Below are 57,671 nucleotides of genomic sequence, written 5' to 3'. Positions count from 1 at the left end.
TCCGGCCGGACCGGCCGCCCGCCCCGCCTCTCCCAGGAGGCGATCCTCGTCGCCGCACAGCGCATTCTCGACACGGAGGGTCCGGAGCGGCTCTCCATGCGCCGGCTGGCGCGGGAGATGTCCAGTACGGCCATGGCGCTCTACCACCACGTCCAGGACAAGGACGAGCTGCTCCTGCTGCTGCTCGACGCGCACGCCCGGCGCTACCCGCGCCCCGTGCTGCCGAGCGACCCGCGCACCCGGCTCCTCGCCTCCGCCCAGGTGCTGCACGACCTGCTCGCGGACTGCCCGTGGATCGCGGAGGTGCTCTCCTTCGACGACTTCGTCAGCGAGTCCGCGCCGTGGATCGTGGAGAACATCGTGGACGCGGCGGTCGAGTGCGGGATGGCCCTGGAGGACGCCGTGTACGCGTACCGCGTGATCTGGCACTACACCGCGGGGGTCCTCGCCATCCGGGCGGGCAGGGAGCGCGTCCAGGCGCGGGCCGAGCGGCCGGAGCACCGCGAACACGCCCTGGAAATCCTGGACTCGGTGGACTTCCCGCGGCTGAACGCGGTCGGCAGCCGGTGGGCCGGGCTGACCGCGCGGGACGACCACCGCAAGGGCCTGGAGGCGGTGGTGGCCGGGCTGCTGGAGCAGAAGACGGGGGGCGGGGCCGGGGAGCGGGCGGCGGTGGCGGGAGCCGGGACGGAGGCCGTACAGGGCTGCCCGTGCTGCTGAACCACTCCGGCGCATCCGGGCACCGACCGCCCGACTACCGCTGCACCACCGGCGGGTTGAAGCGCGAGAAGTCGGGGTCATTCCAGCGGAGCCGCACCGCGTCCCGCGTCTCCTGGACGGCCTCGACGCGGAACTCCACCAGGCGCTGCGCCCCCGGTACGGCGGCCGCCTCGGCGCCGTCCCAGACGGTGCGGGCGGTGCCGGAGAGCTGGAGGAGATCGCCGGTCTCCCAGTCGGGCACCAACAGCCCTGCGCCCGGGTTCAGTTCGAGGTTGCCCAGGGTGAGGAACATGGCGTTGCCCGCGTAGTCGGGCCAGCGCAGCCGGGTGGGCGAGAGCACCTGGAGGAAGCCGGGGTTGCCGCCCCGGTGCGAGGCGTCGGCGTCGCCGTCCGGGGAGGCGGTGGCGATGAAGAAGCTGTCGGCGGTGGCGAGGGTGAGCTGCTGGACGGCGGTCAGCGCCTCGCCCCTGCGGACGGCCGTGCGGCGGCCGCCCCGGTCCGGGGGGAGCAGGGCGTACGCCCGTTTCTGCAGGTACTTGGGGCAGTTGCCGATCACCTGGTCGAGGGCGATCCGTACGCCGCCGCCCTCGGGCCGCGCGACCCCGTTGAGGCGGATGCGGCGGCGGGTCGCCGGTTCGATGGCGATCATGCCGACCCGGGTGCCGCTCTCCCGGAGCACCGCGCCGAGCGGGTCGTCGTCGGCGGGCAGGGCGGCGACGGTCAGGGTGCGGGGGTCCGACACGGAGAGGAGGCCGGGGGCGCCGGTGAGCAGCGTGCTCCAGAGCCGGCCGGAGGCGTCGGCGGCGCCGATGACGATCATCGGCTGGCGGGCGAGGAAGAGCGCGGCGGCCTCGGGCACCGCGTCCCGGATGGCCCGCAGCGAACCGGCCGCCGGGTCGCGCAGCCCGGCCCGGTGCTGCACGGCGAGTTCACCGCGGTGGTAGTCGGCCATGGTCGCTCCCGCCCTTCGCCCTGCGGCCCGGTACGGCGACTGTACTCCCGTGCCCCGGGTCCGGCAGGGCGAAGGCCCCCGCCCCGGAGCGGAATCCGGTACGGGGGCCTGCCTCGGGGTGACGTTCCGTCAGGAGACCGTCAGCGGGCGGATCGCGGTGGGGGCGTGCGACGGGTCCGTGGCGATGTCCTCGAACTCGTTGACCGAGGCGATGTCGGTGCCGCTCATCGCGATGTTGGTGACCCGCTCCAGGATCGCCTCGACGACGACCGGGACCCGGAACTCGGCAGCCAGCTTCTTGGCCTCCTCGAAGGCGGGCAGCAGCTGGTCGGGCTCGGTGACCCGGATGGCCTTGCAGCCCAGGCCCTCGACGACCTTGACGTGGTCGACGCCGTAGACGCCCAGCTCCGGGGAGTTGAGGTTCTCGAACTCCAGGTTGACCTGGAAGTCGATGTCGAAGTTGCGCTGCGCCTGGCGGATGAGCCCCAGGTAGGAGTTGTTCACCAGGACGTGGACGTAGGGGATCCGGTGCTGGGCGCCCACGGCCAGCTCCTCCAGCATGAACTGGAAGTCGTAGTCGCCGGAGAGGGCGACGACCGTGCCCTCCGGGTCGGCGGTGGCGACCCCGAGCGCTGCCGGGATCGTCCAGCCGAGGGGGCCCGCCTGGCCGCAGTTGATCCAGTGGCGCGGCTTGTAGACGTGCAGCATCTGGGCACCGGCGATCTGGGAGAGGCCGATGGTGGTGACGTAACGGGTCTCCGGGCCGAACGCCCGGTTCATCTCCTCGTAGACGCGCTGCGGCTTGAGCGGCACGTTGTCGAAGTGGGTGCGGCGCTGGAGGGTCGCCTTGCGCTCCTGGGTGGAGGCGGCCCAGACCGAGCGGTCCGTCAGCTTCCCCGCCGCCTTCAGCTCGCGCGCCACCTCGACGAAGAGCTCCAGCGCGGCCTTGGCGTCGGAGGCGATGCCGAGGTCGGGGGCGAAGATCTTGCCGAGCTGGGTGGGCTCGATGTCGACGTGGACGAAGGTGCGGCCCTGGGTGTAGACGTCCAGCTTGCCGGTGTGGCGGTTGGCCCAGCGGTTGCCGATGCCGAGGACGAAGTCGGACTCCAGGAAGTTGGCGTTGCCGTAGCGGTGGGAGGTCTGCAGGCCGACCATGCCCGCGTTCAGCTCGTGGTCGTCGGGGAGGATGCCCCAGCCCATCAGGGTCGGGACGACGGGGACGCCGGTCAGCTCGGCGAACTCCACCAGCAGTTCGGAGGCGTCGGCGTTGATGATGCCGCCGCCCGCGACGAGCAGGGGGCGCTCGGAGGCGTTCAGCAGCTCCACGGCCCGCTCGATCTGCTTGCGGGAGGCGGCGGGCTTCTGCACCGGGAGGGGCTCGTACAGCTCGGGGTCGAACTCGATCTCGGTGAGCTGGACGTCGATCGGCAGGTCGATCAGGACCGGGCCGGGGCGGCCGGTGCGCATCAGGTGGAAGGCCTGCTGGAAGACGCCGGGGACCTGGGCGGCCTCCAGGACGGTGGTCGCCGCCTTGGTGACCGGCTTGGCGATCGAGGCGATGTCGACGGCCTGGAAGTCCTCCTTGTGCAGGACGGCCGTGGGGGCCTGGCCGGTGATGCAGAGGATCGGGATGGAGTCGGCGATGGCGGAGTAGAGACCGGTGATCATGTCGGTGCCCGCCGGGCCCGACGTGCCGATGCAGACGCCGATGTTGCCCGCCTTGGCCCGGGTGTAGCCCTCCGCCATGTGGGAGGCGCCCTCGACGTGCCGGGCCAGGGTGTGGTGAACCCCTCCGGCCGCCTTGAGAGCCGCGTAGAAGGGGTTGATCGCCGCTCCCGGCACGCCGAAGGCGTTGCTGACGCCTTCGCGCTTGAGGATCTCAACTGCCGCACGGGCAGCGGTCATACGAGGCATTGAGTGCTCCTGCTCGGGATCGGTGGAGTCGGGCTCTGTCGCGCCACCTGAGAGCACCAATTCCGTATTGCGGAAATTTAGTTCTGCTATACGGAAGCAATCTAAAACGCGGGGGGATCGCCGTCAAGTACGCCGATTCCCTCCCCAGAACCTCGCTCCTGGTGGACGATGGGGTGACGAGGGAGGCACGGAGCGCAGCCGTCGCGCGGGGCGTGCCGGGTGGAGGACGCCGTTCCGCACGCCCGCGCCGGACGAGGACGCGGCTGCGCGGAGCCGTGCCGGAGGGAGAGCAACGTGAAATCCGTGCCGGTCCGGTGTCCGGTCTGCAGCCGGGAACACACCTACGCCGCACCGGCCTACCCGTGCCCGTGCGGAGCGCCCACCGCGCCGCCGCTGCTGCCCGGCGCCCCGGCGGTCCAGGTCGTGCGGCGCACCTGGGACGAGGACTGGGTCACCGTCCGCTGCACCGCCTGCGACCGGCGCGACCAGTGGCCGCAGCCGGAGCTGTGCTGCCCGTGCGGGACCCTGCTGCGGATACCGGTGCGCCCGGTGGACGAGCCCGCCGCCCCACCGGGGCCCGCCGCTCCGGCTCACATCCCGCTGCCGCGCACCGCCGCCCACCCGCGCCCCACGTTCCGGCCGCGCACGATCCGTACCGGCCATGACGCGGTGAGCGCGGCCGCCCTCTATCTCACCTGGCTCGGCTACCGGGAGGTGGCCCGGCCCCGGACGCGGCCCGCGGGCGGGATCGACCTGCGGGCCACCGGGCTCGTCGCCCAGGTCGACGCCACGACCCGGCCGGTGGAACTGCGCGCGGTGGAGTGCCTCTGGCTGAACGCCCTGGGCGCGTCGGCGGCCGGGGTGTTCTTCTCCCTCGCGGGGTACGTGGCCGAGGCGCGGGCCCGGGCGGACGGGATCGGCCTCCCGCTCTTCGTGATGGACCTGGACGGGACACCCCAGCCGGTGAACAGCCCGGCGGACGAACTGGTCAGCACGGGGGCGTGAGGGCGGGGCCGGTTCCCGGGGGACGTTTTCGGGCCACCCCGTACCGGCGCCCCGCCCGGCGCGGCACACTGAGTACATGCGTATCCGCTCCGCCAGACGCTCGGATCTCCGCCTGCTCCAGGACATCGAGCGCGCCGCAGGGGAACCCTTCCGCACCCTCGGCATGACCTCCGTGGCCGACGACGATCCGCCCCCGCTCGACCTGCTGGAGAACTACCGGCGGGCCGGGCGGTGCTGGGTGGCCACCGCCCCCCTCTCCACCACCGGCGACCGGCCGCTCGCCTATGTCGTCGCCGACCCCGTCGACGGGGCCCTGCACATCGAGCAGATCTCGGTGGACCCGGCCGCCGCCCGCCGGGGCATCGGCCGCGCGCTCATCGACCACCTCGCCCACCTCGCACCCGGGCAGGGGCTCACCGCCCTGACGCTGACCACCTTCAGCGACGTGCCGTGGAACGCCCCGTACTACGCGCGCATCGGCTTCCGCGTGCTGGCCGAGAGCGACCTCACGGACGGACTGCGCACGATCCGGGGCGAGGAGGCCCAGCACGGTCTGGACCGCTGGCCACGGGTCTGCATGCGGCGCGACCTGCTGCCCGCCGGCCCGGCGGCGGCGCCCTCGGTGCCGCCCCCGGCCTCCTCGGCCACCGCTCCGCCCGCGCCGCCCTCCGAGACTTCCGTCACTTCCTCCGCAGCGGCGGGAGCGGCGGCGGTCGCTGTCAGTGGCGCCCCGTAAACTGAGGGCATGGATTTAACTCCCCGTCATGCCCTGGAGCCCGCCGTCGCGTCCGCCGCCCGGGCGAACGAGGCCATCCGCGCGCTCGTGGACTCGCGTGCGGGCCAGGACTGGTCCGCCGTGGAGTCCGCGACGTACGAGGTGCTGCTCGTCGAGTGGGCGGCGGCGACCCGGCCGGTCGGGTCCGACATCATCGAAGCCGCCTGACCGGCTGCCGGGACCGTGTGCGGCCCCGGCAGCCGTCGTACGGCGGGCCGGTCCTCGGCGACCGGCGGTCACCGCAGGGCGTGGGACGGGCGGTGGCGGCCCTCAGCCGGCGTATGTCTCCCGCAGTTCGATCTTTCGGACCTTCCCGCTGACCGTCATCGGGAACGCGTCCAGCACCCGCAGCCTGCGCGGGATCTTGTAGTGGGCCAGCCGCTCCCGGCAGTACGCGGCGATCTCCTCCAGCTCCGGCGGGTCGGCCGGGTCGCGGGGGATGACGCAGGCCAGGATCTCCTCCCCGTACCGCTCGTCCGGCACCCCGACCACCTGGACGTCCGCGATCTTCGGGTGGCCGTGCAGGAACTCCTCGATCTCCCTCGGGTACACGTTCTCGCCGCCCCGGATGATCATGTCCTTGATCCGGCCGACGACCTGGACACAGCCGTCCTCGCGCATCACCGCGAGGTCCCCGGTGTGCATCCAGCGGCCCGCGTCGATCACCTCGGCGGTGCGGTCGGGCTGGTCCCAGTATCCGAGCATCACGCTGTAGCCCCGGGTGCAGAGTTCGCCCGGCGTGCCGCGCTCCACGGTGGTACCGGTCGCCGGATCGACGATCTTGACCTCGATGTGCGGCAGCACCCGGCCCACCGTGCCGGTGCGGCGCTCCAGGTCGTCGTCGCGGCGGGTCTGGGTGGAGACGGGCGAGGTCTCCGTCATGCCGTAGCAGATGGACACCTCCTCCATGTGCATCTCCGCGACCACCCGCTTCATCACCTCGACCGGGCAGGGGGAACCGGCCATGATCCCGGTGCGGAGCGAGGAGAGGTCGTACCCGGCGAAGTCCGGCAGGTTCAGCTCCGCGATGAACATCGTGGGGACGCCGTAGAGCGAGGTGCACCGCTCCTGCTGGACGGCGGCGAGCACGTCGGCGGGCTCGAAGGAGGGGCCCGGGATCACCATGCAGGCACCGTGCGAGGTGGCGGCGAGATTGCCCATCACCATGCCGAAGCAGTGGTAGAAGGGGACCGGCAGACAGATCCGGTCGGCCTCCGTGTAGGCGATCGTCTCCCCCACGAAATAGCCGTTGTTGAGGATGTTGTGGTGGGAGAGGGTGGCACCCTTGGGGAAGCCGGTGGTACCCGAGGTGTACTGGATGTTGATCGGGTCGTCGCACGACAACGTGGCCTCGCGCGCCGCGAGTTGGTGCCGGGTGACGGCCGGTGCGGTGGCCGTCAGCTCGGACCAGGACGGGTCGCCGATGTAGTGCACGGCCCGCAGGGCGGGGCAGTCGGCGCGCACCTCTCCGACGAGGGCCCGGTAGTCGCTGGTGCGGTGGGCGAGGGAGGCGACCAGCAGGGAGATGCCCGCCTGCTTGAGGACGAACTCCAGCTCGTGCGCCCGGTAGGCGGGGTTGATGGTCACCATGACGGCACCGATGCGGGCGGTGGCGTACTGGAGGAGCACCCACTCGGGGCAGTTGACCGCCCAGATGCCGACCCGGTCGCCCTTCTCCACCCCCGACGCCATCAGGGCCCGGGCCAGCTCGTCGACGTCGGCGCCGAACTCCGTGTACGTCCAGCGGCGCCCGGAGACCACGTCGACCAGGGCCTCGCGCTCCCCGTGGGCGGCGATCGTCCGGTCCAGGTTGCGGCCGATGGTGTCCCCGAGCAGGGCGGTGGTGCCGGTGCCGTGCGCGTACGCCGGGCCGCTCCCCTGGGTCGACTCGCTCACTTCAGGTCCCCCTCGTCGAACTCGGTTCCCGCTCCGGCGCCTCGGGCGGTGCGTTCGCGCAGCTCGATGCGGCGGATCTTGCCGGAGACGGTCTTGGGCAGCTCCGCGAACTCCAGCCTGCGGAGGCGTTTGTACGGGGCGAGGACCGCCCGCGAGTGCTCGAAGAGGACCTTCGCCGTCTCCGGGCCCGGCTCCCACCCCGCCGCCAGCACGACGTACGCCTTCGGGACGGAGAGCCGCAGCGGGTCGGGGGCGGGCACGACGGCGGCCTCGGCCACCGCCTCGTGCTCCAGCAGGGCGCTCTCCAGCTCGAAGGGCGAGATCTTGTAGTCGGAGGACTTGAAGACGTCGTCGCTGCGGCCCACGTAGGTGATGTAGCCGTCCTCGTCGCGCGCCCCGATGTCGCCCGTGCGGTAGTAGCCGCCCGCCATCGCCTCGGCCGTACGCTCCGGGTCGCCGTGGTAGCCGGTCATCAGGCCCACCGGGTGCGTGGAGAGGTCGAGCGCGATCTCGCCCTCGGTCACCCCCGGCCGGCCGGTGACCGGGTCGAGCAGCTCCACGGTGAAGCCCGGGCTCGGGCGGCCCATGGAGCCGGTCTTGAGCGGCTGGCCGGGGCTGTTGGCGACCTGGACGGCGGTCTCCGTCTGGCCGAAGCCGTCGCGGATGGTGACGCCCCACTCCCGCCGGACCGTCTCGATGACCTCCGGGTTCAGCGGCTCCCCCGCCGCCACGACCTCGCGCGGCGGCGTCCTCAGCCGGGACAGGTCGGCCTGGATGAGCATCCGCCAGACGGTGGGCGGGGCACAGAAGCTGGTGACTCCCGAGCGGTCCATCTCGGCCATCAGCCGGGAGGCGTCGAAGCGGGTGTAGTTGACGATGAAGACGGTGGCCTCGGCGGTCCACGGGGCGAAGAGGTTGGACCAGGCGTGCTTGGCCCAGCCGGGCGAGGAGATGTTGAGGTGCACGTCGCCGGGGCGCAGCCCGATCCAGTACATCGTCGCCAAGTGGCCCACAGGGTACGAGACATGGGTGTGCTCGACCAGTTTGGGACGGGCGGTGGTGCCGGAGGTGAAGTAGAGCATCAGCGGCTCGTCGGCCTCCGTCGGCCGGTCCGGGGTGAAGTCGGCCGGGGTGCCCGCCACTTCGGCGTACGGCCGCCACCCCGCCACCTCCTCGCCCACCGCGATCCGGGTGTACTCCCCCGGCACCTCGTCGAACTTCCCGGTGTCGGCGTCCCGGACCAGCACATGGCCCACCCGGCCGCGCTCCACCCGGTCGCGCAGATCGGCGGGGCCGAGCAGCGGGGTGGCGGGGATGACGACGGCACGCAGCTTCATCGCGGCGAGGGCGGTCTCCCACAGCTCGGCCTGGTTGCCGAGCATCACGAGGATCCGGTCGCCCTCCCGTACACCCTGCTTCCGCAGCCAGTTGGCGGCCCGGGCCGAGCGCTCGGACATGGCGGCGAAGGAGACCTCGGTGCGCCGGCCGTCCTCCTCCACGATGTGCAGGGCGGTCCGGTCGTTGCCCTCCGCGATGACGTCGAACCAGTCCAGCGCCCAGTTGAAGTGGTCGGGCCGGGGCCAGCGGAAGCCCGCGTAGGCCCGTTCGTACTCCTCGCGGTGGTCCAGCAGGAAGTCCCGGGCGGCCCGGAACGTCTCCGTCGCGCTCGTTGCCGGCATGTGTACTCCTTGTCACGGACCCGACCGGTCGCCTGACATCATGCAAACAGTGACCCAGGTCTCACCACCCCCGGACGGGGGTGGTGCCGCCCTCCGCCCGGGGGACGGTTCGCGCGGATGGGGAGGCGTCGGAGTGCCGGAACCGGTCGATGCGGCCGATGCGGTCGAGATGCGTGCGGCCCTGGCGGGGCTGCGCCGCACCAGCGGGCTGCCGGTGGTCTTCGGCGGGCTGCTCGCGGACGCCCGCCACGCCCGGATCGGGGAGCTGAACGGGGCGCAGACCAGCGCGTTGCGGGGGCTGGTCATCTCGGCGGGGAGCGGCCTGGGCGGCAAGGCGATCGCCCTCGCCCGGCCCTGCGCGGTGACGGACTACCCCGTCTCGCGCCACATCAGCCACGAGTACGACACGGCGGTCGCGGCGGAGGGGCTGCGCTCGGTGGTCGCGGTGCCCGTCGTCGTACGCCGGTCGGTACGGGGCGTGCTGTACGGGGCCCTGCGGACGCCGGTGACCCTCGGGGACCGGACCTTCGACGCGGCGGTGGCGGCGGCCCGTGACGTGGAGCAGGCGCTCGTGGTCCGCGACGAGGTCCGGGAGCTGCTGGCGCTGACCCGGGACCAGGTGGCGGCGCCCGGCCCCGGCGCGGCTCCGGGCGCCTGGGAGGACGTGCGCGAGGCCCACCGGGAGCTGCGCGCGCTGGCCCCGCGCGTGGCCGACCCGGCGCTCCGCGACGACCTGCTGGCCGTCTGCGGCCGCCTCGCCTCGGCCTCCGGGGCGCGGACCCCGGCGGCCGCCCCCCAGGTGCGGCTCGCCCCGCGCGAGGTGGACGTGGTGGCGTGCGTGGCGGCGGGCGCGACGAACGCGGCGGCCGCCCGTCAACTGGGACTGCGCCCCGAAACGGTGAAGGGCTACCTCCGCTCGGCCATGCGGAAGCTGGGGGCGCACACCCGGCTGGAGGCGGTGGTGGCGGCCCGGCGGGCGGGGCTGCTGCCGTAGCGACGGCGTGGACGACGGCACGACCGCGCGACCGCGCGACCGCGCGATGGACGACGGCAGGACGACAGGGCGCGGTGGACGACGGCTGGACGCCGTGGATGACACAGCACGACGACAGCACGACGGCGTGACGGCCGGGGTACGCCGAAGCGCCGAAACGCGGGGGTTACGCCCACCGGCCCCCTGTCCCGCGCGCTCCCGGTCCGCCCGCACCATGATGAACCGGTGATCAGTGTCCTCTTCGCCGTCCTGACCTCCCTGAGCAACGGATCCGGAACGGTGCTCCAGCGCCGGGCGGCGATGAGGGTGCCGCAGAGCGAGGCGATGCGCCTCTCCCTGATCGGCCGGCTGCTGCGTCAGCGGGTGTGGCTGGCCGGGATCGGGCTGGTGATCGTGGCGGCCGTCTTCCAGGCGGTGGCGCTGGCGACCGGGCCCATCTCGGTGGTGCAGCCGATCTTCGTCATCGAACTGCCGGCGACCCTGCTGGTGGCCGGCTGGGCGATGGGCGTCCGGGCGCCGCGTACGGTCTGGTACGGGGTCGTCGCGGTGACCGCCGGGCTGGCGATCGGGCTGGCGGCGGCCGCGCCGGTCGACGGCACCGACTCCGTGCGGGGCGCGGACTGGATCCCGACGCTGCTGCTGACCGGGGCGTTCGAGGCGGCCGTGATCGTCGCCGCGCTGCGGACGCGCGGCGACACCCGGGCGGCCCTGCTGGGGCTCGCCTCCGCCTGCGGCTACTCGCTGACGGCCGCGCTGATGAAGGACGCGATGGCGCGCCTGGGGTCGGACGGCGGGGCGGTCGCGCTGCTGTCCTCCTGGCAGCTGTACGCGTCGGCGGCGGCCGGGGTGGGGGCGCTGTATCTGCTCCAGAACGCCCTGCACGCGGGGAGCCTGGTGGCGGTGCAGCCGGTGCTGACGCTCGGGGACGCGCTGATCAGCATCCTGTACGGGGTGACGCTCTTCGCGGAGGAGCTGCGCACCGGGTGGTGGCTGCTGCCCGAGCTGGCCGGGGTGGGGCTGATCGCGGTGGGGTGCGTGGTGCTGGCCCGCTCCTCGCTCGCCACCGACACGCTCGGACCGCAGCCGCCGCCTCCGCCCCGGGTGAGCTGAGGCGCCGTCCCCTGCCGGGAGCGGGCCGGACCCGGTGGACCGGGGTCCCGGTCCGGCCGGCCGGAGTTCAGACCCGGTCGATCGGGGTGACCCGCTCGTCCTCCCGCACCGGCCCCGGCGGGGTGCCGTCGCCGAAGGGGCGGCCGCCGAGCTGTTCGCGGTGGTGCGGGGTGGTCCAGCCGGAGAGGTCGGGGCCGAGCGGGACGATGCCGGTCGGGTTGATGCCCGTATGCACCTGGTAGTAGTGGCGCTTGATGTGGTCGAAGTCGACCGTGTCCCCGAAGCCGGGGGTCTGGTAGAGGTCGCGGACGTACGCCCAGAGGACCGGGTCCTCGGTCAGCTTGTTCCGGTTGCACTTGAAGTGGCCGTGGTAGACCGCGTCGAAGCGGACCAGGGTGGTGAAGAGGCGGATGTCGGCCTCGGTGATGGTGTCCCCGACCAGGTAGCGCCGGTCCGCGAGGCGGGCGGAGACCTGGTCCAGACGGGCGAAGAGGGCCCGGTAGGCCTCCGCGTAGTCCTTCTGGGTGCTGGCGAAACCGGCTTTGTAGACGCCGTTGTTGATGTCCCGGTAGATGCCGTCCATCACCTCGTCGATCTCCGCGCGCAGCGGCGCGGGGTAGAGGTCGGGGGCGCCGGGGCGGTGCAGGGCGGTCCACTCGGTGGCGAGGTCCAGGGTGATCCGCTGGTAGTCGTTGGTGACGAGCTCGCCGCTCGGTACGTCGACGATCGCCGGCACACTGACTCCGCCGGGGTAGTCGCGCTCCCGGGCGTCGTACGCCTCGCTCAGATAGCGGATGCCGAGCACCGGGTCCCGGCCGTCCGGGTCCAGGGTGAAGCGCCAGCTCCGGTCGTCCTGGATCGGGTCGGCGACGGCGAGGGAGAGGGCGTCCTCCAGGCCGAGGAGGCGGCGGGAGACCAGGGCGCGGCTCGCCCAGGGGCAGGCGCGGCTGACGACCAGCCGGTAGCGGCCCGGCTCCACGGGGCGGCCGTCGCGGCCGTCGGCGGTGATGCGGTCGGCGAAGTGGCTGCGGGACCGCTTGAAGGGCTTGTGGCCGTAGGAGGTGTTGCCGTCGCTCCCGGCGCTCTCCGCCGTGGCCCCCGTACCGCTGCCGGTGTCGCTGTCCGTGCCGGTGTCGCTCATGCCGTGCTCCTCGATGGGTCGGTGGATTCCTTGCGTTCACGTCGCCTGCCCAGCCGGTCGGCCCCCACGTCGGCCAGGGCCACGATGAGTGCGGCCAGCACGAAGGCGACGGAGACGATCAGCCCGTGGTCGTACGCTTCCGCCCAGCTCCCCGGGCCGATCTGGGCGAAGAACACCGCGCCCACGGCGGCGATCCCGACCGCCGAGCCGACCCGCTGCCCGGTCTGGAGGGTGCCCCCGGCGCTCCCGGCCCGGTGGACGGGGACCTCGGCGAGGGTCAGCGTCTGGTTCGGGGCGATCACCAGACCGCTGCCGAGCCCGGCGAGGAGCAGCGGCGCGGCCATCGCCCAGCCCGCGCCGCTGCCGGGGACCCAGTGGACGGCGAGGGCGGTGCCCGCGAGGCCGAGGGCGACCATCAGGAGTCCGGCCACCACCAGCGGGCGGCCGAACCGGCCGACCAGCCGGCCGCCGAGGGACGCGGCCGCCCCGGAGCCCAGGGCGAAGGGGGTGATGGCCAGTCCGGCCTGGAGGGCGGAGTAGTGCAGGCCGGACTGGAGGTAGAGGGTGGTGACGAAGAAGATCGAGGTGAATCCGGCGAAGTAGAGCAGGATCAGCAGGCACCCCAGCCAGTAGGAGCGCAGCCGGAAGAGGGAGAGGTCCAGGACCGGCTGTGTGCGGCCGCCCGTGCAGCGGGCCTCCCAGGCGACGAAGGCGGTGAGCAGCGCGGCGGCGAGCAGGACCAGCAGCCACTTGCCGTTGCCGGGCCACTGCTGGGCCTGGACGAACGGGAGCAGCAGGGCGAGCACCCCGGCGCCCAGGAGCAGCACGCCGAACGGGTCCAGGTCGCGCGGGCGGACCCGGCCGGCGGAGGGGGTGTCGGGGAGGAGGCGGTGGGCCAGCAGGAGGCAGAGGGCACCGAGCGGGAGGTTGACGTAGAAGACCCAGCGCCAGCCGTGTTCGGGGCCCGCCGCCTGGATGAGCAGCCCGCCGAGGAGCGGGCCGACGGCCGTGGAGATGCCGACGACCGTGCCGAACATGCCGAAGGCCCGGCCGCGCTCGCGCCCGGAGAACAGCTGCTGGATGAGGGCGGAGATCTGGGGGGAGATCAGGCCGCCCGCGATGCCCTGGACCAGTCGGGCGATCACCAGCCACAGGCTGGACTGGGCGGCTCCGCAGGCGGCGGAGGCCAGGGTGAAGAGGGCGAGCCCGGCCATGAAGACGGCCCGTCGGCCGCGCGCGTCGCCGAGGCGGCCCGAGGGGATCAGGAAGAGGCCGAAGGCGAGGGCGTAGCCGGAGACCACCCACTGGAGGTCGGACTCTGGGGTGTTCAGACCCTCGCGGATGGAGGGGAGGGCCACGTTGACGATGGAGACGTCGAGGAGGGTCATGAAGCCCGCCACCAGGCAGACCGCCAGCGCCTTCCAGCGCCGGGGGTCGGGGCCGTCCGCGGGGGCGTCGCGTCCGGCCGGGCCGGGTCGGGCCGCGCTCTCTGCCATGGTTCGCACCTTAGGTCGGGCCGGGGGTTTCCTCATCCTGGACGTCCGGGGCGGGCCCGTCCGGGACGTGGGCGGTGTGGCGGGGCCCGGCCCGGCGTGTCCGGGGCGGCCGGGGGTACCAGTTCCCGCATGACTGTGGAGAAAACGAGCGTTCTCGTCCTGGACTGTGCCGAACCCATGGAGCTGGCCGAGTTCTACGCCGGTCTGCTCGGTGCGGAGACCCGGATCGGCTCCGACCCCGACTTCGTGGAGATCGTCGGCAACGACGGCGTCCGGCTGGCGATCCGCCGGGACCACGGCTACGCGCCGCCGAGCTGGCCCCGCCCGGAGGACTCCCAACAGGCCCACCTGCGGATCCTGGTGAGCCGCGAGGACATCGACGAGGCCGAACGCGAGGCGATATCGCTGGGGGCCAGGCCCGTCGACACCGGTGACAGCAACAGCGGTCCGCGCGACGTCCGGGTGTACGGGGATCCGGCCGGCCACTCGTTCTCGCTGGCGGTGTACCCGCTCCCCACCGAGTGACCGGCTGAGGGAGCGGGCGGGGAGTCAGGGGCCTTTCGGGGCCCCTGACTCATGTCCGTGCGCTCCCGCGAGCTAATAGACAGGAAACTTTCCCAACACTGTTGACGCCAATTGGAAGGAAGCTTTACTTTCAGTCCTGCCGCCATGGCGTCTCCCACCCCCATCCGAAGGGAGCACCACCATGCACCAGCGCACCACCGCCCCCACGTCCCCCACCGAACCCACGGCCGCGCCCCCGACCGGCCGGCGCCGCCTCACCCGTAAGGCCCTGCTCGGCGCCGCCGCGCTCGGCGTGGTCACCGCACTCCTGACCCCCGTCCAGGCCGGAGCGGCCACCGCTGCCGGCGAGCCCGCCAAGGCCAGGGCCGCCACCCCGCTCGCGGCCAACGGCCAGCTCCGCGTCTGCGGTCTCCAGCTCTGCAACGCCTCCGGCCAGGCGATCGCCCTCAACGGCATGAGCACCCACGGCACCCAGTGGTACGCCCAGTGCGTCACCGACGGGTCCCTCAACGCCCTCGCCCAGGACTGGCGCGCCGACGTGCTGCGCGTCTCCACCTACGTACAGGAGGGCGGGTACGAGACCGACCCGGCCGGGTTCACCGCCCGGGCGCAGAAGTTCATCGACGCGGCGCACGCGCGCGGCATGTACGCCGTCATCGACTGGCACATGCTCTCCCCGGGCGACCCGAACGCGAACCTCGCGCGGGCCAAGACCTTCTTCACCGCGATGGCCAAGAAGTACAAGGACCACCCGGGCGTGCTCTACGAGATCGCCAACGAGCCCTCGGGGGTGAGCTGGTCGGCCATCAAGTCCTACTCCGAGCAGATCATCCCGGTCATCCGGGCGCAGGACCCCGACGCGGTGGTCCTGGTCGGGACGCGCGCCTGGTCCTCGTTCGGGGTCTCGGAGGGCTCCAACGAGTCCGAGGTGGTGAACAACCCGGTCCGCGCCTCCAACATCATGTACACCTTCCACTTCTACGCGGCGTCGCACCGCGAGGCGTACCTCGCGACGCTGGACCGGGCCTCGGACCGGCTCCCCGTCTTCGTCACCGAGTTCGGGACGCAGAACTACGCGGGCGAGGGCGCCAACGACTTCGCGATGTCGCAGCGTTACCTCGACCTGATGAAGCGCAAGAAGATCTCCTGGACCAACTGGAACTACTCCGACGACCACCGCTCCGGTGCCGTCTTCAAGACCGGCACGTGCAGCGGCACCAACTGGACCGGGACCGGGGTCCTGAAGGAGGCCGGGGTCTGGATCCGCGAGCGCATCCGCCAGTGACCGGGGCCTTTCTCCCCCTGCGCCGTCAAGCCGAACGGCGGCGCAGGGAGTCGTCGGTGAGGGACGGCAGGGTGTAACCAGCTTCGCGCGCCGACAGGTTGGTGCCGGGCGGGACGATCTCGTCGATCCGGTCGAGGACGTCCCTGCTCAGCCTCATCTTGTCGGCGCCGCGCTGACTCTCCAGCTACTCGAAGGTGCGCGGCCCGATGATGGCCCAGGTGAAGGCCGGGTGCTCCAGCACGAGGGCCAGGACGAGTTGGACGCGGGTGAGACCGGCTTCCTCAGCGAGGACCGCGAGCGCGTCGGCGGCCGCCAGCTTGGCCGCGTTCTCCGGCGCGGCGATATCGAAGCGGGCGGCCTGGCGCTCGGCACGGCTGGAGGCCGGCTGTTCGGCGCCCGGGCGGTAGCGGCCGGTCAGCCAGCCGCCGGCCAGCGGGCTCCAGGAGAGCACACCGAGCCCGTACCACTGCGCCACCGGCAGGACTTCGCGCTCGATGCCCCGGGCGAGCAGGGAGTACGGGGGCTGCTCGGCGACCACGCGTTCGCGGCCCCGGCGCTCGGCGGTCCACTGGCCCTCCACGATGGCGGAGGGCTCGAAGGCGGAGGTGTCGATGTAGCGGATCTTGCCCTGGCGGACCAGGTCGGTCAGGACGCCCAGGGTCTCGTCGAAGTCGGTGTCGGGCTCGGGGCGATGGACCTGGTAGAGGTCGATCCAGTCGGTGGAGAGGCGGCGCAGGCTGTTCTCCACCTCGCGGATGATCCAACAGCGGCTGTTGCCGTACTCGTTGGGGTCGTCGCCCAGCCGGCCGTGGAACTTGATGGCCAGCACCACGTTGTCGCGTCGGCCGCCCGCGAGCGACTTGCCGACGAGGCCTCCGACTCGCCCTGCGAGTAGACGTCGGCGGTGTCGACGAAGTTGATGCCGGATCGATGCGCCTTCCGTGCTCAGAAGTTGCACCGAGCGGCCTGTAGCTGACCTGTCGCAGTGAAGGTTGAGTAATTCTCATCGAAGGTTGAGCGATGTTGCGCTGGACCTTGGCGTCCTATTTGGCTTCGTTTGGCTGCTCGGCGGAGCGGGAGCGTCGGTGGGCTGCGACTCGTTCGCGGGTCGCGCATCGGCGGGAGCAGTAGCGGCGCTCCGGACCGCTGCCATGGTTGATGAAGACCTCTTGACAGGTGGGGGATGCGCAGATCCTGCCGGGTGGTCGTTGGCGGTCCCAGACGAGAACGGTCAGGGCCATGCAGGACGAGGTGAGGAGCCACTCGTTCCAGGGGGCGTTGTCCTCGCGGTCGAGGTGGGGGCGCCAGGGGGTGCTGCCTCTGTGCGAGGTCAGGCGGAGCGGTCCGGTGTGGTCCGTCAAGAGCTGGTTGAGCGTGGACGCGGCGTCATCGACATGTTCGGCAGCGAAGACTGGCCGCAGCAGGGAGGCAGCCGCCTGCATTTCTGCGACATCGAGGGTGGTGAGGTCAACGGGGTCGGTCTCGCCGTATGCACGGAGCACGTCGGCGACGTCAGCCGGTTCGGGGCAGTCGTCAGAGAGAGCGTTGATCAGGGCGGCGGTGCGCCGGGCTGTGGTCAGCACGGAGTGCCGGGCGGACCAATCGTCGCTGTGGAATGACACCTGTGGAATGTAACGCATATTGCACAGCTTTGAGTTACCTCCGTAACGTCCTGTTGATAGTAAAGCGTTACTCACTCCGCTTCTATCTCATCGGCGCGGTGGCAGCCCGTGCCGGGGACGAGATGTCGGGACCGGCACTGATGCTGACAGCATTTGCCGTGACCGGATCGGCCATCGCCGCGTCATCGCTGCTCGCGGCTATCACGATCTCTGCCGCGGTAGGAGGGCCAGTGCTCGGGGTGCTCCTCGACAGAAGGGATCGGCCGGGACGGCTGCTGGCTGGGGCCCTCGTCCTGTATGCGGTGGGGCTGGGGGTGATCCTTGGGGGACTCGGCCGGTGGCCGTTCGCCGTCACGATCTTGATCGCAGCGGCGACAGGGCTGCTTGGGCCGGCGCTGTCGGGGGGATGGACGGCCCAACTTCCGCGCGTGGTGGATGGGCACCACCTGCCCCGAGCGAATGCCCTGGATGCCATGACGTTCAACATGGCAGGTCTGGCCAGTCCGGCTCTCGCTGGCGGTGCGGCAGAGGCGCTAGGTGTATTGACCCGCAGGGTTGTTAACGCGGGTGATGGGTGGGTGGCCGCCGAGTGCGGTGTGGCTGCGGTGGTGGTTGTAGGTGTGGAGGAAGTCTGCCAGGGCTGCTGTCCGCTCGTTGTTGGTGGTGTAGGGCCGTTGGTAGGCCCATTCGTCGGCGAGGGTGCGGTTGAAGCGTTCGACTTTGCCGTTGGTCTGGGGCCGGTAGGGGCGGGTGAGCTGGCCGGTCGCGCCGATGCCGGCCAGGGCTTGCTTCCAGGCCAGGCCCTTGCGGTAGGCCCACGCGTTGTCCGTGAGAACGCGCTCGATCCGGGTGATGCCGAGGTCGGCGAAGAACGCGGCGGCCCGGGTCAGGAAGGCTGCGCAAGTCGCGACTTTCTCGTCGGGGTGGATTTCGCTGTAGGCGAGGCGGGAGTGGTCGTCGACGGCGGAGTGGACGTAGTCGAAACCGACGTTGTTGCGGGTGGCGCAGCCGGCCTGGCGGCCCAGGATCTTATGGCCGCCGCCGTCGGGGATCCGGCCGAGTTTCTTGACGTCGATGTGGATCAGCTCCCCGGGGTGCTCACGTTCGTAGCGGCGGATCACGATGCCGGTCGGGCGGTCGAGCCAGGCCAGCCGGTTGAGCCGGTGGCGGGTGAGGACCCGGTGCACGGTGGATGCGGGCAGGCCAATGATCGGGCCGATCCGCGCAGGTCCGAGCTTTCGGGTTCGCCGCAGATCGCAGACGCGGTCTTCCACGGCGGCCGGTGTCCGGTGCGGGGTCCTGCACGGCCTGCTGGACCGGTCGACAAGACCTGCGTCGCCTTCGCTTTTCCAGCGGCGGACCCATTTGCGGGCCGTGGGCCTCGATACGCCCATCTCGGCAGCCACATGCGCGACCGGACGGCCCTGCCAGGACGCGTGCGACCAGGATCCGCCTGCCGTGAACGGTCAGGCGGGCATTACGGTGTGACACGAAGACCTCCGTGTGCGGTGCAGCGTAGACACCTCCACCACACCGGAGGTCTTCGTCATGATCAAGACCTGCCCAGCGTTAACAACGCTCGTGATCAATACAGCTAGGCGCTCCGACGGCCGTGGCGGTCTCTGCGGTACTCATCGCCCTGGCGCTGCCCGCCGCGTGGATGCTGCTCGCCCGTCCAGGCCGAGTGCTCGCAGTGCAAGCAACTTCGCTGACCAGAGACCTTGTTGCCGGAGTGCGGGTCATACTCAAAAGACCGTCCTTGGCCCGAGCCACTCTCACCTCGACCGTCTCCTGCATCGCGCAGGGAATGCCGATGGCGTGCATCCCGCTCCTCGGCGAATGTGTTCTGGGCGGGGCCAGCCGCGGTGCGATGCTGCTCTCCTGCGTGGCGATCGCAGCTTTGGTGGCCAACGCCGCACTCGCCGGGTTCCCGCGTTCAGTCACCCCCGACACGATCATCTGGGCCAGTTCCCTTGTCCAGGCTGCTGCGCTGGCGTTGGCCGCGTGGGCTCAACCAGCCGTACTCATCGTGAGGATAGGGGAAGGGCCTCAACTGGCCGCCTTGTTCGCTGTCCGTCACCGGGAAGCCCCGGACCGCCTACGAGGCCAGATCTTCACCACCGGCGCCAGCCTGAAGATCACCGGATTTGCCCTGGGTGCAGCAGCTGCCGGACCAGCCGCGGCGTGGTCTCTTCCAGGCACGCTGGCACTCGCAGCGAGCGTGGCGGCCGTCGCAGCACTGATCTATTTCGTGATCCAGCCGGGTGCCAATCGCCAACTCGTCCGGGGCCAGCACACTTAGCGGTCACCAACCTTCGATGACAACGCTCAACCTTCGCTGCGAGAGGTCAGTAGCTCCTCCCCAGGATGGACGAAAGTGAGACTCTTCACAGACCGGATGCCCGGTTTTAAGCCGCTTGGTGTCTACATATGTCTCTGGCTATTCACACAACATCTCCATAGAGTCCGCTCAGTTCCTCAAATGTGAGAGGAGCATCATGCACAGGCGGGGTGGGGACTTTGTGGGGGCAACTGCGTTGCCGGAGAGCAACCGGGCTGGTCACAGGAGCTATCGGCCTTGCTGTGCTGGCGAGCCTGGCGCCGCAGGCGGCCGCCGCGCCGACGGCCCGTTCGGTTGCCCCCGCGAGCGAGGCCGGGCAAACCGGAGAGGCCGGGGCGACCGTTGACGTCGCGCAGGCGGAGGCGAAACAGACCGGTCGGCCCGTTGAGGTGATGTCGCTGCGCGGTGAGAGCAGCGAGGTCTTCGCGACGCCTGAGGGCAGCTTGGAGGCGCGGGAGTATCTGCGCCCCGTCCGGGCCCGGGTCAAGGGCGTGTGGCAGCCGGTCGATACCGGGCTGGTCCGTGCGGTGGACGGCAGTGTGGCGCCGAAGGTGGCCACGGTGGATCTGGCGTTCTCCGGGGGCGGTGACACACCGCTCGTTCGGATGCGGAAGGCGGGCCGTGAGTTGGCGCTGTCCTGGCCGGAGAAGCTGCCCGTGCCGGAGACGGACGGTCCCAGGGCCACGTACCGGAATGTGCTTCCGGATGTGGATCTGCGGATGGAGGCGCAGGAGGACGGTTTCACGCAGCTGCTGGTGGTCAAGTCCGCGGAGGCGGCGGCGAACGAGAAGCTCTCCGAGCTGCGTCTGAAGCTGGCCGCGGACGGCATGGAGGTGCGGGAGACGTCCGGCGGCGGCCTGGAGGCGGTCGACGAGGGCGCCAAGGGGGCGGTGTTCGAGGCCCCGCGCCCGATGATGTGGGACTCCAGCACCGCGGCCGGAAAGCCCGACGGCGCGTCCGCCCGGTCGGCACCCGCGGCCCGGGGGGCGGCGGTCGCCGCCGCCCCGGGGAGCGAGGATGAGGCGGCCCCCACGGAATCGGGGAAGCTGGCTCCGGTGGGGGTGGCGCTTCCGGCCGGGGGTGAGGAGCTGGTGCTGACCCCGGACGCGGAGGTGCTGCGGGGCGAGGACACGACGTACCCCGTTTTCATCGATCCGCAGTGGTACTCGCCGCGGGCTTCGGCGTGGACGATGGCGTCGAAGTACTGGGCGTCCTCTCCGCAGTGGAAGTTCAACGGTGAGTCCGACGCCGGTATGGGTTACTGCAACTGGAACTACTGCCAGCCTCACGATACGAAGCGGTTGCTGTACCGGCTGCCGACGTCGAAGTTCGCGGGGAAGTCGATTCTGTCGGCGGAGTTCGTGGTGCGGAACACCTGGTCGGCCTCGTGCACGGCCAAGAGTGTCGAGCTGTGGCGGACGAAGGACATCTCCTCTTCGACGACGTGGAACTCGCAGAACGCGTCGGGTTTCTGGATCAAGCAGCTCGGTTCGAGGTCGTTCGCCCATGGCTATACGGGTTGTGCGGCGAAGGATGCCGAGTTCGATGTGAAGGCGGCGGTGCAGGAGGCCGCGAACGGCAAGTGGTCCACGATGACGTTCGGCCTGCGGGCGGCGAGCGAGTCGGACGGGCTGGGCTGGAAGCGGTTCTCGGACAAGGCGTTCCTGCGGGTGAAGTACAACCGGCCGCCCGCACAGCTCAAGATGTCCCAGCTGTCGATGGAGTACGGAGGCGTCTGCAAGCGCCCCGGCAGCGCTCCCCGCGTGCGGACGCTCGGCAAGATCAACATGAACGGCGTCACGGACCCCGACGGTGACAATGTCGCCGTCCAGGTGCAGGCGCTGTGGGACGCGGGCGACGGCAAGGGCCTGATCGCCCGGTGGAAGCCCGCCCTGACCTCGTACAAGAAGTCCGGTTCCGGATTCACCCTGAGTCTGCCGACGACGATCCCGCAGAACAAGGCGGTGCACTGGCACGTCCGCTCCTACGACGGCGCCCAGTACTCCCCGTGGTCCTCGGCGGGTGACCCGACGGCCTGCTACTTCGTCTACGACAAGACCGTCCCGGCGGCTCCGACAATCACGTCCCCGGAGTACCCGGCCTCGCAGCCGGATGATCCGAACGATCCGTGGCTGGACGGGGTGGGCCAGTACGGCACGTTCACGTTCAAGTCGTCGTCGAGTGACGTGACGAGCTATCGGTACGGCATCAACAGTGACCCCACCTCGGCCCGTCAGCTGACCACCACGGGTGGGGCCGCCCAGAGCGTTCCGTTCCTGCCTTCCAAGCCGGGGCTGAACTTCATCACCGCCCAGGCCTTCGACGCCGCCGGGAACGGGTCGGAGATCCGTACGTACCAGTTCCGGGTCAAGGCCGGACAGCCCGAACGAGCCACCTGGCAACTCGACGAAGAGGCCGGAGCCACCGAGGCGCAGGGCTCCACGCCGCCGCGCACTCTGGCCCTCAACGGAGGCGCGACCACCGGCGCGGAGGGGACGAAGGGCACCGCCCTCGAACTCAACGGCACCGACGCCTACGCCTCCTCCGACCTCTCGGTGGTCGACACGACCCGGGGCTTCACGGTCTCCGCATGGGTCAAGCTGTCGAAGATGCCGAACAGCGCGGCGATCGTGGCCGCACAGCCGGGCAACCACAGTCCGAGTTTCGAGCTGTACTACTCGGCATCGCTGGACCGGTGGGTGTTCAACCAGTACGAGACGGACACACCGAACGCGAAGATCATCCGGGCGATGGCCGCCCAGCCCGGTGGCGTGAGCGCGAACACCTGGACTCACCTGACCGGTTCGTACGACGGTGTTGCCAAGCAATTGCGGCTCTACGTCAACCGTCAGCTCGTCGGTGAGACGGCGCTGCCCAACGCGTGGAACGGCCGCCGTGGACTGCAGATCGGAGCGGGTACGTACAGCGGGGTCACGAAGGCGTTCTTCCCCGGAGCCGTCGACGAGGTGCAGATATTCGACAAGGTGATCACGCAGGGAGAGGTCAACAAGCTGTACGCCCATCAGCCCGTCGGCGACCCCGGACGTCCGGCCGTGGCCGTCTTCCCGCTCGACGAGGAGGCAGGCGCCACGGAGATCCGAGGCCATGGCGGCGTACTGCCCGCGAAGTACAACGGTGGCGTCACCACCGGCGTTCCCGGCATGGCGGGCAAGGCCGCACAGTTCAACGGAACCACCGGGTATGCGAAGATCGGCCAGACCACCGGCCCGCACGTCAACACCTCACGCAGCTTCACCGTCAGCGCCTGGGCCAAGCTGAACACCGCCAAGCCGAAGAGCGCGGCCATCATCGCCTCCCAGACCGGCAGCTTCGCCCCGGGGTTCGAGCTGTACTACTCGGCGACCTATGACCGGTGGGCCTTCAACCAGTACTCCGCCGACACGGCCGACGCCAAACCCGTACGGGCCATGCAGCCGGACGGAACGACGGCCCGCGCCGGTGAATGGGCCCATCTGACCGGCGTCCACGACACCGTCGCCAAGACCCTGACCCTTTACGTCAACGGCCAGAAGGCCCAGTCCGTGACCTTGGACAAGGCCTTCTACGCCGACCAGTCCATGCTGATCGGAGCGGGTGCCTCCGCCCAGACGATCAGGAACTTCTTCCCCGGCACGATCGACGACGTCCGCCTCTTCGCACGCCCTGTCTCCGCCGAAGAGGTCCAGCAGATGTTCCGGCAGCGTCCCCTGATCAAGAGCCGGTGGAACTTCGAGGGGACCACCGCGGGGACGCCGACGACCACTCCGGACTCCTCGGAGGAGAAGAACCCCCTGAGCCTGTACGGCGCCGCCGAGCTGGGCATGGGCTGGATCGACAACAACGCTCTGCAGCTGAACGGCACGAACGCCTACGCCGCGACGGCGAAGATGCCCGTGGACACAGGGTCCAGTTTCACGATGACCGCGTGGGCACAGGCGGCAGCACTGCCGGAGCACGACATGGCGGTGCTCAGCGCCGGAGGTGCGAACCGCAGCGCGCTGGAGGTCCGTTACCACCCCGATCCGAAGCACCCGGAAGGCCTCGGCAGCTGGCAGCTCACGGTCGCCGACAAGGACAACGCGGCTGCCGGGGTCAAGCAGCTGGGCAACACCGAGTTCACCGACGTCCGGGACTGGAACCACATCGCCGTGGTCTACGACGGATTCGCGAAGGAGGCGAGCCTGTACGTCAACGGCGTCCTCCAGGAGGTCGCCTGCGACGATGCCGACGGCGACGGCAACGCGGACGAGTCGGGCTGCCAGGACCTCATCGCCTGGGCCGACGACGTCCTGACGTTCAAGGCGACCGGTGCGCTCCAGGTGGGCCGTGCCCAGGGTGACAGCCCCGGCGGCTACTTCGCAGGCTCGATCGACGACGTCTGGACGTTCCAGGGCGCCCTCAGCGAGAACCAGATCGTCAAGCTGAGCGGGTCCTGGTTCGACATGCCCACCGAAGTACCCAGCGGAAGCTGACATGACGGGCCCGGGGCGGGCCCGGCCTTCGCCGGCCGGCCTGCCTCGGGCCTTTGCAATTCCCACCTCACCTCACCGTGCTCCGCCCTCTTCCGCGGGGCTGAGCATCTGGCAGCAATGGACGAACCCTAATGAGACCCACCCGTATACCTCCACCCGGAGCACCCGGAGCCGGGCGGCTCCGCCGTGCCTCGATCGTTCTGTCGACCGTGATGGTGGCAACGCTGTTGCAGGCCGCTGCGGCTCCCGTCTCCGCGTCCGCCGTGACGAACCTTCCCGGCCTGCCGGCCTCGGAGGAGCCCGTCGACGGCAGCAGGACCGACCAGGTCAGGCCGCGGGCCGTGACCAAGGGGCCGAGGGTTCCCGCTGATGCCCCACAGGTGGCGCTGCCCGCCGCCGGTGAGGCGACGGTGGCCGTCCCAGACGTCGGCGCGAAGGGGAATGCGCGCTTTGCCCGGCCGAAGGGGCAGCCGATCGGCATCGGTGTCGCCGAGGCCGGTGCAGGGGCCGGTGCCAAGGCCGGCTCGGGGACCGAGAAGGGGGCGGCCGCGGGGGCCAGGTCGGTCGCGTCCGCGTCCTCAGCCCCTGCTAACGTCACCTCCCGCATCCTCGACCGCAAGCAGGCGGCGCGGGCCGGTGTGAGTGGTGTGCTGTTCACGCTCACCCCGAAGTCCCCTGCTGTCACGAGCCGTTCAGGGGGTAGCCCTGCCGATACCCCGATCGCGGTGTCGGTGGACTACGAGGCGTTCACGGAGGCGTACGGGGGTTCCTACGCCTCCCGCATGCGGTTGGTCGAACTTCCGGCCTGTGCGCTCACCACCCCGGACAAGGCGGGGTGCCGTAGCGGCACGCCCGTTGCCGCGGTGAACGACACGGCCGCGCGGACGCTGACGGCGGACGCAGTGGCGCTGCGGGCGGGGGCACCCACCGTGCTTGCCACCGTGGCGGCGGCGGACGGGGACAAGGGCGACTACAAGGCGACCTCGCTGTCGCCCTCGTCCACGTGGGACACCAGCTTGAACACCGGTGACTTCACGTGGTCCTACGACATCCAGACCCCGGAGGTCCCGGGCGGCCTGGAACCGAGTGTGGGTCTCTCCTACGCGTCCGGGACGGTCGACGGCCGTACCGGCGGGACGAACAACCAGGCTTCCTGGGTGGGTGACGGCTTCGATCTGTGGCCGGGATTCATCGAGCGCCGCTACAAGCCCTGCGCGGACGACGGTGTGAAACACGCCGACGGCCGGAAGCCCGGGGACATGTGCTGGGCCTACGACAACGCGTTCATCTCCTTCAACGGGTCGGGCGGCGAGCTCGTCCCGGCCGGCAAGGACGAGTTCAAGCTCAAGGTCGACGACGGCACCCGGGTCACCCGGCTGGAGTCCGCCGACCGTGCCAACGGTGACAACGACAACGAGTACTGGCGTCTCACGTCCCCTGACGGCATCCAGTACTTCTTCGGCTACAACCGGCTGCCCGGCTGGACCACGGGCAAGCCGACCACCGACTCCACCTGGACCCTGCCGGTCTACGGCAACAACTCCGGCGAGAAGTGCCACGGAGCGACGTTCGCGGACTCCTGGTGCCAGCAGGGGTGGCGGTGGAACCTCGACTACGTCGTGGACCCCCACGGCAACGCCATGAGCTACCACTACGCCAAGGAGACCAACTCCTACGGCCGCAACCTCAAGGCCACCGACGACACCCCCTACACCCGGGGCGGGACGCTCAAGCGCATCGACTACGGACAGCGGTCCAACGACCTCTACAGCACCAAGCCCCTCTCCCAGGTCGTCTTCGCCAATGACGAGCGCTGCCTGCCCAAGTCCGGTGTCACGTGCGCCGCGGACGCGATCGACTCCCAGGCCTTCCACTGGTACGACACCCCCTGGGACCTCAACTGCAAGGCGGGCACGAGCTGTGACAACAGCCGTATGTCGCCGTCGTTCTGGACCCGCAAGCGGCTGACGGGCATCACCACCCAGGTCCTCAACGATGCCGGGACCTACGACAAGGTCGACTCCTGGAAGCTAACCCACCGCTGGGGCATGGCCGACACCGACTACCAGCTCCTGCTGGAGAGCATCCAGCACACCGGTGAGTCCGCGACCCCGGCCGTCACGCTCCCGAAGACGACGTTCGCGTACACCCAGCTCGCCAACCGCCTGGACAGGACCGGCGACGGATTCGCCCCCTTCATCAAGGACAGGCTCTCCGCGATCGACGACGAGTCCGGCGGACAGATCAGCGCCAACTACTCGGCACCGGCCTGCAACTGGAACTCCCTGCCCACCCCGGAGACCAACACCACCCGCTGCTTCCCCCAGTACATCGGAGGCAACGACACAGACCCCGCCACCGAACACTGGTTCAACAAGTACGTGACGACATCCGTCACCCAGACCGACCGCACCGGCGGCTCACCGGACCAGGTCACCAGCTACCAGTACCTCGGTGACGCCGCCTGGCACTACAACGACGACGACGGCCTGACCAAGGAGAAGGAGAAGACCTGGTCCCAGTGGCGCGGCTACGGCCAGGTCAGGGTCAGGACCGGTGGGCAGGGCGGCGACGCCGCCCTGAAGACGCAGGAGGACTCCTACTTCCTGCGCGGTATGCACGGCGACCGAAAGAACAAGACCGGCGGCACCAAGAGTGTCTCCGTCGCACTTCCGGTCGGTGAAGGCAGCGCGATCACCGACCATGAGGCCGCGGCCGGCTTCGAATACAGAACCGTCACCTTCGACAACCCCGGCGGGAAGGTCCTCAGCAAGTCGGTCAGCCGCCCCTGGCACCACGAGACGGCGAAGAAGGTCCGGGACTGGGGCACCGTCACCGCCAACCTCACCGGCACCTCCAGCACGAAGAGCTGGGTCTCCCTCGACAACGGCGCGGGCAGCGCATGGCGCACCACGTCGACCGCCCTCACGATGGACACCGTCGCCGGACGGGTCGTCCAGGCCGATGACTTCGGTGACGACAGCACATCGGCCGACGACCAGTGCACCCGTACGACCTACCCGTCCAACACCACCGGCATCATCACCCTGTCCTCCCGAGTGGAGACCGTCACCAAGGCGTGCTCCGCCACGGTGGACCGCTCCAAGGACGTCCTGAGCGACACCCGTTCCGCCTTTGACGGCGGTGCTTACGGTGCGGCGCCGACCAAGGGCGATGTCACCGCCACCGCCACCCTGAAGAGCCACGACGGCTCCAAGGCCACGTACCTGGAGTCGGGCGCCACCTACGACATCTACGGCCGGCCACTGACCAACACCGACCTCACGGCCGACGTCACGGTCACCGGCAGCGCCGCACCCGTACGCACCGCACGGGCCGACGGCCGCACGAGCACCACGGTCCACACCCCGGCCACGGGTTTCGCGACCCAGGTCAGGACCACGACGCCGCCGGCGAAGGCCGACGACTCCACCAGTGCCCAGACCGCCACCACACTCATCGACCCACGCCGTGCTGTGCCGACGAAACAGACCGACACCAACGGCAACGTCACCGACTTCACGTACGACGCCCTGGGCCGCACCGCGAAGGTGTGGCTGGCAAACCGGCGGACCAGCCAGACGCCGAGCCAGCAGTTCGACTACACCATCGCCGAGAACGCACCGGTGTCGGTGGCCACGAGGACGCTCAACAACGCCGGCGGCCAGATCACGTCGTACGCGTTGTACGACGGGTTCCTCCGCGGTCGTCAGACCCAGAGCCCCGGGCCCGAGGGCGGCACCCTGGTCGACGACGTCTTCTACGACGAACGTGGCCTGGAGACGAAGGCGTTCGCACCCTACTACGTGACGGGCAAGCCCTCCGCGAAGCTGTTCAAGCCCGTTGACGCCCTGTCCGTCGAGACCCAGACCCACATCACGTACGACGGCCTGAACCGACCGGTCGAAACCCGCCAGATCGCGGGCAACGGTGACGGCGGTACCGTCCTGAACACCACCAGGAACATCTACGGCGGCGACCGCACCACCGTGATCCCGCCCGTGGGCGGCACCACGACCACGACTGTCACCGACGCCCGCGGCCAGATGACCGAACTGCGCCAGCACCACACCCGCGCGGCGGACGCGACGTACGACACCATCTCCTACCGGTACACACCCCGCGGGGAGCTGCTCAAGGTCACGGACCCCGCAGGCAACGACTGGACCTACTCCTACGACCAGCTCGGCCGCCAGACCAGCACCACCGACCCGGCCAAGGGCACCACGGACCACACGTACGATGACCGAAACCAGCTGATCTTCAGCAAGGGCTCCCGGACCGACGTACCCGGGCTCGCCTATGTCTACGACGGGCTCGGCCGGCAGACCCAGGTCCGCGAGGGCTCGGTCACCGGAACCCTCCGCACAGAGCAGGTCTACGACACGGTCAGCGGCGCCAAGGGCCAACTCGCCGAGTCCATCCGCTACGCCGGCGGGCACGCGTACACGTCCAAGGTGACCGCTTACGACACTCTCTACCGCCCGCTCAGGACGTCCGTGGTCATCCCGGAGGTCGAGGGCAAGCTCGCGGGCACGTACCAGACCGGTAACTCGTACCTCCCGTCCGGACTGCCCGGCGGGAGCAGCTACTCCGCGGCGGGATCGCTGCCGGGCGGGTCGTTCATCCACGCCTACGAGGCCGAGACACTCCGACCGGTCTCGGTGTACGGGCAGGGCATGACGTCCAGCACCACCTACAGCTACACCGGCAAGCCCCTCCAACACACCATGGGCCTGACCGGTGGCGGCAGGAAGACCCAGGTCACCAACGTCTACGAGTGGGGCACGCAGAGACTGGCCACCTCACGGGTGGACCGCGAGGAGCAGCCTGGCGTCGACCGGCACGCCACCTACCGGTACGACGAGGCGGGCAACATCCGCTCCGTCGCCGACGTCTCGCGGACCGGCACGGACAACCAGTGCTTCACCTACGACTTCCTCAGCCGGCTCACCAAGGCGTGGACCCAGCCCACCACGGCCTGCGCATCGGCCCCCGCGGCCGGCGAGGTCGGCGGACCGGCCCCGTACTGGCACTCCTACAGCTACGACAAGACCGGCAACCGCACCTCCGAGACCCGGCACGACGTGACGGGTGACGTGTCCAAGGACGAGAAGCGCGCCTACACCTACCCGGCCCCGGGATCGCCGCAGGCCCACAGCCTCACCTCGCGCACCACGACCGGCCCCACGGGCAGCGTCACCGAGGCCTTCGGCTACGACCAGGTCGGGAACACCACCGAACGTCCGGGCCAGGAGCTGACCTGGGACGCCGAGGGTCACCTCGCCACGGTCACCGAGGACGGCATGACCACCAGCTACCTCTACGACACCTCCGGCAACCGGCTCATCGGCCGCACGCCCACGGAGACGACGCTCTACCTCGGCCACACCGAGGTCACCGTCGAGGCCGGAGCCGACAAGGCGAAGGCGACCCGGTACGCCGACCTCGGCGGCGGCCACACCGCCGTCCTCAGCGACGACGGCACCTTCAGCTTCACCATCGCCGACCACCAGGGCACCGGCCAGCTCGCCGTCCAGGCCGGCACCCTCGCCATCGCCCAGCGCCGAGCCCTCCCCTTCGGCGGGACACGCGGCACCACTCCGACGTCATGGCCCGGCAGCAAGGGGTTCGTCGGCGGCACCGACGACACTGAATCCACCGGCCTCACCCACCTGGGCGCTCGTGAATACGATCCGGAACTGGGTCGCTTCATCTCCGTCGACCCGCTCATGGACCTCACTGACTCCCAGCAGATGCACGGCTACTCCTACGGCAACAACAATCCGCTGAGATTCGCCGACCCGAGTGGCGAAGCATTCGAGGAATGCGTCAACGGCATGTACGTGTGCAAGGGCGGAACGAAGCCCGTGAAGCAGGGCAAGGACTACAAGAAGATCGTCGCCCGCAATATGGAGACCCAGCGGCTGCACGGGCAGAACCGGAAGAAGTGGCAGAAGTCGCAGCAGGTGGCACCCCGCGCGACCGCGGCATACCGCTCCGGGCTTCCCGTGGAGAAACTGAATCCGATGAACCCCGATGCCGCTCAGATCTTCGCTCTCTGGGCCATCGGCGCCAACCCCGTGAAGTGGGACTTCGGCCAGGACGACCGGTTCACCGAGCAGGTGCGCCAGCAGCTCTGGATCTCGAAGGTGAAGAGACTGTTCTCGCAGTGCAAGGAATGTAAGGTGGGTGAGACTTACGGAGGCCTCGGCTACCAGACGCGCTTCGGCGCCCAGGATCTCGGACTGGAGATGAAGGATCTCGCCGTGATCGACGGGGCGAACCTGATGATGTCGGTCCTGGGGAGCAAGTCGGCGGACGGAGCCGCCTCGACCGCCGTACTGGGGTCTTATACTCTGGAGGCCTCCATCGCGAGTCATGACGCGGCCAGCGGCAGGGGGGTCGTGAACTTCAAGCTGACCAATGAGATGACGGTCGAATCCTTCACTCGCTCCGCATCTCCGGCCGGTTACGGGAAGGAAGGGAAGTCCGATGCCGGGCTGACCCAGGTCTCCAACGCCATACGCGGCGCGTTCCCGCAAGGTCAGCAACCGACATCGATGACCGTTCAATGGAGCGAGAACATCACCATGCTGCATGTGAAGAGGTGAGGCCTTGATTTCCGACCGGCTTCCCCGACGCCCTTTGGGTGCCCTGGTTCTCGCCTTGGCGGTATTTCTCGGTGGGACCTCCTGTGCGGCGGACCGTCGATACGATCCGGTGCCCGAGTCGGCGCCTGTCCTCGAGAAGGATCTCGTCGGCACCTGGCGGGGTTGGGAAGGAAGCCGGGTGCGACTGGATGACGGTGGTACGGCGACCGTCATGAACCTTGACGGTCAGGACTGGTCGTTCGATGAGAACTGGCGCATGTCAGGGAAGGGCACCTGGAAACTGCTCGGATCGGGCGAATATCGAGGCCCACGCCTGGCGAGTGACGGCCAGACCGTGAGACTCGATGTGAAATCCGGGAAGACTCCCCCCGGGAAGAACGATCCAGCAGCGGAGGGACGGGAGGCCACTCCCCCCGCCGAGTCCTACTGGATCATCAGCATTGCCGCAGAAAAGAGTCAGACCAAGCTCTACTTCTTTACGGGAGATCCGGACGCCCGCTCCACTCTGGAATTCTCGAAGGAATGAAGAACGGAGAATAGAGAGACGGAAGAATAAGGAGCTTTTTCCAAACTGGTGGTGCTGACCGCGAGTTGGACAGCCCTGCGCAACGACGAAGCTCCTGGTGGACGGGTTCTCGATCAAGATCACTCGTGTCCACCAGGAGCTTCGCGTGCTTGTCTACCCGTCCTCGATTGATCTGTCCAGCCGCACCTTGCGGTTCCTGACCGGACAGCTGACTGCCAAGCGGCGGAAGATGCCCTGGAGGAGTTCGGCGTCCAGGTCCAGCTCCTCAGGGGCGATCTTCAGGCGCAGGGCGAGCCGGCGTTTGGCGTACTTGGGGACGAAGATCCGGTCCAACTCGGCTTCCAGCTCGCGGACTTCGGCCTCGGTGTCACCGATGACGGGGACGATGCCAGGCAGAATCCTGATGGTGTCGGGGGCGCGGCCGACCGCCACGGCCCGCGCCTTGACGTCTCGGTAGAAGGCGATGCCCTCCTCCAGGGTCTGCTGGGCGGTGAACAACGGCTTCGGCATAGCGGGCGGCGATGTCCTTGCCGTCCTCGCTGGGTCCGGCCTGCAGGAGCAGCGGGTAACCCTGGGGCGAGCAACGGACGTTGAGGGGCCCATCGACGCGGAAGAACTCACCCTGGTGGCCGATGGCCCGGATCCGTTCGGCCAGGGCGTGGACGCCGCTCTCCTTGTCCGCGACGACGGCGTCGTCCGCCCAGCTGTCCCAGAGCTTGGTGGAGACCTCAACGAACTCGGCGGCCCTGCGATAGCGCTCGCGGTGCAGCGGGGTGCCGTCCAGGCCGAAGTTGTAGCTGGTGGAGGCGGTGGCGATGAGCCCGATGTGCTCGGTGGCCCCGGCGAGGGCGGTAAGCAGCACGGCCGGTTCGAGCTTGGCGGCGGGGCAGTGGCCGGGGTCGCCCATGAGGACCGGGCTAGAGGGGGTCCAGACGGCCGCGTTCGGCGATCCGGGCGATGCTGGCCCAGGTCGACGCCTCGCCGAACAGCTGCTCGGCGCGGGCCAACGCCCCTGAGTGGCTATCCACATGGACGGGCAGTCCGGTGGCGGCATTGAGGATCTCGCGCACGGGGACGTCCCGCCACCCCAGGTACGAGTGGTCGACGACGACCCCGGCGGCGGGGCCGACCCGGTGGCCGGTGGCGAAACCGAGGGCGAGGACGGTGCGCCCGGCGCCGTGCTCCTCGATCAACCGGGGCAGCCGGTCGGCCAGGTCACGCAGGAGCGCGGGCCTGCTGGAGAGACCGCGCGGGGAGCGGCCGGGGACGGTGGCGTACGGGCCGCTCGCCCCGATCGCGTGCGGCTGCCGGTCCTCGGTGACGATCCGGCCGCGCAGGTCCATGAGGGAGACGGTGGAGTGGGCGACCGGCCCGTGGTCGAGGTTCGCGCTCAGCACGGAGCCGGTGCCGGAGACCCGGCGGGTGGGTCCTCCGGCGGGGGAGTCGGAGCGGCGCAGCGGGGCGGGGCGGCGGACGGGCGCGGTCAGACGCTTCACAGGTGTCTTCCAGGTCCCCGGTGGCAGCGGGCCGTGCGGGGAGACCCTGGGCGGGCCTCGGGCCCCGGCCCGCCGGTGCGGTCGGGGCTTCTCCCGTGGAACGATCGCCTGGGCGACCGCGGCCGGAGGGGCTCCGGCCGCGGTCGCCCAGGGGCTCGGTGCGTTCAGACCCGGTGACACGCCGCGGAGCACACACTCTCAGCTCGACATGACCTCGCGTCGTCAGGTGTGCGGATCGCTGCATGGCGCGCTACGTAGCCGAAACGGCGTAACGCGGTCAAACCGTTGACCGGATGATGGACGGTCGTCTCACGGGGGCACGCGGCGGCGCGGGAACCTGCCCTCCATCCGGATGATGCCGGGAATTAACCGATGATGCCTTGTCATGCCTCGTTCTACGCGCATAGTTTTTGGCTCTTACCACCAAGCTGAGGGGCACCTCCCGTGCAGATATCCAGATCCGGTTCCGCCCTGCTGACCGGCGCCGTCGCCGTCGCGCTCGCGGTGACCGCCCTGCCCGCCGCCCAGGCGGCCCCGTCCGCCACCGCGGTGATCTCCGAGGTGTACGGCGGCGGGGGCAACTCCGGCGCGACGCTGACCCGGGACTTCGTGGAGCTGGCCAACGCCGGCTCCACCCCGTTCGAGGTCGGCGGCTTCAGCGTCCAGTACCTCCCGGGCGCCCCGTCGGCCGGTTCGCAGTGGCAGGTCTCCGCGCTCACCGGATCGATCGCCCCCGGCGGCCGCTACCTCGTCGCCCAGGCGGCGGGCACCGGCGGCACGGTGGCCCTGCCCACCCCGGACGCCACCGGCACCATCGCGATGGCGGCCGGAAGCGGCACCGTGGCCCTGGTCTCCGGCACCACGCCGCTCACCTGCAAGTCGGCGGCGGACTGCGCGGCCGAGCCCAGGATCGTGGACCTGGTCGGCTACGGTTCCGCGGTCGTCCGGGAGGGCAGCGGCCCGGCCCCCACCGCCTCGGCCACCGCCTCCGTCCACCGGGCCGCCTCGCTGGCGGACACCGACGACAACGCGGCCGACTTCTCCGCCGGCGCCCCGACCCCCGTCAACGCGGCGGGCGAGACGTCCGGCGGCGGCCAGGGACCGGAGGAGCCCGGCCCGACCGAGCCCGGCCCGGTCCGCATCCACGACATCCAGGGCACCACCCGCGTCTCCCCGCTCGACGGCACGGCGGTCACCGGCGTGCCGGGCGTCGTCACCGGCGTACGGGCCACGGGCTCGCGCGGCTTCTGGATCCAGGAGACCGCGCCGGACGACGACCCGCGCACCAGCGAGGGCCTCTTCGTCTACACCGGCTCCGCCGCGCCCACCGTGAAGGCCGGGGACTCCGTCCTGGTGAGCGGGAAGGTCGCCGAGTACTACCCGGGCACCGCCACCCAGTCGATCACGCAGATCACCTCGCCCCGCGTCACGGTCCTCTCCTCCGGCAACGCGCTGCCCGCCCCGGTCGTCCTCGACGCCCGTTCGGTGCCCGGCCGTTACGTCCCCTCGGCGGGCGGCGGCTCCATCGACGCGCTGCCCCTGGAGCCGAAGCGCTACGCCCTGGACCTGTACGAGTCGCTGGAGGGCGTCCGCGTCCGGATCGCCGACACCCGCGTGACCGGGGCGACGACGGCGTACGACGAGATCTGGGTGACGGTCAAGCCGAAGGAGAACCCGACCCGGCGCGGCGGGACGCGCTACGCCTCGTACGAGGACCAGAACACCGGCCGGCTCAAGGTGATGTCGCTGGACCCGGCGCAGCCGGTCCCCACCGCCAACGTCGGTGACGTGATCAAGGGCAGCACCACCGGCGTCCTCGACTACGCCTCCTACGGCGGCTACAACCTCCAGGCCACCGAGCTGGGCACACACGTCGACAAGAAGCTGCGGCGCGAGGTGACGCGCAAGCAGAAGAAGGACGAGCTGGCGATCGCCACGTACAACGTGGAGAACCTGGACGCGGCCGACGACCAGGCCAAGTTCGACACGCTGGCCGAGGGCATCGCGAAGAACCTCTCCTCCCCCGACATCGTCTCGCTGGAGGAGATCCAGGACGACAACGGGCCGGTCAACGACGGCACGGTGGGCTCCGAGGAGACGCTGAAGCGGTTCACCGACGCGATCGTCGCCCAGGGCGGCCCGCGCTACGCCTGGCGCTACATCGCCCCGGAGAACAACAAGGACGGCGGCGAGCCGGGCGGCAACATCCGCAACGTCTTCCTCTTCAACCCCCAGCGGGTCTCCTTCGCGGACCGGCCGGGCGGCGACGCCACCACCCCGGTGCAGGCGGTGAAGACCTGGAAGGGCGTGAAGCTCTCCGCGTCGCCCGGCCGGATCAACCCGGCGAGCCCGGCGTGGGAGGCCAGCCGCAAGCCGCTGGTGGGCGAGTTCACCTTCCGGGGCAAGCCGGTCTTCGTCATCGGCAACCACTTCGGCTCCAAGGGCGGTGACCAGCCGCTGCACGGCCGGTTCCAGGAGCCCAACCGCTCCTCGGAGGCCAAGCGCATCCAGCAGGCCACCGAGGTCAACGCCTTCGTCACCTCGCTGCTCAAGGCCGACAGGTCGGCGCGGGTGGTGGCGCTCGGGGACTTCAACGACTTCGAGTTCTCCCCGACGTTCACGGCGCTGACCAAGGGCCGGGTCCTCAAGCCGCTGATCACGACGCTGCCCGCCGCGGAGCGGTACAGCTATGTCTTCGACGGCAACTCGCAGACCCTGGACCACATCCTGACGAGCCCGGCGATCCGGCGCTTCGACTACGACGTGGTGCACATCAACGCGGAGTTCGCCGACCAGGCGAGCGACCACGACCCGCAGGTGGTGCGGGTGCGGACCGGCGGCTTCTGGTTCTGAGACCGGACCCCGGTGGGCCGGACGCTCAGCTCCGGCCCACCGGGGCACCCGCCTGCCGGGGCAGCGTGACGGGGGTGGCCACCGGCGCCCCTTCCGTCTCCGTGAAGAACCGCGCCACCAACTCCGCCACCTCGATGGCCCGTTCGAGGACCACCCAGTGGTCGGACTCCGGGAGCGTCAGGAACCGGCTGCCCTCGATCGTCGCCGCGAACTCCCGCTGGAGCGCCGGCGAGGTCACCGTGTCGTGCTCCCCGGCGAAGACCAGGGCCGGCACCCCGCTCAGCCCGCCGGAGAAGTCCGGCCGGTCGGCCAGCGCCCGGTGGAGCGACTCCGTCGCGTGCGGCGAGTGGGCGAGCGCGTGCAGAAAGGAGCGCCGCACATAGCGGCGCGCCAACTCCCGTCGGTGTACGGGACGTTCGGGGTCCAGGCACATCAGCGCGTCGGCGGCTGTCGCGGCGAAGCCGTCACGGTCCCCGCCCGCCAGCAGCTCCCGCGCCCGCTCCCAGCACTCCACCTGGGCGGCGTCGATGTGCACCGGTACGCCGCCGAGGGCGAGCCGCGCCACCCGCTCGGGGTGGCGCTGGGCGAAGCCGAAGGCGATGGCGGTGCCGTAGGAGAAGCCGAAGAGGTTCAGCCGGGGGGCGCCGAGGTCGTCCGCGATCCCGAGGACCGCGCGCCGCAGGATCCCCGCACTGGGGCCGGGCGGCAGCGGGTCGGCGGAGCCCATGCCGGGCAGGTCGGCGGTGACCACGTCGGCGGCCGGGCCCAGGTGGTCGTCCATCTGCGGCCAGCCGTGCATGCCCTGGAGCGCGCCGCCGATGACGAGCGCCGGTTCGGTGACGGGTCCGGTCCCCGCGCCGCGGTCGTGGCGCAGGACGCGGTAGCCGTACCGCACCCCGTCCACCGAGAGCGTCCGGATGATCTCCTCGGGCATGGCTGCTTCCCAACTCCCTTCCGGTCAGGCCCTGGTGAGGACGAGCGCCGCGTTGTGGCCGCCGAAGCCGAGCGAGGTCTTGACCGCGCAGTCGAAGGAGGCGGCCCGCGCCTCCTTGGCGACGATCTCCAGCGGGATCTCCGGGTCGGGCACGTCCAGGTTGACCGTGGGCGGCACCAGCTGGTGCTGGAGGGCGAGGACCGTGAGCGCGGTCTCGATGCCGCCCGCCGCGCCGAGGGTGTGGCCGGTCATCGCCTTGGTGGAGGTGACCAGGGGGCCCTCGCCGAGGACGCGGCGGAGCATGGTCGCCTCGATGAGGTCGTTGGAGAGCGTGGAGGTGCCGTGCGCGTTGACGTGTCCGACGTCGGCCGGGGAGATCCCGGCGTCCGCGAGGGCGGTGCGCAGGGCGCGTTCGATGCCGAGCCCCTCGGGGTCGGGGGCGACGGCGGAGTGGGCGTCGCTGGAGGCCCCGTAGCCGTTCACATGGGCGCGGACGGTGGCGCCCCGGGCCCGGGCGTGGTCGGGGTGCTCCAGGACGAGGAGGCCCGCGCCCTCACCGACGACGAAGCCGTCCCGGTGGGTGTCGAAGGGGCGGCAGGCGGCCGTGGGGTCCTCACGGCGGGTGGAGACGGCCTTGAGGCTGCAGGCGCTGGCGATCAGGAGCCGGGCGCAGGTGGATTCGGCGCCGCCCGCGATGACGACGTCGCAGGCCCCGGAGCGGAGCATCTGGTGGGCGGTGCCGATGGCGACGGTCCCGGACGAGCAGGCGGTGGAGACGGCGAGGCTGGGGCCCTGGATGCCGAGGTCCAGGCTGACGCTGCTGGCGGCGCCGTTGACGACGCTGAGGGGGGCGAGCTTCGGGGAGACCCGGCGGGCGCCGCGCTCGGCGAGGGTGGCGTACTGCTCGTCGTAGAAGGGGAGTCCGCCGTGGGCCGAGCCGATGACGATGCCGACCCGGCCGCTCTCCCAGAGGGCCGGGTCGAGCCCTGCGTCCGCGACGGCCTCGCGGGCGGCGATGACGGCGAGCTGGGCGAAACGGTCCATCAGCCGCTGGGCCGCCACCCCGAGCAGCTCGCGCGGGTCGCAGTCGGTGACGGAGTAGAAGAAGTCGCAGGGCAGGCCGTCGAGTTCGGGCCGGGGGCCGACGGAGGGGGTGAGCCGCTCGGTGACCCCGTGCCAGGCGGCCGCGGCGCCCGTACCGGCGGCGGTGACCAGGCCGACCCCGGTGACGGCGGCCTCGAAGGGCGGCAGCGGCGTACGGCGGTAGGGCCTGCCCGCACCCGGCGCGGCGGCCTCCGGGGCGCTCACGCGGCGACCTTGACCTGGACGGCCTCGATCAGCCGCCCGAGGGTGTCGCGCGAGGTGAGCACGGTGTCCTCCAGGTCGACGTCGAGCCGGTCCTCGATGAGCAGCCGCAGCTCCTCCAGGGCGAGGGAGTCCAGCCGCAGCCGGTGCAGCGGAACGTCGGGGCCAAGGGCCTCGGGGTCGGTTCCGAACTTCGCTACCAGCAGGGCGCTGATCTCTTCCGACGTGGTCATTGGCGCTCCTGGGCTCAGTGACGCGGTGACGCCGGCCGCGCAGGGTGGGGTGAGGGTGGAACGGGGCCATCGGGGACGCCGGCTGCTCCGGAAGGACCCTTTATACGCCTTCGGCGAGGGGTTCCCGGTCCTCGTTCCCCCGTGCGGAGGGAGCCCTGTCCAGGTGTACGAATCCCCTGGTGCGGCCGGGCGGGTACAGGGCCCGCGCGGAGCCGACGCGGGGAACCGGTTTCGCACACCATCCACCACCGAGGCCCGGCCGGTGATGGTAAACGTTGGAAAATTGGGGGTTCCTGAGCGATCCCGTTCGACAATGTTTCATGCTACGTTCCCCCTGCCTCGGTCCGAACTCCCTTGCCAGGGAGGGGAGATGAGGCCTTCTCGCTGCACTCGCACCCGCTCGTCCCGACCCCGCACGGCCTGCCGCGCGCCGCCCCCGCTCACCCGGTCCGGGCGGCGCACCGGACGCCGCGCGCCGTCCTGCCCTGAGGAGATCGATGAGACGCGTCGCCGCCTGTCTGGTGGCCCTGCTGGTGATGGCCGGAGGGCCGTTCCTCACCGGCACCGCCTCGGCCGCCGTACCGCCCAAGACCCCACCGCTGACCACCCCCTGGACCGACCAGGTGTCCACCACCGACCCCCTGCCGGACTATCCGCGGCCTCAGCTGACGCGGCGGGACTGGCAGTCCCTCAACGGCGAGTGGGAGTTCCTCAACCCGCCGGTGGACGGCGCGGGCAATGTCAACCGCAACGCGGCCCCGCCGTTCGGACAGACCCTCCCCGAGCGGATACTCGTGCCCTACCCGGTGGAGTCGGCGCTCTCCGGCATCATGCGCAACGACAACCGCGACCTGATGTTCTACAAGCGCGCCTTCACCGTCCCGCAGAGCTGGGCCGGACAGCGCGTCCAACTGCACTTCGGCGCCGTCGACTACGAGGCCACCGTCTGGGTGAACGGCACGCAGGTCACCACCCACCGGGGCGGCTACGACCGCTTCGAGGTCGACATCACCCCGCAGCTGCGCGCCGGCTCCAACGAGCTGATCGTGCGCGTCTACGACCCGACCGACGGGCGCGGCGAGAAGCAGCCGGTCGGCAAGCAGACCAACAACCCCACGGGCATCTTCTACACGCCCAACTCCGGTATCTGGCAGACCGTCTGGCTGGAGCCGACGCCCGCCTCCTCCCTCTACTCCGTGGACATCCGCCCCGACCTGGCGACCAACACCGCCCGGGTCCGCGTCTTCACCCGCGGCAACGTCAGCGGCCACACCGTCCGCGCCGAGGCACTCTCCGGCGCCACCGTGGTCGGTGAGACCACCGGCGGCTTCACCGAGTTCTCCGTACCCGTGCCGAACGCCCGTCGCTGGTCGCCGGACGACCCGTTCCTCTACGACCTGCGGGTCACCCTCCGTAACGCCTCCGGCGCCGCCGTCGACACCGTCACCAGCTACTTCGGGATGCGCGAGGTCGGCAAGAAGATGGTCGACGGGGTCCTGCGGCCCACGCTGAACGGGGAGTTCGTCTTCCAGATCGGCACCCTCGACCAGGGCTACTGGCCCGACGGCCTGTACACCGCGCCCACCGACGCGGCCCTCGCCTTCGACCTCCAGAAGCACAAGGACCTCGGCTTCAACATGGTGCGCAAGCACATCAAGGTCGAACCGGCCCGCTGGTACTACCACGCCGACCGGCTCGGGCTGCTGGTGTGGCAGGACATCCCCTCCACCCAGGCCTTCGACCAGAACCGCACCCCGGCCCAGATCGCCCAACTGGAGACCGAGGCACGGGAGATCATCGACGAGCACCGGTTCTCCCCGGCGGTCGTCTCCTACGTCCCGTTCAACGAGGGCTGGGGGGAATGGGATCTCAACGCCACCCGGCGCATCGCCGACGAGCTGAAGAGCTACGACCCGTCCCGGCTGATGAACGCCCACAGCGGCTACAACTGCTGCGTCTCCAAGGGCGATCCGGGTAACGGCGACATGATCGACTGGCATGTCTACACCGGCCCGGACGCACCTCGCCCCTCCGCCACCCGCTTCTCCGTCCTCGGTGAGTTCGGCGGCATCGGCCTGCGGACGCCCGGCCACGAGTACAGCCCCGACGGCCGGTTCTTCGCCTACGAGCAGGTGTTCAGCAACGCCCAGCTCGACGACCGCTACACCGGCATGGTCCGCGATGTGCAGCGGCTGATGACCACCAAGGGCGTCTCGGCCTACGTCTACACCGAGATCACCGACGTCGAGGGCGAGTACAACGGGCTGCTCACCTACGACCGGCGCGTCCAGAAGGTCGACACCGGCCGGCTGCGCGCGGCCCACGGCGCCCTGATCGACGCCTCCCGCAATCTCAACGCCACCCCGAACCACACCCTCGGCCATGTCCGCTCCTTCCGGGTCACCACCCCCGGGTTCACCGACCGCTATCTGCGCCACGCCAACTCGGCGGCACGCACCGACGTCCTGTCCACCGCCTCCCCCGACCTCGGCCGCCAGGACGCCTCGTACCGCACGGTGGCCGGACTCGCCGACCCGCGCTGCCTCTCCTTCGAGTCGGTCAACCAGCCGGGCCGCTATCTGCGGCACGCGGGCGGCCGGGTCCGCGTCGACACCGACACCGGCGGCCCGTTCGCCGCGGACGCCACCTGGTGCGCCCGCACCGGCCTCGCCTCCGGAGGCACCTCGTACGAGTCGTTCAACTTCCGCGGCTCCTACCTCCGGCACTACGCCGACCAGGTCTATCTGGCACGCAGCGGCGGCCCCAGCCCCTGGGACACCGCGACCGGTTTCGCCGCCGACGCCACCTGGAACACCGCCGAACCGGCCCTGTGGCGCAGCTCCGTGCTCCTCCCCACCGATGTGCGCCGCTCGCTGCGGGTGACCACCTGGGGCCACACCGACCGGTATCTGCGGCACGCCGACAGCCTCGCCTTCACCGAGATCGTCGGCGCGGGCAGCAGCGCCACGCTCAAGCAGGACGCCACCTACACCGTGCGGCGCGGGCTGGCCGACTCGTCCTGCTACTCGTTCGAATCGGTGAACTACCCGGGCCGGTTCCTGCGGCACGCCGACAGCCGGGTGCGCACCTCCCCCAGCGAGAACTCGGCGCTGTTCCGCCAGGACGCCACCTTCTGCGCGCGGCCGGGGATCGGCGGCACGGGCGTCACCTTCGAGTCGATCAACCTGCCGGGCTCCTTCCTGCGCCACTACGAGTCCGCGGTGTACATCGCCTCCGGTGACGGAGGGTCGGGCTTCAACCGGCCGCAGACCCTGACCGCCGACAGCAGTTGGTCCCTCGCCGCTCCCTGGGCGCCCTGACCGGGGCACCACCGGGAGGGAGGACCGGGCTCCGTGCCGCGCGGCGCACACCGCGCGGCACGGAGCCCGTACCGGTCCGGACCGCGCCCGAAGCTCTGCAGACGCCCGCACGTCTCCGGGCCGAGCCCGGACCTCTACGGCCCCCCGTACCTCCGCCGACCGAGCCCGTACCTCTTCGGGACCGCGGCGGGACGGCGGCCGGGGACCCTGCCTAGAATCCGCGATCATGACCACCGAATCGGTTCAGCACGAGTCCTCCGCCCCCGGCGGCCCGGCGCTCTTCGACACCATGTCCACCATGCGCGCCATGCGCCGCCTCAAGCCGGACGCCATCCCGGACGAGACGATCGACCAGCTCATACAGGCCGCCGTCTGGGGTCCCAGCGGCGGCAACATGCAGTGTTACGAGTACGTCGTGGTCACCGACCGCGAGGTGATGGCCCGGCTGGCGCCGCTGTGGAAGCGGTGCGTCGACTCGTATCTGGCGACGACCGGGAAGTACGCCCCGAAGGGCATGGACGAGGCGGCGTACGGCCGGATGGTCGCCGCCATCGAGTACCAGCGCGACCACTTCGCCCGGACGCCGGTCCTGGTCATCCCGTGCTACCGCTTCCCTGAGCCGCGGCTGGACGAGGAGGGGCTGATCGCCTCCGCGCAGGCGCTCGGACCGGAGGCGACCGAGCGGATGATGACCTCTCAGGCCCGGTTCCAGGCACTGGCGGAGGGGTCCTGCGTCTATCCGGGCGTCCAGAACCTGCTGCTCGCGGCGCGGGCGCTGGGGCTCGCGGCGAACATCACCATCTGGCACCTGTTCCTGGAGGAGGAGTGGAAGCGGGAGCTGGGCATCCCGGACGACATGGCGACGTTCGCCGCCATCCCGGTCGGCCTCCCGGTGGGCAACTTCGGTCCGGTGCGGCGCCGTCCGGTGGCAGAGGTCGTCCACCGCGACCGCTGGTAGCCGAGGTGGGGCCGATCGGCCCATGACACCCCCTGTCGGGTGATACGCCCCGTCACCCGACAGGCCCTAATTGCCCATCAACTCCCTTGTTTTTCAGGTGAGTTGTTCGACACGCCGCGCTCCTGGCGTCATTGTCATGCCCCTCTCAGCTGGTTAGCCTGGGGACGCTCGCAGCCCCTCGGCCCCGCACACCCGGACCGAGGGCTGCTCTCTTCCCCACCCCGGATGTCCCCACAGAGCAGGAGCACCCATGCCCAGCAGCCCCCTCGCCCGCACCCGGGCCCGCGCGTCCGTCCTGGCCGCCCTCACCGTCTCCGCCCTGGTGGCCACCGGCCAGCCCGCCACCGCCGCCCCGGACCGGGACGCCACCGACCCGCTGAACCGCGCCTTCGACCGGGCGGCGCAGGAGTACGGCGTACCGCGCGACCTGCTGGCCGCCGTCGGCTACGGCGAGAGCCGGCTCGACGGCCACGCGGGGCAGCCCAGCCAGGCCAACGGCTACGGGGTGATGCACCTGGCCAGCAACCCGGAGAACCGCTCGCTGGAGAAGGCGGCCGCGCTGACCGGCGAGCCGGCGGACAGGCTGCGCCGGGACACCGCGGCGAACATCCTCGGCGGCGCCGCCGTCCTGCGCGACCACGCCGACCGCCTGGGCCTGGACCGCGCGGAGCGGAGCGACGTGAACGCCTGGTACCCGGCGGTCGCCCGGTACAGCGAGGCGGAGGGACCGGCGGCGGCGCTCTACGCGGACACGGTCTTCACCTTCCTCGCCGAGGGCCTGGACGCCACCGCGCCCGGCGGCGAGAAGGTGCGGGTGCCCTCCCGCCCGGTCGCTCCGGAGAAGGACGGGGTGCCGTCCGCCGGAATCTACGCGCAGAGCCCCGACTACCCCACGGCCCGCTGGGTCGCCGCGTACTCCGGGAACTACGTCGTCGGCCGCAAGGCCGCCGTCGACAAGGTGGTCATCCACACCACGCAGGGCTCGTACGCCGGTTCCATCAGCTGGTACCAGAACCCGGCGTCGAAGGTCAGCGCGCACTACACGATCCGCTCCTCGGACGGCGAGGTCACCCAGTCGGTCCTGGAGAAGGACACCGCCTGGCACGCGGGCAGCGTCAACTCCTCGTCCGTGGGGATCGAGCACGAGGGGTACGTCGACAACCCGGCCTGGTACACGGAGGCGATGTACCGCTCCTCCGCCGCCCTCACCAAGCACCTGGCCGCGCGGTACGACATCCCGAAGACCCGGTCGCACATCATCGGCCACAGCGAGGCCCCCGGCGCCACCCACACCGACCCGGGCCCCAACTGGAACTGGAACCACTACATGCAGCTGATCGGGGGGACCCCCGGCACCCCCGGTGACGGCCTGACCTTCCCCTCGTACACGCTCCAGCAGTCCGGCTCCACCGGCCCGCAGGTGAAGGCGGTCCAGCAGCTGCTCAACGCCCAGGGGTACGCGGCCGGCACCGCCGACGGCGTCTTCGGCCCGGCCACCAAGAGCGCCACCCAGGCGTTCCAGCGCGCCCGTTCGCTGACCGCCGACGGCGCGGTGGGCCCGAAGACCTGGACGGCCCTCCTCTCGGCCGGCACCACCCCGGCCCTCTCCCGGGGCAGCTCCGGCGACGCCGTCAAGCGCATCCAGCGCGCCCTGACGGCCGCGCTCGGCACCACGGTCGACGCCGACGGCAGCTTCGGCCCGGCCACGGAGACCGCCGTACGCACCTACCAGAGCGGCCGCGGCCTGGGCGTCGACGGCAAGGTCGGCCCGGCGACCTGGGGAGCGCTGCAGGCGGGGCGCTGACCGGCGGCAGGGACGACGGTGACCCCCGGGGCCTCCAGGCCCCGGGGGTCGGCTGTTCCCGCCGCGTGTTCAGGCCACCGAAGCCAGCGGCTGCCCGCTGTTGTCGTGGTGGATGGGGGTGTGGGCGCCGGTGAGCGGGGCGCCGCTGCCGCCGCGGCGGACCGCGACGATCTCGGCGGCGATGGAGAGGGCGGTCTCCTCCGGCGTACGGGCTCCGAGGTCGAGGCCGATCGGGGAGTGCAGGCGGGCCAGTTCGCGGTCGGTGAGGCCGACCTCGCGCAGGCGGTCGTTGCGCTGGAGGTGGGTGCGGCGGGAGCCCATCGCGCCGACGTAGGCGACCGGGAGGCGGAGGGCGGCCTCCAGCAGGGGGACGTCGAACTTGGCGTCGTGGGTGAGGACGCAGAGCACCGTACGGGCGTCGGTGGCGGTCCCCGCGAGATAGCGGTGGGGCCACTCGACGACGACCTCGTCGGCCTCGGGGAAGCGGGCGGCGGTGGCGAAGACCGGGCGGGCGTCGCAGACGGTGACCCGGTAGCCGAGGAACTTCCCGGCCCGCACCAGGGCGGCGGCGAAGTCGATGGCGCCGAAGACGATCATGCGGGGCGGGGGCACGCTGGACTCGACCAGCAGCTGGACCGGGCGGCCGCAGCGGGAGCCCTGCTCGCCGATGGTGAGCGGCCCGGTGCGGCCCGTGTCCAGGAGGGCGCGGGTCTCGGCGGCGGCGGTCCGGTCCAGCGCCGGGTGGCCGCCGAGTCCGCCCTCGTAACCCCCGTCGGGACGGACCAGGAGCGGGCGGCCGAGCAGTTCGGCGGGGCCGTCCGTGACCCGGGCCAGGGCGGTCGCCGTCCCCTCGGCGGCGGCCGCGAGGGCCGCGGCGAACACCGGGCGGGCGGGATCGTCCGCCCGGACCGGTGTGACCAGGATGTCGATGACGCCGCCGCAGGTCAGGCCGACCGCGAAGGCGTCCTCGTCGCTGTAGCCGAACCGCTCGCGGACGGATTCGCCGTCCTGAAGGGCCTGCCGGCACAGCTCGTAGACCGCGCCCTCCACACAGCCGCCGGAGACCGAGCCGATGGCCGTGCCGTCACGGTCGACGGCGAGGGCGGCTCCCGGCTGCCGGGGCGCGCTGCCGCCGACCGCCACCACGGTGGCGACGGCGAACTCGCGTCCCTGCGAGACCCACCGGTTCAGCTCCTCGGCGATGTCCAGCATGGCGTCTCTCCTTTGGATGAGGGAGGGGGTGGTCGGCCGGCGTCAGTGGACGCCGAGCCAGCTCTCGATCGGGTTGAGGGCGAAGAAGACGAGGAAGATCACCGTCAGCCCCCACATGAAGGCCCCGACCTCGCGGGCCCGGCCCTGGGCGAGCTTGATGGCGGAGTAGGCGATGACACCCGCGGCGACACCGGTGGTGATGGTGTACGTGAAGGGCATCAGGACCACCGTCAGGAAGACCGGGATGGCGACGGAGCGGTCGCTCCAGTCGACGTGCCGGGCGTTCTGCATCATCATCGCGCCGATGACGACGAGGGCGGCGGAGGCCACCTCGGTCGGCACGATCGCGGTGAGCGGGGTGAAGAAGAGGCAGGCGGCGAAGAAGAGACCGGTGACGACGGAGGCGAACCCGGTCCGGGCCCCCTCGCCGACCCCGGTGGCCGACTCGACGAAGACCGTCTGGCCGGAGCCCGAGGCGACACCGCCGATGACACCGCCGGCGCCGTCGACGAACAGCGCCTTCGACAGACCCGGCATCCGGCCCTTGTCGTCCGCGAGCTTGGCCTCGGTGCCGACGCCGATGATGGTGGCCATCGCGTCGAAGAAGCCGGCCAGCACCAGGGTGAAGACGATCATGCCGACGGTCATCACGCCGACGTCGCCCCAGCCGCCGAACTCCACGTTCCCGAAGAGCGAGAAGTCCGGCATGGCGACCGCGCTGCCGTCCAGGGCGGGCGGGCCGCTGCTCCAGGACTTGGCGTCGATGTCGGCGATCGCGTTGATGACGATGGCGACCAGGGTGCCGACGATGATGCCGATCAGGATCGCGCCGGGGATGTTGCGCGCCTGGAGCATGAAGATGAGGAGCAGGGTCACACAGAAGATCAGGACGGGCCAGCCGGCGAGTTCACCGGCCGGGCCGAGGGAGACGGGGGTGGCCGTGCCCTGGTGGACGAAGCCGGCCTTGTAGAGGCCGATGAGGGCGATGAAGAGCCCGATGCCCATGGTGATGCCGTGTTTGAGCGCGAGCGGGATCGCGTTCATGATCATCTCGCGGAGGCCGGTGACCACCAGGAGGCAGATCACCACACCGTAGATCACGCACATGCCCATGGCCTGCGGCCAGGTCATGTTGGGCGCGACCTGCGAGGCGAGCACACCGGAGACGCTGAGCCCGGCGGCCAGCGCGAGGGGCACCTTGCCGACGAAGCCCATGAGCAGGGTCGTCGCGGCCGCGGCGAAGGCGGTCGCGGTGATCAGTCCGCTCTGGCCGAGGAGGTTGCCGTTGACGTCCTCCCCGCCGAGGATCAGCGGGTTGAGCAGGAGGATGTACGCCATGGCCATGAAGGTCGTGACGCCGCCGCGCACCTCGCGCGCGAGCGTGGAGCCTCGTTCGGATATGTGGAAGTACCGGTCGAGCCATGATCTTCCGGCGGGGACGCGCGAGCCGGGGCCCGCGGCCTCCGCGCTGGTCTTCGGTTCCACTGACTGCTGGGTCATGATGCCTGACTCCCAAGGTTCACAGGGGCACCCGCTTGGAGATTCCTGAATGCGGGATTTGGGATGACTGCGACGGCTGCACGACCCGGGGACGGCCGGGACGAACTGTTGAGGCAGATACGGATGTGCCGTTGGCACGTGTCGATCCGTGAGGCGCTGCCGGGCTCCGGTGGGTGCCGGCGCGCGGCGGAGAACCGCGAGCGGTGCGGTGCTTGGTGTCTCCGGGCGGTGCGGGGTGCGGAGAGGTGTGACGTTCTCGGCTCGGCACACCGCCCGGAGAGTCCCGGGGGGGGGACCGCTCAGGGGCGGCCGGGTGACGACCGGTGGGAGATCACCCGGCGGCCCGTCAGGAACTGGTGCCGGTGAGGTGCTCGGGGCGTACCGGTGTCCTGTTCAGCTCCAGCCCGGTCGCGTTCCGGATCGCCGCGAGGACGGCCGGGGTCGACGACAGGGTGGGGGCCTCGCCGATGCCGCGCAGCCCGTACGGGGCGTGCTCGTCGGCGAGTTCGAGCACGTCGACCGGGATCGTCGGCGTGTCGAGGATGGTGGGGAGGAGGTAGTCCGTGAAGGAGGGGTTGCGCACCTTCGCGGTCTTCGGGTCGACGATGATCTCCTCCATGACGGCCACGCCCATGCCCTGGAGGGTGCCGCCCTGGATCTGGCCGAGGACGGAGAGCGGGTTGAGCGCCTTGCCGACGTCCTGGGCGCAGGCCAGTTCGATGACCTTGACCAGGCCCAGTTCGGTGTCGACCTCGACGACCGCGCGGTGGGCGGCGAAGGAGTACTGGACGTGGCCGTTGCCCTGTCCGGTACGGAGGTCGAACGCCTCCGTGGGGCGGTGGCGCCACTCCAGCTCGATGTCGACGACCTCGTCCTCCAGCACGTCGGCCAGGTCCGCGAGGACCTCGCCGCCGTCGGTGACGACCTTGCCGCCCTCCAGGAGGAGTTCGGCGGTGGCCCAGGCCGGGTGGTAGGTGCCGAACCTGGTGCGGCCCAGCTCCAGGACCTTCTCCCGTACGGCTTCGCAGGAGTTCTTGACCGCGCCGCCGGTGACGTACGTCTGGCGGGAGGCGGAGGTGGATCCGGCGGAGCCGACGCGGGTGTCGGCCGGGTGGATGGTGACCTGGTTGACGCCGAGTTCGGTCCGGGCGATCTGGGCGTGGACGGTGACGCCGCCCTGGCCGACCTCGGCCATCGCGGTGTGCACGGTGGCGACCGGCTCGCCGTTGATGACCTCCATCCGGACCCGGGCGGTGGAGTAGTCGTCGAAGCCCTCGGAGAAGCCGACGTTCTTCAGGCCGACCGCGTAGCCGACGCCCCGGACGACGCCCTCGCCGTGGGTGGTGTTGGAGAGCCCGCCGGGCAGGGCGCGCACGTCGACGGAGGTGCCGTCGGCGCCGGCCGTCAGCCACTCCTGCTCGGGCGGCAGCGGACGGGCCTTGACCCGGCGCAGCAGCTCGGCGACCGGGGCCGGCGAGTCGCAGGCCTGGCCGGTGGGCAGCAGGGTGCCCTGCTCCATGGCGTTGATCTGCCGGAACTCCACCGGGTCCATGCCGAGCTTCGCGGCCAGCTTGTCCATCTGCGCCTCGTAGGCGAAGCAGGCCTGGACCGCGCCGAAGCCGCGCATCGCGCCGCAGGGCGGGTTGTTGGTGTAGAGGGCGACCGCCTCGATGTCGACGTCCTCGATCTTGTACGGGCCGACCGAGAGCGAGGAGGCGTTGCCGACGACGGCCGGGGAGGCGGAGGCGTAGGCCCCGCCGTCCAGGACGATCCGGCACTTCATGTGCGTGAGCTTGCCGTCCTTGGTGGCGCCGTGCTCGTAGGTGAGCTTGGCCGGGTGCCGGTGGACGTGGCCGAAGAAGGACTCGAACCGGTTGTAGACGATCTTGACCGGCTTGCCGGTGCGGAGCGCCAGCAGGCAGGCGTGGATCTGCATCGAGATGTCCTCGCGGCCGCCGAAGGCCCCGCCGACGCCGGAGAGCGTCATGCGGACCTTGTCCTCGGGGAGGCCGAGGACGGGGGCGATCTGCTTGAGGTCGGAGTGCAGCCACTGGGTGGCGACGTACAGCTCGACCCCGCCGTCCTCGGACGGTACGGCGAGACCGGACTCGGGGCCGAGGAAGGCCTGGTCCTGCATCCCGAAGACGTACTCGCCCTTGACGATGACGTCGGCGCGCCTGGCGGCCTCGTCGGCGTCCCCGCGGAAGATCGGCTGGCGGTGGACGATGTTGGGGTGCGGGACGTGGCCGATGTGGTGGTCGTCGCGGCCCTCGTGGATGAGCGGGGCGTCGGGCGCGGTGGCCGAGGCCTCGTCGGTGACGAGCGGCAGCTCCCGGTACTCGATCTTGATCTTCGCGGCGGCCCGGCGGGCCGTCTCCGGGTGGTCGGCGGCCACGATGGCGACCGGCTCACCGTGGTGGCGGACCTTGCCGTGGGCGAGGACGGGGGTGTCCTGGATCTCCAGGCCGTAGTTCTTCATCTCGGCCGGGAGGTCGTCGTAGGTCAGCACCGCGTAGACGCCGGAGGTGGCGAGCGCCTCGGAGGTGTCGATGGAGACGATCTCGGCGTGGGCGACGGTGGAGCGCAGCGTCTGGCCCCAGAGCATGTCCTCGTGCCACATGTCGGAGGAGTACGCGAACTCGCCCGTGACCTTGAGGGTGCCGTCGGGGCGGAGCGTGGACTCGCCGATGCCGCCCTTGGTGGGCGAACCCTGCGTGATCTCGGTGGGCGTTCCGGCCGGTACGGTCTGGGCCCTGGGTGCGGTGGCTCCGGGGCGGGCCGTGGCTTCGGGGTATGTCGTCATGACTGGACCGCCTCTCCCTGGCGGGCGGCCGCGAGGCGGACCGCGTCGAGGATCTTCTCGTACCCCGTGCAGCGGCACAGGTTGCCGGAGAGCGCCTCGCGGATGTCCTGGTCGGACGGGGAGGGGGTGTTCTCCAGCAGTTCGTCGGCGGCGACCAGCAGCCCGGGGGTGCAGAAGCCGCACTGGACGGCCCCGGCGTCGATGAAGGCCTGCTGGATCGGGGACAGCTCGACGGCCTCGCCGGTCTGGCCGTCGGTGGGCCGGGCCTGCCAGCGCTTGGCGGAGTCCAGGGTGGTGCCGCAGGCGCCGGTGGCGCAGCCGCCGCCGGGGTGGGCGTCCTGGCGGTGCTTTGCGTAGTCGGCCAGGCCCTCGACGGTGACGACCTCGCGGCCCTCCACCTGGCCGGCGGCGACCAGGCAGGCGCAGACGGGCACACCGTCCAGGCGGACCGTGCAGGACCCGCACTCGCCCTGTTCGCAGGCGTTCTTGGAACCGGGCAGCCCCATACGCTCACGCAGCACGTAGAGAAGGGACTCGCCCTCCCACACGTCGTCGGCTTCCTGCTGACGGCCGTTGACCGTGAAATTGACTCGCATGGTTACGCAGCTCCTTCCAGCGTGCGGCCCGCGCCGCGGTACTGCTCCCAGGTCCAGCCGAGCGTGCGGCGGGCCATGATGCCGACCGCGTGCCTGCGGTACTTCGCCGTGCCCCGGACGTCGTCGATCGGGTTGCAGGCGCCGGAGGCGAGGGCGGCGAACTGCTTGGCGATGGCGGGGGTGATGATCTTTCCGTTCTCCCAGAACCCGCCCTCCTCCAGCGCGGCGTTCAGGAAGTCCTCGGCCTCCTTGGCCCGGATGGGCGTCGGGGCGGCGGAGCCGATGCCGGTGCGCACGGTGCGGGTCTCGGGGTGCAGGGCGATGCCGAACGCGCAGACGGCGATGACCATGGCGTTGCGGGTACCGACCTTGGAGTACTGCTGCGGTCCGTCGGCCTTCCTGATGTGCACGGCGCGGATCAGCTCGTCCGGCGCCAGGGCGTTGCGCTTGACGCCTGTGTAGAAAGCGTCGATGGGAATCAGCCGCGTACCGCGTACGGATTCGGCCTCGACCTCGCAGTCGGCGGCGAGGAGGGCCGGGTGCGCGTCACCGGCCGGCGAGGCGGTGCCCAGGTTGCCCCCGACCCCGCCGCGGTTGCGGATCTGCGGCGATGCGACGGTGTGCGAGGCGAGCGCCAGACCCGGCAGCTCGGTGCGCAGGTGCTCCATGATGGAGCTGTACGGCACGGAGGCGCCGAGCCGTACGCTCTCCTGGCCCACCTCCCACTCGGACAGCTCATCGACGCGGTTCAGGTCCAGGAGGTACTCGGGCCGCCGGTGGTCGAAGTTGATCTCGACCATCACATCCGTGCCGCCCGCGATGGGCACAGCCGTGGGGTGCTCGGCCTTGGCGGCGAGCGCCTCCTCCCAGCTGGCGGGGCGAAGGAAGTCCATGAGTGGCTCTCTTCTTCTCAATCGGGTCGTACACCGGGGCTGGGGACGGCCGGCCCTCGACTGCCTCGTGTGGCTCGTTCATGTGGTGTTCATGTGGTGTGTGGCCCAGTACACAAGCCAGGACCCGGCGGGTGCAGTCACCGAAACACTGAAGGAGTTGGCTGGTCTCCGTCCTCGTCTTGTAGATTCGAACGAATGGCGGGGAACAGTAACCTCGCCGTAATTCACAGGTACCCGTCCACCCCTGTGGTCCCCCACCCCTTCCCGGCTTCACCCACCTGCTCCCACCCCTACGGAAAGATCGGCGGCGACGAGATGCGGCTGCGCGCACTGCTGGAGACCGATGCGCTGGGCCTGCGGCTGCTCGGCGGCCAGGACGAGCTGGACCGCACGGTCCGGGGCGTCATGACGACCGACCTGCGCGACCCCAGCCGCTACCTCTCCGGGGGCGAGCTGGTGCTGACGGGGCTGGCCTGGCGGCGGGACGCGGGCGACTCCGAGCCGTTCGTCCGGATCCTGGCGGGGGCCGGGGTGGCCGGGCTGGCGGCGGGCGAGGCGGAGCTGGGGGACATCCCGGCCGATCTGGTCGAGGCGTGCGACCACCACCGGCTGCCGCTCTTCGCGGTCCACGAGACCGTGGCATTCGCAACGATCACCGAGCATGTCGTACGCCAGGTCTCCGGCGAGCGGGCGGGCGATCTGGCAGCGGTGGTGGACCGCCACCGGCGGCTGATGACCTCGGGCCCGGCGGGCGGCGGCCCCGAAGTGGTCCTGGACCTGCTCACCTCCGACCTGGACCTGCGGGCCTGGGTCCTCTCCCCCACCGGCCGCCAGATCGCCGGGGCGGGCGCCCCGCTGCCGGGCCCCCTGGGTGCGACGCTGGCGGGGCACCACCTGGCCGCGACCCGCACCGGACGCCGGGCCCCGCACCGGGCGGCCGTGGCGGGGACGACGTACTCCCTCTTCCCGATCCGGAACACCGGCCGGGGCGCGGTCCCGGCCGCCCGGGACGTCCGGGAGTCGGTGCTGTCGGACTGGCTGCTCGCCGTGGAGGCGGACGCCTCGGACTGGCCGGCGGCCCGGCTGGACCTGCTCCAGGGCGTCACCCAGCTGATCGCGGTGGAGCGGGACCGCCGCGAAGCGGCCCGTACGGTACGCCGGCGGCTCGCCCAGGAGGTCCTGGAGCTGGTCCAGGCGGGCGCCGCCCCGGCCGAGATCGCCGCCCGGCTCCGGGTGGCAGCCCCGGTCCTGCTGCCCGGCCTCGGGGTGGCCCCGCAGTGGCAGGTCGTGGTGGCCCGGGTCGACTGGACCGCCGCCGACGCGGCCGCGCCGGGCGGTGTCCCGGGCGACATCGCGGGCGGGCCGGTCGCCCAGGCACTGCTGGAGGAGATCCTCGTCGACCCGGCGGTCAGCGGCCCCGACTCCGCCGACCGGATCGCCGTCGCCCACACGGGCGAGGAGGCCATCGCGCTCGTACCGCTCCCTGCCGGGCCCGCCCCCCTCCCGGACACGGTAGGTGACACCACGGACACCGGTGCCGGCACGGACGCCGGTCTCCCGGCGGGCTCCGGCGGGCCCGTACGGACGACGGGAACGAGGGCCGGGGCGAGTCCCGGAACCGGTACAGCCCCGACGGGCTCGTCCTCCGCGACTCCGGCCGCCGCCCAGGACCCCGCACTGCACGCGGACGCGCTGCTCGCCGCCGTACGCGAACCGCTCGCGGCGGGGCTCGCCGACGACGGGCGGCTGACACTCGGTGTCAGCGCGGCCGTGCACTCGGCCGAGGGGCTGCGCGGGGCGCTGGAGGAGGCCCGGCACGCCCGCCGGGTGGCGGCGGCCCGGCCGGGCCGGGTCTGCGCGGCGGGCCACCACGAGCTGGCCTCGCACGTGCTGCTGCTGCCGTTCGTCCCCGACGACGTCCGCCGGGCCTTCACCGCCCGGCTGCTGGACCCGCTGCGCGACTACGACCGGCGCCACCGCGCGGAGCTGATCGAGACGCTGGAGGCCTTCCTCGACTGCGACGGCTCCTGGACCCGCTGCGCGGCCCGGCTGCACCTCCACGTCAACACACTGCGCTACCGCGTCGGCCGCATCGAGCAGTTGACGGGCCGTGACCTCTCGCGGCTGGAGGACAAGCTCGATTTCTTCCTCGCCCTGCGTATGAGCTGACCCGCGCGCCCCGCCGTGCGCGGGTCCGCTCCCCCCGTTTGTGAATTCCTTCACCTGACATCGGTCGGACCTCTTGGCCCGGCGTGCCGATCCGTGCTGAGATGCGGCGGTACTCAACAGCACAATGGCGCGCTCGGGGAGGGCAATGTGGCGGATACCGCCATGTCTGGTTCCGGAACGACAGCAGATGACGATCCGCCGCTCCAGACAGCGGTATGGCGGCTGCGGTCCCGCGCCTGCTGGACGGATGCGGCCGCCCTGCTGGAGCCGCACGCGGCGGGCGATCCGGCGGCGGCGCTCCAGCGCACCGCCCTGCTGACCGAGCGGTGTCTCTACACCGGCGAGGGGTGGACCGACGCCGAGGACGCGCTGCGGAGCGCGGAGGCGCTGGCCCGCACCGACGACGAGCGCGGCGGGGCCGCCTGTGAGCGGGGCCATCTCGCTTACGCCTCCACCCTGTTGGGCGTACGGGACCGCGCCGACGAGGCGAGCGTGGCGCTGAGCCGGGCGGCGGCACTGCTGGCCCCCACCGCGCCCGGACGGCCACTGCTGGACTTCCGGCGCGGGCTGATCGCGCAGAACATCGCGGACGCCCCGGAGTCCGCCCGCGCCGCCTACCGCCGGGCGCACGCCGGTGCGGCCGCGCGCGGCGACGAGCTGCTGCTCTCCTTCACCTGGCGCCACCTCGCCGCGCTCGCGCTCCAGGAGGGCGAGCTGGCCGAGGCCCGGCACGGGTTCGCGGAATCCCTGCGGATCCGGGAGGAGCTGGGCTATCTGGTCGGTACCGCCCCGGCGCTGATCTCGCTGGCGGAGGCGGAGCCCGAACCGGAGGCGGCCCGGCTGCGCGCGGAGGCGGGGCGGCTGTTCCGGCTGCTGGGCGGGGTGCCGACCTGGCTGGCGCCGCACCTCGGGGTTCCGGGTCCGCGACCGGCGGCGGCGAGCTGAGGACCGCCCCGGGGTGCGCCCCGCGCCCGCCCCGGGGCACGTCGCGGCGGGGTGAGGGCGGGACCGGCGCCGGCTGACTCCGGCGCGGAGGCGGGGGCGGGGGCGGGGAATCCGACCGCGCCGTCGCCCGTGGCGTGGGGCGGGCCGGCCAGCCCGGTCAGAGCAGAACGCCCCCGGAGACCTCGACGCGCTGGGCGGTCAACCAGCGCAGGCCCTCGGAGGCCAGCGTCGCGATGGCGTCGCCGATCTCCTCGGGTTCGCCGACGCGGCCGAGCGCCGTCTGCCCGGCCAGGCCGTCGCGCAGAGCGGCGTCATCCCGCATGGCACCGCCGTTGAAGTCGGTGGCGGTCGGCCCCGGGGCGATGGAGTTGACCCGGATGCCCCGGGGGCCGAGTTCCGCGGCCAAGGTGCGGCTCATGGCCTCGACGGCGGCCTTCGAGGCCGAGTAGACCGAGGTCCCGGGACTGGTGTGGCGCGTCAGCGACGACGAGACGTTGATGACGTGGGCGCCTTCCGCCAGCATCGGCACCAGCGCCTGGACGAGGAAGAACGTGCCCCGCACGTTCGTGCCGAACACCGTGTCGAAGTCGGCGGCCGTGACCGCTTCCAGCGGGCCGAAGACGCCCACCCCCGCGTTGTTGACCACGACGTCGAGCCGCGACGCACCCCAGCGCTCCAGCAGTCCGCTCAGCTCGGCGGTGAAGGCCCCGAAAGAGGCGGGGTCGGCGAGGTCGAGGCGCACGACGGCCGCGGTACCGCCCGCGGCGCGCACGTCCCGCGCCGTCTCCTCAGCCCCGGCCGCGTCACCGCGGTGCGTGACCACGACCCGCATCCCGCGCGCCGCCAGCGCACAAGCCGTACTCCGGCCCAGACCACGGTTGGCACCGGTCACCAGAGCGATTCCGTCGGCTGTCATCGGCTACTCCCTCATCACACGGCGCCGGAGGGGCGTCGGGCACCGCCGCCAGTCGCGAGTCAGTCGACTCGCCTTTCCCTGGCAGCGTAGGCACGCCAGAAGAGGCGAGTCAAGTGACTCGCCTCGGGACTAGGGCATACTGGGCGCATGGCAGCAGAGCTCTCCGCACACCACCGGCGCCTGGCCCAGCAGAAGCGTGCGGCGATCATCTCCGCGGCGACGGACCTCTTCCTGGACCACGGCTACGACGGCACGTCCCTCGCCCGCATCGCCGAAGTCGCGGCGGTCTCGAAGTCCACCCTGTTCAAGCAGTTCCCCACCAAGGCGGCCCTCTTCGAGGCCATCGTCACCGAGTCCTGGCAGCGCGATGCCGCCGAGGCCGTCGCGCGGCCCGAGGCCGGAGACCTGCGTTCCGGCCTGACCTCCATCGGCCACCGCTACGCCGACCTGATGAGCCGGCCCGGCATGACAGCCCTGTTCCGCATCGTCATCGCCGAGCTGCCCCGCTTCCCCGAACTGGGGCGGATGCAGTTCCAGCTCGGCAAGCTGCCCTACTTCACCTCGGTCCAGCGCTACCTGGAGTCGGAGCACGAGGCCGGCAACGCCGACGTTCCGGACGCCGAGAGCGCCGCCAACCAGTTCCTCGGGATGATCGCCAACTACGTCCTGTGGCCCCGCATGCTGCTGACCGACTGGAACCCCACGGCCTCCGACATCCGCTACTCCGTCGAGCAGGCGGTGGAGACCACGCTCGCCCGCTACGCCCCCGGCCGCCGGGCCTGATCCGCGGCCGGACCGCGTACGCCGGAGCGCGCCCGGGTCAGCCTTCCGCGCCCGCGAAGTGCTCCCGGACGAGCGCCTGCACGACGGCCAGGTCCTGGGCGGCCAGGGCGTCCAGCAGCGCGGTGTGCTCGGCGGCGTCGGCCAGCAGGTAGGCGCGGCGGGTGGCGGGATGGGCGACGAGGGGCCACTGCGAGCGGCGGTGCAGCTCGTCGGCGACCGCCACCAGCTGCTCGTTCCCCGCCAGGGCGAGGACCGCGCGATGGAAGGCCCGGTCGCACTCCGCGTAGCTCGCCCGGTCGCCCACCGCGGCCGCCGCGACGGTGGCCTCGGCCAGCGGCCGCAGCGCCGCCCACCGCTCCGCCGGGACGGTCCGGGCCAGCCGGAGCATCACCGGCACCTCGATCAGGGCCCGCACCTCGGCCAGCTCCGCCAGCTCCCGGGGCCCGCGCTCGCTGACCCGGAAGCCGCGGTTCGGCACCACCTCGACGGCGCCCTCGGTGGCCAGCTGCTGCATCGCCTCGCGCACCGGGGTCGCGGAGACCCCGAAGCGGGCGCCGAGCACGGGGGCGGAGTAGACCTGGCCGGGGACCAGCTCGCCGTCGACGAGCGCGGAGCGCAGGGCCTCCAGGATCTGACCCCGGACGGAGTGACGGACGACACGGGGGACGGGCGGCTCGGAATGCGCGTACCCGGCCTGCGGGTGCTCGCCCCGCGCCCCGCGCCCGCCCCCGGCGTCCCGCGAACGGCCGACGGACAGCTGTTCGGGAACCCGGCCGGTCGCGGGGGCGTCCGCGGGCACGCCGGGCGCGCACGGCGGCCGTACGCCCTCGCGCGCGCTGCCCTGCTCCACCCGGACCTCCTCGGCCTGTCGGCGGGCCGGGTCGCGTGCGCCCGGCCCCCCGTGCACGATAGAGGGAGGAGGCCGCAGTTCAAACATCGATGACGTCGGGTAAGGTTAGCCTTACCTGCACACGATCCCGATTCGGTGGTCCCTGCATGACCCTCACTCCGCTGCTCGCCGGCGCCGCGACGATGTCCCCCGTGGCCGCCGCGTACACCCGCCTGACCGAGGTCTTCCCCGGTCTGCGCGCCGAGGTGCTCGACGAGGGCGTGAGCGCCCCCACGGGCGCCGGCTGGGTCGGCGCGGCCGAGCTGGCCGCCGGCGGGACCGCCGTGGACACCTTCCTGGCCTGGGACAACGCCCAGGTGCTCCGGGACTACGGACAGCAGGCCCGCCCCGACGTGGTCGCCAGCTTCGGCCTCCACCGGTACGCCTGGCCCGCCTGCCTGCTGGTGACCGTGCCCTGGTTCCTGCACCGCCGGGTGCCGCGCGTCCCGGTCGAGGACGTGGCCTTCCAGCGGGCGCTGGGGCACCTGACCGTGCGGGTGCGGGAGTTCGCCTGCCTGCCGGACGACCCGGCGGCGGACCTCCCCGGCGCCCGGGTGGTGCCGGACGAGGCGGCGCTGCGGGCCGAGGTGCTGGCCGCGCTCACCGAACACCTGACCCCGGTGCTGGAAGGTTTCGGCCCGCGGATGCGGCGGGGCAAGCGGGCCCTGTGGGGGATGGCGACCGACGAGATCGTCGAGGGCCTCTGGTACATCGCGCATCTGCTCGGTGAGGAGCGCCGCGCGATGGCCGAGCTGGAGCTGCTGCTCCCCGGCACCACGAAGCCGTACGTCGGCACCGCGGGCTTCCGCGAGCTGACCGGCCCCGAGGGGCAGTCGCTGCCGACCCGGGACCGGGCGAGCTGCTGCCTCTTCTACACGCTGCGCCCGGAGGACACCTGTGTGACCTGCCCGCGCACCTGCGACGCGGACCGGGTCCGGAAGCTCGCCACCGCTTCCTGACCTCGGGCCGGCCGACCGCCCACCCTCCCGGCCGAC

General features: G+C 71.3%; 41 protein-coding genes and 3 pseudogenes (1 of these 44 cut by a window edge). 22 read left to right on the top strand and 22 right to left on the bottom strand.

Features of this window, described 5'->3' with window-relative positions; all coding sequences use genetic code 11:
* On the top strand, positions 1-720 hold the 3' portion of the coding sequence (locus ACQ9ZG_RS27985) for a TetR/AcrR family transcriptional regulator (protein ID WP_028418201.1). Its footprint begins 21 nt before the window's first position; the window shows 720 of its 741 coding nt (coding positions 22-741); the start codon falls outside the window, past its left edge; its stop codon occupies positions 718-720.
* A 34-nt stretch (positions 721-754) separates the two neighbouring features.
* On the opposite strand, the gene ACQ9ZG_RS27980 is transcribed toward ACQ9ZG_RS27985, so the two are convergent.
* Together ACQ9ZG_RS27980 and gcl are read right to left on the bottom strand one after the other, a co-directional pair.
* Complete coding sequence (locus tag ACQ9ZG_RS27980; protein WP_109916638.1) at positions 755-1,672, bottom strand: pyridoxamine 5'-phosphate oxidase family protein; 918 nt, start codon at positions 1,670-1,672, stop codon at positions 755-757.
* Positions 1,673-1,801: 129 nt separating this feature from the next.
* Complete coding sequence (gcl, locus tag ACQ9ZG_RS27975) at positions 1,802-3,586, bottom strand: glyoxylate carboligase (RefSeq protein ID WP_109916639.1); 1,785 nt, start codon at positions 3,584-3,586, stop codon at positions 1,802-1,804.
* Positions 3,587-3,880: 294 nt separating this feature from the next.
* Here gcl and ACQ9ZG_RS27970 point away from each other — a divergent pair, with 294 nt between their 5' ends.
* The 3 genes from ACQ9ZG_RS27970 to ACQ9ZG_RS27960 all read left to right on the top strand — a co-directional run bounded on the left by ACQ9ZG_RS27970 (position 3,881) and on the right by ACQ9ZG_RS27960 (position 5,534).
* A complete protein-coding gene (locus ACQ9ZG_RS27970; RefSeq protein ID WP_018491548.1) occupies positions 3,881-4,591 on the top strand; it encodes a hypothetical protein in 711 nt (236 codons plus the stop codon).
* 76 nt (positions 4,592-4,667) lie between these two features.
* Complete coding sequence (locus tag ACQ9ZG_RS27965; RefSeq protein ID WP_499281342.1) at positions 4,668-5,327, top strand: GNAT family N-acetyltransferase; 660 nt, start codon at positions 4,668-4,670, stop codon at positions 5,325-5,327.
* A 9-nt stretch (positions 5,328-5,336) separates the two neighbouring features.
* A complete protein-coding gene (locus ACQ9ZG_RS27960) occupies positions 5,337-5,534 on the top strand; it encodes a hypothetical protein (RefSeq protein ID WP_028418196.1) in 198 nt (65 codons plus the stop codon).
* 102 nt (positions 5,535-5,636) lie between these two features.
* Here ACQ9ZG_RS27960 and ACQ9ZG_RS27955 read toward each other — a convergent pair whose 3' ends face one another.
* Together ACQ9ZG_RS27955 and ACQ9ZG_RS27950 are read right to left on the bottom strand one after the other, a co-directional pair.
* Positions 5,637-7,262 (bottom strand): AMP-binding protein, encoded by a 1,626-nt coding sequence (locus ACQ9ZG_RS27955; protein WP_109916773.1) that lies wholly within the window; start codon positions 7,260-7,262, stop codon positions 5,637-5,639.
* Positions 7,259-8,941: an AMP-binding protein gene (locus ACQ9ZG_RS27950; RefSeq protein WP_109916772.1), complete on the bottom strand. Its 1,683-nt coding sequence runs from the start codon at positions 8,939-8,941 to the stop codon at positions 7,259-7,261. Before ACQ9ZG_RS27950 ends, ACQ9ZG_RS27955 begins: the two co-directional genes overlap by 4 nt.
* A gap of 133 nt (positions 8,942-9,074) precedes the next feature.
* On the opposite strand from ACQ9ZG_RS27950, the gene ACQ9ZG_RS27945 reads away from it, so the two are divergent.
* Together ACQ9ZG_RS27945 and ACQ9ZG_RS27940 are read left to right on the top strand one after the other, a co-directional pair.
* Positions 9,075-9,935, top strand: coding sequence for a response regulator transcription factor (locus ACQ9ZG_RS27945; protein ID WP_018491553.1), 861 nt, complete (start codon positions 9,075-9,077; stop codon positions 9,933-9,935).
* 225 nt (positions 9,936-10,160) lie between these two features.
* Complete coding sequence (locus tag ACQ9ZG_RS27940) at positions 10,161-11,045, top strand: DMT family transporter (protein WP_028418193.1); 885 nt, start codon at positions 10,161-10,163, stop codon at positions 11,043-11,045.
* Between the two features lie 67 nt (positions 11,046-11,112).
* On the opposite strand, the gene ACQ9ZG_RS27935 is transcribed toward ACQ9ZG_RS27940, so the two are convergent.
* Complete coding sequence (locus ACQ9ZG_RS27935; RefSeq protein WP_109914122.1) at positions 11,113-12,186, bottom strand: glutathione S-transferase family protein; 1,074 nt, start codon at positions 12,184-12,186, stop codon at positions 11,113-11,115.
* The gene (locus ACQ9ZG_RS27930; protein WP_028418191.1) at positions 12,183-13,682 is read right to left on the bottom strand and encodes an MFS transporter; all 1,500 of its coding nucleotides are present in this window, start codon (positions 13,680-13,682) and stop codon (positions 12,183-12,185) included. Before ACQ9ZG_RS27930 ends, ACQ9ZG_RS27935 begins: the two co-directional genes overlap by 4 nt.
* 129 nt (positions 13,683-13,811) lie before the next feature.
* Between ACQ9ZG_RS27930 and ACQ9ZG_RS27925 the strand changes: the two genes are divergently transcribed.
* Together ACQ9ZG_RS27925 and ACQ9ZG_RS27920 are read left to right on the top strand one after the other, a co-directional pair.
* Positions 13,812-14,207: a VOC family protein gene (locus ACQ9ZG_RS27925; RefSeq protein WP_026238139.1), complete on the top strand. Its 396-nt coding sequence runs from the start codon at positions 13,812-13,814 to the stop codon at positions 14,205-14,207.
* A 181-nt stretch (positions 14,208-14,388) separates the two neighbouring features.
* On the top strand, positions 14,389-15,492 hold the full coding sequence (locus tag ACQ9ZG_RS27920; protein ID WP_109915273.1) for a glycoside hydrolase family 5 protein: 1,104 nt from the start codon (positions 14,389-14,391) through the stop codon (positions 15,490-15,492).
* A gap of 25 nt (positions 15,493-15,517) precedes the next feature.
* Here the strand turns inward: ACQ9ZG_RS27920 and ACQ9ZG_RS27915 are convergent, their stop codons facing one another.
* The 3 genes from ACQ9ZG_RS27915 to ACQ9ZG_RS27905 all read right to left on the bottom strand — a co-directional run bounded on the left by ACQ9ZG_RS27915 (position 15,518) and on the right by ACQ9ZG_RS27905 (position 17,132).
* Positions 15,518-15,649 (bottom strand): hypothetical protein, encoded by a 132-nt coding sequence (locus tag ACQ9ZG_RS27915; RefSeq protein ID WP_375138302.1) that lies wholly within the window; start codon positions 15,647-15,649, stop codon positions 15,518-15,520.
* A 27-nt stretch (positions 15,650-15,676) separates the two neighbouring features.
* Positions 15,677-16,324, bottom strand: coding sequence for an aldo/keto reductase (locus ACQ9ZG_RS27910; protein WP_375138301.1), 648 nt, complete (start codon positions 16,322-16,324; stop codon positions 15,677-15,679).
* Between the two features lie 211 nt (positions 16,325-16,535).
* The gene (locus ACQ9ZG_RS27905) at positions 16,536-17,132 is read right to left on the bottom strand and encodes a CGNR zinc finger domain-containing protein (protein ID WP_109915272.1); all 597 of its coding nucleotides are present in this window, start codon (positions 17,130-17,132) and stop codon (positions 16,536-16,538) included.
* 104 nt (positions 17,133-17,236) lie between these two features.
* Between ACQ9ZG_RS27905 and ACQ9ZG_RS27900 the strand changes: the two are divergent.
* A pseudogene (locus ACQ9ZG_RS27900) lies at positions 17,237-17,662 on the top strand (MFS transporter); the annotation flags it as partial.
* On the opposite strand, the pseudogene ACQ9ZG_RS27895 reads toward ACQ9ZG_RS27900, so the two are convergent.
* A pseudogene (locus ACQ9ZG_RS27895) lies at positions 17,648-18,605 on the bottom strand (IS481 family transposase). The pseudogenes ACQ9ZG_RS27900 and ACQ9ZG_RS27895 sit on opposite strands and share 15 nt — an antisense overlap.
* A 322-nt stretch (positions 18,606-18,927) precedes the next feature.
* Here ACQ9ZG_RS27895 and ACQ9ZG_RS27890 point away from each other — a divergent pair.
* From ACQ9ZG_RS27890 to ACQ9ZG_RS27875, 4 genes are all read left to right on the top strand, one after another.
* Positions 18,928-19,416 (top strand): hypothetical protein, encoded by a 489-nt coding sequence (locus tag ACQ9ZG_RS27890; RefSeq protein WP_109915271.1) that lies wholly within the window; start codon positions 18,928-18,930, stop codon positions 19,414-19,416.
* Positions 19,417-19,847: 431 nt separating this feature from the next.
* On the top strand, positions 19,848-23,927 hold the full coding sequence (locus ACQ9ZG_RS27885; protein ID WP_499281341.1) for a LamG-like jellyroll fold domain-containing protein: 4,080 nt from the start codon (positions 19,848-19,850) through the stop codon (positions 23,925-23,927).
* Between the two features lie 212 nt (positions 23,928-24,139).
* On the top strand, positions 24,140-30,541 hold the full coding sequence (locus ACQ9ZG_RS27880; protein WP_109914335.1) for an RHS repeat-associated core domain-containing protein: 6,402 nt from the start codon (positions 24,140-24,142) through the stop codon (positions 30,539-30,541).
* A 178-nt stretch (positions 30,542-30,719) separates the two neighbouring features.
* Positions 30,720-31,067 carry a hypothetical protein gene (locus tag ACQ9ZG_RS27875; protein ID WP_146225426.1) on the top strand — a complete coding sequence of 116 codons (348 nt, stop codon included), beginning with the start codon at positions 30,720-30,722 and terminating at the stop codon, positions 31,065-31,067.
* Between the two features lie 153 nt (positions 31,068-31,220).
* Here the strand turns inward: ACQ9ZG_RS27875 and ACQ9ZG_RS27870 are convergent, their stop codons facing one another.
* Positions 31,221-31,577, bottom strand: coding sequence for a hypothetical protein (locus ACQ9ZG_RS27870; RefSeq protein WP_499281340.1), 357 nt, complete (start codon positions 31,575-31,577; stop codon positions 31,221-31,223).
* Positions 31,578-31,984: 407 nt separating this feature from the next.
* Positions 31,985-32,563, bottom strand: a complete 579-nt coding sequence (locus ACQ9ZG_RS27865) for a hypothetical protein (RefSeq protein ID WP_499281339.1) — start codon at positions 32,561-32,563, stop codon at positions 31,985-31,987.
* Positions 32,564-33,007: 444 nt separating this feature from the next.
* On the opposite strand from ACQ9ZG_RS27865, the gene ACQ9ZG_RS27860 reads away from it, so the two are divergent.
* Positions 33,008-35,416, top strand: a complete 2,409-nt coding sequence (locus tag ACQ9ZG_RS27860; protein WP_499281338.1) for a DUF8508 domain-containing protein — start codon at positions 33,008-33,010, stop codon at positions 35,414-35,416.
* A 25-nt stretch (positions 35,417-35,441) separates the two neighbouring features.
* On the opposite strand, the gene ACQ9ZG_RS27855 is transcribed toward ACQ9ZG_RS27860, so the two are convergent.
* Genes ACQ9ZG_RS27855 through ACQ9ZG_RS27845 form a run of 3 tightly spaced genes read right to left on the bottom strand, consistent with a single transcriptional unit; the run spans position 35,442 to position 37,888 of the window.
* On the bottom strand, positions 35,442-36,350 hold the full coding sequence (locus ACQ9ZG_RS27855) for an alpha/beta fold hydrolase (protein ID WP_109914090.1): 909 nt from the start codon (positions 36,348-36,350) through the stop codon (positions 35,442-35,444).
* 24 nt (positions 36,351-36,374) lie between these two features.
* A complete protein-coding gene (locus ACQ9ZG_RS27850; RefSeq protein ID WP_181398035.1) occupies positions 36,375-37,658 on the bottom strand; it encodes a beta-ketoacyl-[acyl-carrier-protein] synthase family protein in 1,284 nt (427 codons plus the stop codon).
* A complete protein-coding gene (locus tag ACQ9ZG_RS27845; protein WP_018491562.1) occupies positions 37,655-37,888 on the bottom strand; it encodes an acyl carrier protein in 234 nt (77 codons plus the stop codon). Before ACQ9ZG_RS27845 ends, ACQ9ZG_RS27850 begins: the two co-directional genes overlap by 4 nt.
* Positions 37,889-38,385: 497 nt before the next feature.
* On the opposite strand from ACQ9ZG_RS27845, the pseudogene ACQ9ZG_RS27840 reads away from it, so the two are divergent.
* From ACQ9ZG_RS27840 to ACQ9ZG_RS27825, 4 genes and pseudogenes are all read left to right on the top strand, one after another.
* Positions 38,386-40,713 (top strand): annotated as a pseudogene (locus tag ACQ9ZG_RS27840) (AbfB domain-containing protein); the annotation flags it as partial.
* Between the two features lie 18 nt (positions 40,714-40,731).
* Positions 40,732-41,208, top strand: a complete 477-nt coding sequence (locus tag ACQ9ZG_RS27835; RefSeq protein WP_499281642.1) for an AbfB domain-containing protein — start codon at positions 40,732-40,734, stop codon at positions 41,206-41,208.
* Between the two features lie 226 nt (positions 41,209-41,434).
* Positions 41,435-42,166: a nitroreductase family protein gene (locus ACQ9ZG_RS27830; protein WP_084991313.1), complete on the top strand. Its 732-nt coding sequence runs from the start codon at positions 41,435-41,437 to the stop codon at positions 42,164-42,166.
* A 250-nt stretch (positions 42,167-42,416) separates the two neighbouring features.
* Complete coding sequence (locus tag ACQ9ZG_RS27825) at positions 42,417-43,970, top strand: peptidoglycan-binding protein (RefSeq protein WP_099219909.1); 1,554 nt, start codon at positions 42,417-42,419, stop codon at positions 43,968-43,970.
* Between the two features lie 69 nt (positions 43,971-44,039).
* Here the strand turns inward: ACQ9ZG_RS27825 and ACQ9ZG_RS27820 are convergent, their stop codons facing one another.
* The 5 genes from ACQ9ZG_RS27820 to ACQ9ZG_RS27800 all read right to left on the bottom strand — a co-directional run bounded on the left by ACQ9ZG_RS27820 (position 44,040) and on the right by ACQ9ZG_RS27800 (position 50,974).
* A complete protein-coding gene (locus ACQ9ZG_RS27820; RefSeq protein WP_028418183.1) occupies positions 44,040-45,182 on the bottom strand; it encodes an XdhC family protein in 1,143 nt (380 codons plus the stop codon).
* Positions 45,183-45,224: 42 nt separating this feature from the next.
* Complete coding sequence (locus ACQ9ZG_RS27815; protein WP_028418182.1) at positions 45,225-46,682, bottom strand: NCS2 family permease; 1,458 nt, start codon at positions 46,680-46,682, stop codon at positions 45,225-45,227.
* 346 nt (positions 46,683-47,028) lie between these two features.
* Positions 47,029-49,485, bottom strand: coding sequence for a xanthine dehydrogenase subunit D (pucD, locus tag ACQ9ZG_RS27810; protein WP_109915348.1), 2,457 nt, complete (start codon positions 49,483-49,485; stop codon positions 47,029-47,031).
* Complete coding sequence (locus ACQ9ZG_RS27805) at positions 49,482-50,081, bottom strand: (2Fe-2S)-binding protein (protein ID WP_028418180.1); 600 nt, start codon at positions 50,079-50,081, stop codon at positions 49,482-49,484. Before ACQ9ZG_RS27805 ends, pucD begins: the two co-directional genes overlap by 4 nt.
* A 2-nt stretch (positions 50,082-50,083) precedes the next feature.
* Complete coding sequence (locus ACQ9ZG_RS27800) at positions 50,084-50,974, bottom strand: FAD binding domain-containing protein (RefSeq protein ID WP_018491570.1); 891 nt, start codon at positions 50,972-50,974, stop codon at positions 50,084-50,086.
* 315 nt (positions 50,975-51,289) lie between these two features.
* Here ACQ9ZG_RS27800 and ACQ9ZG_RS27795 point away from each other — a divergent pair, with 315 nt between their 5' ends.
* Positions 51,290-53,143 (top strand): PucR family transcriptional regulator ligand-binding domain-containing protein, encoded by a 1,854-nt coding sequence (locus ACQ9ZG_RS27795; protein ID WP_415738842.1) that lies wholly within the window; start codon positions 51,290-51,292, stop codon positions 53,141-53,143.
* A 162-nt stretch (positions 53,144-53,305) separates the two neighbouring features.
* On the top strand, positions 53,306-54,088 hold the full coding sequence (locus tag ACQ9ZG_RS27790; protein WP_028418178.1) for a hypothetical protein: 783 nt from the start codon (positions 53,306-53,308) through the stop codon (positions 54,086-54,088).
* A gap of 157 nt (positions 54,089-54,245) precedes the next feature.
* Here ACQ9ZG_RS27790 and ACQ9ZG_RS27785 read toward each other — a convergent pair whose 3' ends face one another.
* Positions 54,246-55,004 carry an SDR family NAD(P)-dependent oxidoreductase gene (locus ACQ9ZG_RS27785; protein WP_109914372.1) on the bottom strand — a complete coding sequence of 253 codons (759 nt, stop codon included), beginning with the start codon at positions 55,002-55,004 and terminating at the stop codon, positions 54,246-54,248.
* A gap of 147 nt (positions 55,005-55,151) precedes the next feature.
* Here ACQ9ZG_RS27785 and ACQ9ZG_RS27780 point away from each other — a divergent pair, with 147 nt between their 5' ends.
* Complete coding sequence (locus ACQ9ZG_RS27780; protein WP_028418176.1) at positions 55,152-55,787, top strand: TetR/AcrR family transcriptional regulator; 636 nt, start codon at positions 55,152-55,154, stop codon at positions 55,785-55,787.
* 37 nt (positions 55,788-55,824) lie between these two features.
* On the opposite strand, the gene ACQ9ZG_RS27775 is transcribed toward ACQ9ZG_RS27780, so the two are convergent.
* Complete coding sequence (locus tag ACQ9ZG_RS27775) at positions 55,825-56,637, bottom strand: GntR family transcriptional regulator (RefSeq protein ID WP_499281337.1); 813 nt, start codon at positions 56,635-56,637, stop codon at positions 55,825-55,827.
* Between the two features lie 146 nt (positions 56,638-56,783).
* Between ACQ9ZG_RS27775 and ACQ9ZG_RS27770 the strand changes: the two genes are divergently transcribed.
* Entirely contained in the window at positions 56,784-57,635 is an 852-nt protein-coding gene (locus ACQ9ZG_RS27770; protein ID WP_028418174.1) for a (2Fe-2S)-binding protein, read from the top strand.
* Positions 57,636-57,671: the final 36 nt, after the last annotated feature.

Origin of the sequence: Streptomyces araujoniae, assembly GCF_050871195.1 — a bacterium.
In the GTDB taxonomy this organism is placed as follows: domain Bacteria; phylum Actinomycetota; class Actinomycetes; order Streptomycetales; family Streptomycetaceae; genus Streptomyces; species Streptomyces bacillaris.
This window is presented reverse-complemented; position numbering and strand designations above follow the sequence as displayed.

Excerpts from the sequence above, each read along its gene's own strand:
- ACQ9ZG_RS27795 (WP_415738842.1), top strand. The coding sequence starts at position 51,290 with ATGCGGCTGCGCGCACTGCTGGAGACCGATGCGCTGGGCCTGCGGCTG.
- ACQ9ZG_RS27905 (WP_109915272.1), bottom strand. The coding sequence starts at position 17,132 with ATGCGTTACATTCCACAGGTGTCATTCCACAGCGACGATTGGTCCGCC.
- ACQ9ZG_RS27890 (WP_109915271.1), top strand. The coding sequence starts at position 18,928 with ATGGCGTGCATCCCGCTCCTCGGCGAATGTGTTCTGGGCGGGGCCAGC.
- ACQ9ZG_RS27980 (WP_109916638.1), bottom strand. The coding sequence starts at position 1,672 with ATGGCCGACTACCACCGCGGTGAACTCGCCGTGCAGCACCGGGCCGGG.
- ACQ9ZG_RS27960 (WP_028418196.1), top strand. The coding sequence starts at position 5,337 with ATGGATTTAACTCCCCGTCATGCCCTGGAGCCCGCCGTCGCGTCCGCC.
- ACQ9ZG_RS27935 (WP_109914122.1), bottom strand. The coding sequence starts at position 12,186 with ATGAGCGACACCGGCACGGACAGCGACACCGGCAGCGGTACGGGGGCC.
- ACQ9ZG_RS27820 (WP_028418183.1), bottom strand. The coding sequence starts at position 45,182 with ATGCTGGACATCGCCGAGGAGCTGAACCGGTGGGTCTCGCAGGGACGC.
- ACQ9ZG_RS27780 (WP_028418176.1), top strand. The coding sequence starts at position 55,152 with ATGGCAGCAGAGCTCTCCGCACACCACCGGCGCCTGGCCCAGCAGAAG.
- ACQ9ZG_RS27830 (WP_084991313.1), top strand. The coding sequence starts at position 41,435 with ATGACCACCGAATCGGTTCAGCACGAGTCCTCCGCCCCCGGCGGCCCG.
- ACQ9ZG_RS27825 (WP_099219909.1), top strand. The coding sequence starts at position 42,417 with ATGCCCAGCAGCCCCCTCGCCCGCACCCGGGCCCGCGCGTCCGTCCTG.
- ACQ9ZG_RS27920 (WP_109915273.1), top strand. The coding sequence starts at position 14,389 with ATGCACCAGCGCACCACCGCCCCCACGTCCCCCACCGAACCCACGGCC.
- pucD (WP_109915348.1), bottom strand. The coding sequence starts at position 49,485 with ATGACGACATACCCCGAAGCCACGGCCCGCCCCGGAGCCACCGCACCC.
- gcl (WP_109916639.1), bottom strand. The coding sequence starts at position 3,586 with ATGCCTCGTATGACCGCTGCCCGTGCGGCAGTTGAGATCCTCAAGCGC.
- ACQ9ZG_RS27925 (WP_026238139.1), top strand. The coding sequence starts at position 13,812 with ATGACTGTGGAGAAAACGAGCGTTCTCGTCCTGGACTGTGCCGAACCC.
- ACQ9ZG_RS27880 (WP_109914335.1), top strand. The coding sequence starts at position 24,140 with ATGGTGGCAACGCTGTTGCAGGCCGCTGCGGCTCCCGTCTCCGCGTCC.
- ACQ9ZG_RS27965 (WP_499281342.1), top strand. The coding sequence starts at position 4,668 with ATGCGTATCCGCTCCGCCAGACGCTCGGATCTCCGCCTGCTCCAGGAC.
- ACQ9ZG_RS27870 (WP_499281340.1), bottom strand. The coding sequence starts at position 31,577 with ATGCCGAAGCCGTTGTTCACCGCCCAGCAGACCCTGGAGGAGGGCATC.
- ACQ9ZG_RS27770 (WP_028418174.1), top strand. The coding sequence starts at position 56,784 with ATGACCCTCACTCCGCTGCTCGCCGGCGCCGCGACGATGTCCCCCGTG.
- ACQ9ZG_RS27845 (WP_018491562.1), bottom strand. The coding sequence starts at position 37,888 with ATGACCACGTCGGAAGAGATCAGCGCCCTGCTGGTAGCGAAGTTCGGA.
- ACQ9ZG_RS27805 (WP_028418180.1), bottom strand. The coding sequence starts at position 50,081 with ATGCGAGTCAATTTCACGGTCAACGGCCGTCAGCAGGAAGCCGACGAC.
- ACQ9ZG_RS27785 (WP_109914372.1), bottom strand. The coding sequence starts at position 55,004 with ATGACAGCCGACGGAATCGCTCTGGTGACCGGTGCCAACCGTGGTCTG.
- ACQ9ZG_RS27915 (WP_375138302.1), bottom strand. The coding sequence starts at position 15,649 with ATGAGGCTGAGCAGGGACGTCCTCGACCGGATCGACGAGATCGTCCCG.
- ACQ9ZG_RS27800 (WP_018491570.1), bottom strand. The coding sequence starts at position 50,974 with ATGGACTTCCTTCGCCCCGCCAGCTGGGAGGAGGCGCTCGCCGCCAAG.
- ACQ9ZG_RS27815 (WP_028418182.1), bottom strand. The coding sequence starts at position 46,682 with ATGACCCAGCAGTCAGTGGAACCGAAGACCAGCGCGGAGGCCGCGGGC.
- ACQ9ZG_RS27855 (WP_109914090.1), bottom strand. The coding sequence starts at position 36,350 with ATGCCCGAGGAGATCATCCGGACGCTCTCGGTGGACGGGGTGCGGTAC.
- ACQ9ZG_RS27930 (WP_028418191.1), bottom strand. The coding sequence starts at position 13,682 with ATGGCAGAGAGCGCGGCCCGACCCGGCCCGGCCGGACGCGACGCCCCC.
- ACQ9ZG_RS27790 (WP_028418178.1), top strand. The coding sequence starts at position 53,306 with ATGTCTGGTTCCGGAACGACAGCAGATGACGATCCGCCGCTCCAGACA.
- ACQ9ZG_RS27885 (WP_499281341.1), top strand. The coding sequence starts at position 19,848 with ATGTCGCTGCGCGGTGAGAGCAGCGAGGTCTTCGCGACGCCTGAGGGC.
- ACQ9ZG_RS27950 (WP_109916772.1), bottom strand. The coding sequence starts at position 8,941 with ATGCCGGCAACGAGCGCGACGGAGACGTTCCGGGCCGCCCGGGACTTC.